At 60.5% G+C, this 56,677-nt stretch carries 52 protein-coding genes (1 of these 52 cut by a window edge); 33 read left to right on the top strand and 19 right to left on the bottom strand.

Going from position 1 to position 56,677, the window contains the following annotated elements; all coding sequences use genetic code 11:
- The 8 genes from MGEO_RS09725 to MGEO_RS09690 all read right to left on the bottom strand — a co-directional run.
- On the bottom strand, positions 1–1,808 hold the 5' portion of the coding sequence (locus MGEO_RS09725; RefSeq protein WP_085636571.1) for a GcvT family protein. Its footprint begins 637 nt before the window's first position; 1,808 of the gene's 2,445 nt are visible here — the first part of the coding sequence; it begins with the start codon at positions 1,806–1,808; its stop codon lies off the left edge, out of view.
- A 190-nt stretch (positions 1,809–1,998) separates the two neighbouring features.
- Positions 1,999–2,871 carry a homocysteine S-methyltransferase family protein gene (locus MGEO_RS09720; RefSeq protein WP_085636569.1) on the bottom strand — a complete coding sequence of 291 codons (873 nt, stop codon included), beginning with the start codon at positions 2,869–2,871 and terminating at the stop codon, positions 1,999–2,001.
- Positions 2,868–5,306, bottom strand: coding sequence for a GcvT family protein (locus MGEO_RS09715; protein ID WP_085636567.1), 2,439 nt, complete (start codon positions 5,304–5,306; stop codon positions 2,868–2,870). The genes MGEO_RS09720 and MGEO_RS09715 overlap by 4 nt, the downstream gene beginning before the upstream one ends.
- Positions 5,307–5,316: 10 nt before the next feature.
- Positions 5,317–5,940: a LysE family translocator gene (locus tag MGEO_RS09710; protein ID WP_085636565.1), complete on the bottom strand. Its 624-nt coding sequence runs from the start codon at positions 5,938–5,940 to the stop codon at positions 5,317–5,319.
- A 3-nt stretch (positions 5,941–5,943) separates the two neighbouring features.
- On the bottom strand, positions 5,944–6,348 hold the full coding sequence (locus MGEO_RS09705; RefSeq protein WP_085636563.1) for a GFA family protein: 405 nt from the start codon (positions 6,346–6,348) through the stop codon (positions 5,944–5,946).
- Positions 6,348–6,920, bottom strand: coding sequence for a helix-turn-helix domain-containing protein (locus tag MGEO_RS09700; protein WP_085636560.1), 573 nt, complete (start codon positions 6,918–6,920; stop codon positions 6,348–6,350). The genes MGEO_RS09705 and MGEO_RS09700 overlap by 1 nt, the downstream gene beginning before the upstream one ends.
- Positions 6,921–7,168: 248 nt before the next feature.
- Positions 7,169–7,627: a GAF domain-containing protein gene (locus MGEO_RS09695; protein ID WP_085636558.1), complete on the bottom strand. Its 459-nt coding sequence runs from the start codon at positions 7,625–7,627 to the stop codon at positions 7,169–7,171.
- A gap of 86 nt (positions 7,628–7,713) precedes the next feature.
- Complete coding sequence (locus tag MGEO_RS09690; protein ID WP_085636557.1) at positions 7,714–8,877, bottom strand: thiolase family protein; 1,164 nt, start codon at positions 8,875–8,877, stop codon at positions 7,714–7,716.
- A 94-nt stretch (positions 8,878–8,971) separates the two neighbouring features.
- Here MGEO_RS09690 and MGEO_RS09685 point away from each other — a divergent pair, with 94 nt between their 5' ends.
- From MGEO_RS09685 to MGEO_RS09675, 3 genes are all read left to right on the top strand, one after another.
- Complete coding sequence (locus tag MGEO_RS09685; protein ID WP_085636555.1) at positions 8,972–9,310, top strand: STAS domain-containing protein; 339 nt, start codon at positions 8,972–8,974, stop codon at positions 9,308–9,310.
- A complete protein-coding gene (locus tag MGEO_RS09680) occupies positions 9,270–9,725 on the top strand; it encodes an ATP-binding protein (protein WP_085636553.1) in 456 nt (151 codons plus the stop codon). The genes MGEO_RS09685 and MGEO_RS09680 overlap by 41 nt, the downstream gene beginning before the upstream one ends.
- 315 nt (positions 9,726–10,040) lie before the next feature.
- Complete coding sequence (locus MGEO_RS09675) at positions 10,041–11,618, top strand: gamma-glutamyltransferase family protein (RefSeq protein WP_085636551.1); 1,578 nt, start codon at positions 10,041–10,043, stop codon at positions 11,616–11,618.
- 58 nt (positions 11,619–11,676) lie between these two features.
- On the opposite strand, the gene MGEO_RS09670 is transcribed toward MGEO_RS09675, so the two are convergent.
- The 3 genes from MGEO_RS09670 to MGEO_RS09660 form a co-directional block, all read right to left on the bottom strand.
- Complete coding sequence (locus MGEO_RS09670; RefSeq protein ID WP_085636549.1) at positions 11,677–13,047, bottom strand: glutamate--cysteine ligase; 1,371 nt, start codon at positions 13,045–13,047, stop codon at positions 11,677–11,679.
- 63 nt (positions 13,048–13,110) lie between these two features.
- Complete coding sequence (locus MGEO_RS09665) at positions 13,111–13,641, bottom strand: hypothetical protein (protein WP_085636547.1); 531 nt, start codon at positions 13,639–13,641, stop codon at positions 13,111–13,113.
- Between the two features lie 64 nt (positions 13,642–13,705).
- Positions 13,706–14,437, bottom strand: coding sequence for a 16S rRNA (uracil(1498)-N(3))-methyltransferase (locus MGEO_RS09660; RefSeq protein ID WP_085636545.1), 732 nt, complete (start codon positions 14,435–14,437; stop codon positions 13,706–13,708).
- Between the two features lie 12 nt (positions 14,438–14,449).
- Between MGEO_RS09660 and ubiA the strand changes: the two genes are divergently transcribed.
- From ubiA to MGEO_RS09635, 5 genes are all read left to right on the top strand, one after another.
- Positions 14,450–15,415 carry a 4-hydroxybenzoate octaprenyltransferase gene (gene ubiA / locus MGEO_RS09655; RefSeq protein WP_085636543.1) on the top strand — a complete coding sequence of 322 codons (966 nt, stop codon included), beginning with the start codon at positions 14,450–14,452 and terminating at the stop codon, positions 15,413–15,415.
- 59 nt (positions 15,416–15,474) lie between these two features.
- Positions 15,475–17,391 carry an OmpA family protein gene (locus tag MGEO_RS09650; protein ID WP_085636541.1) on the top strand — a complete coding sequence of 639 codons (1,917 nt, stop codon included), beginning with the start codon at positions 15,475–15,477 and terminating at the stop codon, positions 17,389–17,391.
- The gene (locus tag MGEO_RS09645; protein WP_085636539.1) at positions 17,378–17,704 is read left to right on the top strand and encodes a hypothetical protein; all 327 of its coding nucleotides are present in this window, start codon (positions 17,378–17,380) and stop codon (positions 17,702–17,704) included. Before MGEO_RS09650 ends, MGEO_RS09645 begins: the two co-directional genes overlap by 14 nt.
- Before the next feature lie 83 nt (positions 17,705–17,787).
- Positions 17,788–18,807, top strand: coding sequence for a glutathione S-transferase C-terminal domain-containing protein (locus MGEO_RS09640; protein ID WP_085636537.1), 1,020 nt, complete (start codon positions 17,788–17,790; stop codon positions 18,805–18,807).
- A 38-nt stretch (positions 18,808–18,845) separates the two neighbouring features.
- Positions 18,846–19,322 (top strand): VOC family protein, encoded by a 477-nt coding sequence (locus MGEO_RS09635; RefSeq protein ID WP_085636535.1) that lies wholly within the window; start codon positions 18,846–18,848, stop codon positions 19,320–19,322.
- 102 nt (positions 19,323–19,424) lie between these two features.
- Here MGEO_RS09635 and MGEO_RS09630 read toward each other — a convergent pair whose 3' ends face one another.
- The gene (locus tag MGEO_RS09630) at positions 19,425–19,730 is read right to left on the bottom strand and encodes an HNH endonuclease family protein (RefSeq protein ID WP_085636533.1); all 306 of its coding nucleotides are present in this window, start codon (positions 19,728–19,730) and stop codon (positions 19,425–19,427) included.
- 91 nt (positions 19,731–19,821) lie between these two features.
- Between MGEO_RS09630 and MGEO_RS09625 the strand changes: the two genes are divergently transcribed.
- The 6 genes from MGEO_RS09625 (at position 19,822) to MGEO_RS09600 (ending at position 27,079) form a co-directional block, all read left to right on the top strand.
- Complete coding sequence (locus MGEO_RS09625; protein WP_085636531.1) at positions 19,822–21,150, top strand: mechanosensitive ion channel family protein; 1,329 nt, start codon at positions 19,822–19,824, stop codon at positions 21,148–21,150.
- A complete protein-coding gene (locus MGEO_RS09620) occupies positions 21,147–22,328 on the top strand; it encodes a TIGR03862 family flavoprotein (RefSeq protein WP_085636529.1) in 1,182 nt (393 codons plus the stop codon). The genes MGEO_RS09625 and MGEO_RS09620 overlap by 4 nt, the downstream gene beginning before the upstream one ends.
- Positions 22,329–22,394: 66 nt before the next feature.
- A complete protein-coding gene (locus MGEO_RS09615; protein WP_085636527.1) occupies positions 22,395–24,422 on the top strand; it encodes an NADPH-dependent 2,4-dienoyl-CoA reductase in 2,028 nt (675 codons plus the stop codon).
- An 88-nt stretch (positions 24,423–24,510) separates the two neighbouring features.
- Complete coding sequence (locus MGEO_RS09610; RefSeq protein ID WP_085636525.1) at positions 24,511–25,071, top strand: type 1 glutamine amidotransferase domain-containing protein; 561 nt, start codon at positions 24,511–24,513, stop codon at positions 25,069–25,071.
- A gap of 171 nt (positions 25,072–25,242) precedes the next feature.
- Positions 25,243–26,148 carry a LysR family transcriptional regulator gene (locus MGEO_RS09605; protein ID WP_085636523.1) on the top strand — a complete coding sequence of 302 codons (906 nt, stop codon included), beginning with the start codon at positions 25,243–25,245 and terminating at the stop codon, positions 26,146–26,148.
- Positions 26,149–26,290: 142 nt separating this feature from the next.
- The gene (locus tag MGEO_RS09600) at positions 26,291–27,079 is read left to right on the top strand and encodes an exodeoxyribonuclease III (protein ID WP_085636521.1); all 789 of its coding nucleotides are present in this window, start codon (positions 26,291–26,293) and stop codon (positions 27,077–27,079) included.
- Positions 27,080–27,114: 35 nt separating this feature from the next.
- On the opposite strand, the gene MGEO_RS09595 is transcribed toward MGEO_RS09600, so the two are convergent.
- Positions 27,115–27,903: a FadR/GntR family transcriptional regulator gene (locus MGEO_RS09595; protein WP_085636519.1), complete on the bottom strand. Its 789-nt coding sequence runs from the start codon at positions 27,901–27,903 to the stop codon at positions 27,115–27,117.
- 319 nt (positions 27,904–28,222) lie between these two features.
- Between MGEO_RS09595 and MGEO_RS09590 the strand changes: the two genes are divergently transcribed.
- The 6 genes from MGEO_RS09590 (at position 28,223) to lpdA (ending at position 39,035) form a co-directional block, all read left to right on the top strand.
- On the top strand, positions 28,223–29,275 hold the full coding sequence (locus MGEO_RS09590) for a TRAP transporter substrate-binding protein (RefSeq protein ID WP_085636517.1): 1,053 nt from the start codon (positions 28,223–28,225) through the stop codon (positions 29,273–29,275).
- A 112-nt stretch (positions 29,276–29,387) separates the two neighbouring features.
- The gene (locus MGEO_RS09585; protein WP_085636515.1) at positions 29,388–31,454 is read left to right on the top strand and encodes a TRAP transporter large permease subunit; all 2,067 of its coding nucleotides are present in this window, start codon (positions 29,388–29,390) and stop codon (positions 31,452–31,454) included.
- A gap of 22 nt (positions 31,455–31,476) precedes the next feature.
- Positions 31,477–33,159: a D-lactate dehydrogenase gene (gene dld, locus MGEO_RS09580; protein WP_085636513.1), complete on the top strand. Its 1,683-nt coding sequence runs from the start codon at positions 31,477–31,479 to the stop codon at positions 33,157–33,159.
- A gap of 184 nt (positions 33,160–33,343) precedes the next feature.
- Positions 33,344–36,004, top strand: a complete 2,661-nt coding sequence (gene aceE, locus MGEO_RS09575) for a pyruvate dehydrogenase (acetyl-transferring), homodimeric type (protein ID WP_085636511.1) — start codon at positions 33,344–33,346, stop codon at positions 36,002–36,004.
- A gap of 18 nt (positions 36,005–36,022) precedes the next feature.
- The gene (gene aceF, locus MGEO_RS09570; RefSeq protein WP_085636509.1) at positions 36,023–37,282 is read left to right on the top strand and encodes a dihydrolipoyllysine-residue acetyltransferase; all 1,260 of its coding nucleotides are present in this window, start codon (positions 36,023–36,025) and stop codon (positions 37,280–37,282) included.
- Positions 37,283–37,295: 13 nt separating this feature from the next.
- Positions 37,296–39,035 (top strand): dihydrolipoyl dehydrogenase, encoded by a 1,740-nt coding sequence (gene lpdA, locus MGEO_RS09565; RefSeq protein WP_085636507.1) that lies wholly within the window; start codon positions 37,296–37,298, stop codon positions 39,033–39,035.
- Positions 39,036–39,095: 60 nt separating this feature from the next.
- On the opposite strand, the gene MGEO_RS09560 is transcribed toward lpdA, so the two are convergent.
- A complete protein-coding gene (locus MGEO_RS09560) occupies positions 39,096–39,749 on the bottom strand; it encodes a ChrR family anti-sigma-E factor (protein WP_233139800.1) in 654 nt (217 codons plus the stop codon).
- Positions 39,750–39,757: 8 nt separating this feature from the next.
- Entirely contained in the window at positions 39,758–40,285 is a 528-nt protein-coding gene (locus MGEO_RS09555; RefSeq protein WP_233139809.1) for a sigma-70 family RNA polymerase sigma factor, read from the bottom strand.
- Between the two features lie 246 nt (positions 40,286–40,531).
- Between MGEO_RS09555 and MGEO_RS09550 the strand changes: the two genes are divergently transcribed.
- From MGEO_RS09550 to MGEO_RS09525, 6 genes are read left to right on the top strand one after another with little or no spacing between them, the layout of a single operon-like run.
- Positions 40,532–41,830, top strand: a complete 1,299-nt coding sequence (locus MGEO_RS09550; protein ID WP_085636504.1) for an NAD(P)/FAD-dependent oxidoreductase — start codon at positions 40,532–40,534, stop codon at positions 41,828–41,830.
- Positions 41,827–42,582 carry a DUF1365 domain-containing protein gene (locus MGEO_RS09545; RefSeq protein ID WP_085636503.1) on the top strand — a complete coding sequence of 252 codons (756 nt, stop codon included), beginning with the start codon at positions 41,827–41,829 and terminating at the stop codon, positions 42,580–42,582. Before MGEO_RS09550 ends, MGEO_RS09545 begins: the two co-directional genes overlap by 4 nt.
- The gene (locus tag MGEO_RS09540) at positions 42,582–43,814 is read left to right on the top strand and encodes an MFS transporter (protein WP_085636502.1); all 1,233 of its coding nucleotides are present in this window, start codon (positions 42,582–42,584) and stop codon (positions 43,812–43,814) included. The genes MGEO_RS09545 and MGEO_RS09540 overlap by 1 nt, the downstream gene beginning before the upstream one ends.
- A gap of 4 nt (positions 43,815–43,818) precedes the next feature.
- Positions 43,819–44,385, top strand: a complete 567-nt coding sequence (locus MGEO_RS09535; protein ID WP_085636501.1) for a DUF3833 family protein — start codon at positions 43,819–43,821, stop codon at positions 44,383–44,385.
- Entirely contained in the window at positions 44,382–45,113 is a 732-nt protein-coding gene (locus MGEO_RS09530) for an SDR family NAD(P)-dependent oxidoreductase (RefSeq protein WP_085636500.1), read from the top strand. Before MGEO_RS09535 ends, MGEO_RS09530 begins: the two co-directional genes overlap by 4 nt.
- A 60-nt stretch (positions 45,114–45,173) precedes the next feature.
- Positions 45,174–45,491 carry a DUF3775 domain-containing protein gene (locus MGEO_RS09525; protein WP_085636499.1) on the top strand — a complete coding sequence of 106 codons (318 nt, stop codon included), beginning with the start codon at positions 45,174–45,176 and terminating at the stop codon, positions 45,489–45,491.
- Between the two features lie 3 nt (positions 45,492–45,494).
- Here the strand turns inward: MGEO_RS09525 and MGEO_RS09520 are convergent, their stop codons facing one another.
- Complete coding sequence (locus MGEO_RS09520; protein ID WP_085636498.1) at positions 45,495–46,748, bottom strand: DNA polymerase IV; 1,254 nt, start codon at positions 46,746–46,748, stop codon at positions 45,495–45,497.
- Between the two features lie 41 nt (positions 46,749–46,789).
- Here MGEO_RS09520 and MGEO_RS09515 point away from each other — a divergent pair, with 41 nt between their 5' ends.
- Positions 46,790–47,212 carry an NUDIX domain-containing protein gene (locus MGEO_RS09515; protein ID WP_233139793.1) on the top strand — a complete coding sequence of 141 codons (423 nt, stop codon included), beginning with the start codon at positions 46,790–46,792 and terminating at the stop codon, positions 47,210–47,212.
- 5 nt (positions 47,213–47,217) lie between these two features.
- On the opposite strand, the gene pyrF is transcribed toward MGEO_RS09515, so the two are convergent.
- The gene (gene pyrF / locus MGEO_RS09510) at positions 47,218–47,913 is read right to left on the bottom strand and encodes an orotidine-5'-phosphate decarboxylase (RefSeq protein WP_085636496.1); all 696 of its coding nucleotides are present in this window, start codon (positions 47,911–47,913) and stop codon (positions 47,218–47,220) included.
- A 105-nt stretch (positions 47,914–48,018) separates the two neighbouring features.
- Between pyrF and MGEO_RS09505 the strand changes: the two genes are divergently transcribed.
- A complete protein-coding gene (locus MGEO_RS09505) occupies positions 48,019–48,210 on the top strand; it encodes a hypothetical protein (protein ID WP_085636495.1) in 192 nt (63 codons plus the stop codon).
- 214 nt (positions 48,211–48,424) lie between these two features.
- A complete protein-coding gene (gene clpB / locus MGEO_RS09500; protein ID WP_085636494.1) occupies positions 48,425–51,040 on the top strand; it encodes an ATP-dependent chaperone ClpB in 2,616 nt (871 codons plus the stop codon).
- Between the two features lie 98 nt (positions 51,041–51,138).
- Here clpB and MGEO_RS09495 read toward each other — a convergent pair whose 3' ends face one another.
- Together MGEO_RS09495 and MGEO_RS09490 are read right to left on the bottom strand one after the other, a co-directional pair.
- Positions 51,139–51,624, bottom strand: a complete 486-nt coding sequence (locus MGEO_RS09495; RefSeq protein ID WP_085636493.1) for a fasciclin domain-containing protein — start codon at positions 51,622–51,624, stop codon at positions 51,139–51,141.
- Between the two features lie 185 nt (positions 51,625–51,809).
- Entirely contained in the window at positions 51,810–52,253 is a 444-nt protein-coding gene (locus MGEO_RS09490; RefSeq protein ID WP_085636492.1) for a DUF302 domain-containing protein, read from the bottom strand.
- Positions 52,254–52,353: 100 nt separating this feature from the next.
- Here MGEO_RS09490 and MGEO_RS09485 point away from each other — a divergent pair, with 100 nt between their 5' ends.
- The 4 genes from MGEO_RS09485 (at position 52,354) to msrQ (ending at position 56,489) form a co-directional block, all read left to right on the top strand.
- On the top strand, positions 52,354–53,841 hold the full coding sequence (locus MGEO_RS09485; RefSeq protein WP_085636491.1) for an FMN-binding glutamate synthase family protein: 1,488 nt from the start codon (positions 52,354–52,356) through the stop codon (positions 53,839–53,841).
- A gap of 104 nt (positions 53,842–53,945) precedes the next feature.
- A complete protein-coding gene (locus tag MGEO_RS09480) occupies positions 53,946–54,863 on the top strand; it encodes a DMT family transporter (protein ID WP_085636490.1) in 918 nt (305 codons plus the stop codon).
- A 102-nt stretch (positions 54,864–54,965) separates the two neighbouring features.
- Positions 54,966–55,871 carry a protein-methionine-sulfoxide reductase catalytic subunit MsrP gene (gene msrP, locus MGEO_RS09475; RefSeq protein ID WP_085636489.1) on the top strand — a complete coding sequence of 302 codons (906 nt, stop codon included), beginning with the start codon at positions 54,966–54,968 and terminating at the stop codon, positions 55,869–55,871.
- 3 nt (positions 55,872–55,874) lie between these two features.
- On the top strand, positions 55,875–56,489 hold the full coding sequence (gene msrQ / locus MGEO_RS09470) for a protein-methionine-sulfoxide reductase heme-binding subunit MsrQ (protein WP_085636488.1): 615 nt from the start codon (positions 55,875–55,877) through the stop codon (positions 56,487–56,489).
- Positions 56,490–56,677 lie beyond the last annotated feature (188 nt).

The following is a 56,677-nucleotide window of genomic DNA, read 5'->3' as shown; positions in this document are numbered from 1 at the left end:
AAATCATCGGGCGACACCGCCTGCATGATGTTCCGCGCGTTCGGACCCATGACCGCCAGCACAGCTTCGCCTGCGGTGACATCGGTGATGACCATGCGTCGGTCACCCGCATGGCGCTGCAGCCAGGCCTGATCGGCGGCGCGTGTCGCCGCTGGGGTTATGACCAAATAGCAGGTCTCGGACAGTCGTGTGACGGTCACATCCGCCTCAATCCCGCCTCGTGTGTTCAGGAATTGCGTATAGACGATCTTGCCCACCGGAACCGACATATCAGCCCCGCAGACATGGTTCAGGAACGCCTCGGCATCCGGCCCTTCGACCCGCAGTTTGCCGAAGGAGGACATGTCGTACATGCCCACATTTTCGCGGATCGCTTTGTGTTCGCGCGCCACATTGTCGAAGAAATTCTGCCGCTTCCAGCTATAGGCATATTCCGGTGTCTGACCCTCGGTCGCGTACCAGTTGGCACGTTCCCATCCGGCGATTTCACCCATGACGGCACCCTGTGCGAGAAGGTGCTGGTGGAACGGCGTCCGCCGCACACCGCGTGCGGTGGCTTTCTGCCGGTAAGGGTAATGGTCCGCGTAGAGCAGGCCCAGTGTTTCCGTCACCCGCTCCTTCAGATAGCGCCGATTGCGCTGGAACGGTTGCGCACGGGCGATGTCCACATCGCCCAGATCGAATGGTTTGGCCCCGTCCTCCATCCACTGCGCCAGGGCCATGCCCGCACCACCCGCCGACTGGATGCCGATGGAGTTGAACCCGGCCGCCACCCAGACATTGTCCATCTCGCGCGCCTGTCCAAGGTAATAGGCGTTGTCGGGGGTAAAGCTTTCGGGACCGTTGAAGAATGTGTGAATCCCCGCCTCGGCCAGCATCGGCATCCGGTTCACCGCCGCTTCGAGTATGGGTTCGAAATGGTCAAAATCCTCGGGCAGTTGGTCGAACTCGAAGCTTTCGGAAATGCCGTTCATGCCCCAGGGCTTCGACTTCGGCTCGAATGCGCCCAGCATCATCTTGCCGGCGTCTTCCTTGTAATAAGCGCATTCATCCGGCACCCGCAGCACCGGCAGGGCTTCCAACCCCGCGATGGGTTCAGAGACGATATAGAAATGCTCACAGGCATGCAGAGGCACGTTGACCCCCAGCATCCGCCCAACCTCGCGCCCCCACATACCGGCACAGTTCACCACGTGATCGCAGGTGATGGTGCCGCTGCTGCCATCCTCGGACGCCCAGTCGACCGAGGCGATCCGCCGCCCGTCGCGATTGACACCCGTTGCCTTGGTCCGCTCAAAAATCTGCGCCCCGCGCTGCCGCGCACCCTTGGCCATCGCCAACGCGATATTGGCCGGATCGCCCTGTCCGTCGCTTGGCAGATACACGCCGCCAACCACATCACTGGTGTTAAGATGTTGGTATTTGTTCTTGATTTCCGCCGTGTCGATTTCCTCGACCGGAACGCCAAAAGCCCGCGCCATTGCCGCAGTCCGGCGCAACTCCTCGTGGCGTTCCTTGGTCAGGGCGACCGAAATGGACCCAACCTTGCGGAACCCGGTGGCGACGCCGGTTTCCTCTTCGATGGTCGAGTAAAGATCAGCGGTGTATTTCGCCAGCTTCGTCATGTTCGACGAGGCCCGCAACTGCCCGATCAATCCCGCCGCATGCCATGTCGTGCCGGATGTCAGCTGCCTGCGCTCCAGCAGCACCACATCCGTCCAGCCCAGCTTGGTCAGGTGATAGGCGACGGAACAGCCAACAACACCGCCGCCGATGATGACGGCGCGGGCATGTGTGGGGACGCTCATGACGGAACTCCTGAATGGGTCATGCGGTGGAAACGGGCACACGCCACTGTGTCGCGCCTGTTCGAGTTCAGCCTTCGTGGCGGGTTGGACGTGTGCATATTTGGAAAAAGAAGAAGCAGGGGGCCGCGCGTTAACCTTAATCCTGGTTTAAGGGGGAACGGAGGGTGCGGCCGCGTGCGGGTCATGTCTGTCAGGCTCCCGCGAACCGCCGGGCCAATTCGGCGATATGGGCTGGGGTGGTTTCGCAGCATCCGCCCAGGATCGTGGCGCCGTGATCGACCCATGTCGCGGCCTGATCGGCATAGGCTTCAGGCCCCATGTCGCGGCGCGCACTCAGGGCATCGACCGTGGGCTTGTCCGCAAGGAACTCTTTGGTGATCTGCGTGAAGGCATTGGCATAAGCCCCGACCGGTTTGCCACTGGCTTTGAGGACGTCAATCGCGGCGGGCATCGCTTCGGGGGCCGAGCAGTTGGCGAGCAGCGCCGCCGCGTCGCCACACAGGGCAACAGCCTCGGTGAGCGGTTCGCCGGAGCGCAGGAGGCGGCCATCCTCGTCATCGACCGAGAACGCAATCCAGATCGGTTTGCCCAACCCCTGCACGGCTTCGAGAGCGGCGCGGGTCTGGGCGGCGGAAATCACCGTTTCGAACAACAGCAGATCGCAGGCGGGCGCCAGAATTCCGGCGACCTCGGCCATCAACTCAACCGCGACCTCGTGCGCCGGTTGCAGATCCGCACGGTATGATGCGCCGAGCGGACCGATGCTTCCCGCAACCCGACCGAACCCGTGTGCATCGCGGGCCGCCAAAGCCATGTCGAGCGCGATGCGGTGCAAGTCTTCGAACCGATCTTCGTGCTCGGTTCCCGCCAGCCGGTCGCGGTGGATGGCATAGGTGTTGGTCGTCGCGATCTCGGCCCCGGCGGCAAAGTAGTCGGCATGAATCTCGCGCACGAGATGCGGCATGTCGATCATCACCTGAGTGGACCAGAGCGGGGTTGGAGGAGTGCCCGAACGGTGGATGAGTTCCTGCCCCATTCCGCCGTCCAGAATAGTGATCGTCATGCGCGCAGCCTTTCGTTTTGCGGATCCCAAAGGGGTTCATCCTTCTGCACGACCGCTTTGCGCATCTCGCCGAAAATGTCGATCTGAAGTTCCGTGCCCGGCACCGCCAGATCGGCCCGCAGCATACCCAGCGCGATGGAGGCATTCACCCGGTAACCCCAGTCTCCGCTGGTGGTCTCACCCACGACCTGTCCGTTATGCCAGAGCGTCGACATATAGGGCGCATCGTAGTCGCCCGCATCGACGATCAGCGTCACAAAGCGTTTGCTCACGCCCTGCTGTTTTTCGCTCTGAAGCGCCGACTTGCCGGGGAAATCCTGTGGCTTGTCGAGTTTGACGAAGCGATCAAGCCCACCCTGCAGCATGGTGTAGTCGGTGGAGAGATCGCCCTTCCATGCGCGGTAGCCCTTTTCGATCCGCAGCGCATTAAGCGCATACATGCCAAAAGGCTTCGCCCCTGCGCCCAGAATGGCGTCGTAGATCTCGGGTGCATCTTCGGTCAGGCAGTGCACTTCCCACCCAAGCTCTCCGGCGAAAGAAACGCGCAGCAGCACACAGGGTTTGCCACAGACATTGGCTTCCTGGAAGGACAGCCAGGGCAGGGTCAGGTCGGCATCCGTCAAAGGCGCCAGCATCTCGCGCGATTTCGGCCCGGTCACAAGGAAGCATTCGTATTTCGTTGTGCGGTCATGCACGGTAACACCGTCGGGCAGATCGCGCAGCAGAACGTCCCGGTCGTGCCATTGTGCGACGGCTGCCGTAATCAGCCAGATCGCCTCGTCGCTTTGCGGGATCACCGACATCTCGGTCAGGATGCGGCCACGGTCATCCGGGAAGTAGGCGAGGCCTACGCGTCCCGGCTTCGGCAGCGATGAACAGGTCAGCGCATCGACATGCGCGCGCGCACCCGGGCCCTCGACCGAGAGGCGCGTGAAGCCGGAAATGGCGATCACACCAGCCGCGTCGCGCACCGCTTCACATTCTTCCTTGATCCGCTGCTGCCACGGGCCTTTCCGCGCCCAGGTCTGGGTCGCCTCCTCAGAGGTGTCATCGCCCGGCTGTGCAAACCAGTTGGCCCGTTCCCAGCCGTTATAGGCCCCCATCACGCCGCCCGCCGCAAGGATCCTGTCATGCACCGCCGACAGCTTCTTGTCCCGCCCCGCAGGCCACGCGTGACGCGGGAAATGCATCGCGTATTCGTGGCCGTACACCTCGATCGCCTTCTGGTCGGAATAGTCCTGATCGGCGTAATCGGTGTAGCGGCGCGGATCGACCGCCCACATGTCCCATTCGGTCTGGCCTTCGGTGACCCATTCCGCCAGCACCTTGCCCGCGCCACCGCCTTGCGTGATGCCGAAGGTGAACACACAGGCCTCGAACGCGTTGGGCACACCCGGCATCGGTCCGATCAACGGCAAGCCATCCGGTGCATAGGGGATCGGGCCATTGATGACCCGGCCCACACCGGACGCTCCAAGGATGGGCACACGCGCCATTGCATCCTCGATATACCATTCGAGCCGTTCCAGATCGTCCGGGTAAAGCTGGAAGCTGAAATCATCGGGCATCGGATCGTCCGGCGTGACCCAATGCGCCTTGCAGTTGCGTTCGTACGGTCCAAGGTTCAGACCGTACTTTTCCTGCCGCAGGTAGTAGGAGCTGTCCACATCGCGCAAGAGCGGCAGCTTGCCGTTCTCCTTCGACCACGCTTCCAGTTCGGCCACCGGTTCGGTCAGGAAGTATTGGTGACTCATCACCGTCATCGGCACCGTCCGCCCGCCATAGGGCTTGAACCATTCGCCGACGCGCTGGGCATAGTACCCGGCTGCGTTGACCACCTTTTCGCAGGTGATGTCGCCTTTGTCCGTATGCACGATCCATTCGTCGCCTTTTCGGCTGACACCCGTCGCGGGGCAGAACCGTTCGATCTTCGCCCCCATCATTCGCGCACCTTTGGCCAGCGCCTGCGTGAGCTGCGCCGGGTCGATGTCACCATCTTCGGGGTCGTAGAGCGCGCCTGCCAGATCATGGGTTTCGATGAACGGATAGCGGTCCTTGATGTCGCCTACGGCCATCATCTCGAGGTTCATGCCCTGATAGCGCCCCATCGACCGGGCGCGTTCGAATTCCTGCATCCGCTCTTTGCTGTGGCCCAGACGGATCGACCCGGTGACGTGGTAGTTCATCGGGTAATCGACCTCGTCGGCCAGTGTCCGGTAGAGCGACAGCGAATAGCGCTGCATGTTCATCACGGCCCAGCTCGTGCTGAAGGACGGGCAGTTCCCCGCCGCGTGCCATGTTGAGCCAGCGGTCAGTTCGTTTTTCTCCAGAAGCACGCAGTCCCAGCCTGCTTTGGCAATGTGATAGGCGCAGGATGCGCCGACGACGCCACCGCCAATGATGACGACACGGGTGCTTGTGGGGAAATCGGACATTGAGGTCTCCTCAGTTCCAGGCCAGGCGCAGCGCGAGCCCGCCAAAGACAATTGCAGAAAGTTTTTTAATCCAACCCGACGCGCGCTGGATGCGTGCTGCTGCCATCCCGGCAAAGCCGCCGAGCACGCAGTAGGTTGCCAGTTCTCCAACCGCGAGAAGTGTGCCGAGGATCAGGATTTGCTGCCAGACGGGCCCGATATCGGGGTTGGCGAATTGCGGCAGGAAGGCGAGTACGAACAGGCCCACCTTCGGGTTCAGGATGTTGGTCAGAAACCCCCGCCGGAACGCCCGCCAGGTATCGCTGCGCCCTTCGCGGCGGGCAGGATCGGACGTGTCCGTCCATGTGTGGTAGGCCAGCCAAAGCAGGTAGGCCGCACCGGCATAGCGCAGCGCGTCATAGGCAATGGGATAGGTGATCAGCAGAACGGCCAGACCCGCCGCCGCGATCACCACATGGCCCATCACTCCCAGACCGATGCCGGCCGCTGCCGCAATGCCGGACCGCGCGCCGCCGCGCATTCCACTGGCCAGCGTGAACATCATGTCCGCACCCGGCGTGATATAGAGGATCAGAGCAGCCCCCATGAAGGTGACATAGGTCCAGATCGGGATCGAAAGCGCCACATCAAGCATGGGTCAGTCCTCGCGCTGCGGGTCGGCGGGGTTGATCTCGTAGTAATCCCCCTTGGACTTGGTGTGGATATGCCCGCGCAGGGCCAACGCGGTGGGCCCGTCAATGGAACCGGTGGAAAAACAGATGAACGGATCGTCCTCATGCTCCCAGAAGAGCGCCGATCCGCAGGTCGGGCAGAACCCGCGCCGGGCTTTCTCGGACGACTGGTACCACCGTACCTCGCCCCGGATCTCAAGCGTGCCGTCCGGTACGTAAGACGACGCCCAGACATGGCCTGACTGCTTGCGGCACTGGGAGCAATGACAGGCCGCCGGAGCGCCGGCCTCGCCGTGCGCGGTATAGGTCACTGCACCGCAGAGGCAGCTGCCTGTCAGGGAGACCGGGGCGGAGGGGAGGGCGTCGCTCATCAATACACCGGCGGGGCGATGACCCAGATCGCAACGGCGGGGTCATCATAAGGGTTGATCCATTCAAACGGTTCGGCCTTGATCCGGAAACTGTCGCCCGGTGTCAGAGTGAACCGTCTGTCGCTGATGATGAGGTCGAGCTTTCCGGACAGAAGATAGCCCACTTCCTGTGTCGGGCGGGTGACCACTTCACCGATGCGGCTGTGCGGCTGAAACGTGGAATGCACCACTTCGAAATCATCCGAGAGATCCGGTGACAAGAGTTCTTCGACCAGCCCCGAGTCGCCGCTGCCTATGGGGCGCCGCGCACCGGCCCGAACAACGTATCCCGCCTCTTCGGCGGCTGCCTGCGGGGTGCCGAACAGCAGCGATACGGGAACGTCGAACAGCTTGGCGATATGGCGCAGATCGGTGATCGACGGCTCCGACAGATCGCGTTCGATCTGGCTGACCCAGCCGACCGAGCGTCCAAGACGGTCTGCAATGTCCTGCAATGTCAGCCCACGCGCCTTGCGCAGCGCCCGAAGGTCCGCGCCAAGTGTCTTGCTGTGAAGAACCGGATCGTGCTGCACGACTCGCCCATGAAATTTCCGTCCAGAATTTCATGGCACGGTTTGATGAAAATTCAAAAGAAATTTTCATCTTGGCGACCCGGTCCCCAAATCATCTGAATTCGAGCGCCTGGCACGAAATCCGATGATCGATGGTTTGTGAGGTAGCCAACTGATGTCGAGGACCACCCCATGAACCGTATTATCTATCTTGTCGGCCTGATCGTGATCGTACTTGCGATCCTGTCCTTCATCGGCCTCGCCTGAGATCACAACACCGCCGCGAAGGTCGTCTTGAGAATACCTGCAAGCGCATCGGCGTCCTCTTGAGTAAACGCGTCCGGTTGATCGCTGTCGATGTCGAACACACCCAGCAGGCGTCCTTTGCCATTCCAGACCGGAAGCACCAGTTCCGACCGGGTCGAGGACGCGCAGGCGATATGGCCGGGGAAGGCGTCAACATCCGGCACAAGCTGGACCTCTCCGGTGCGGGCCGCCGCGCCGCACACGCCGCGAGCGAATGGGATGGTCAGGCAACCGTGCCCGCCCTGATACGGTCCGATCTTGAGCAGATCAGGCCCGGCGACGCGGTAGAAGCCGGTCCAGTCAAAGCGCTCGTCGGCGTGATGCACTTCGCAGGTCACCGTGGCCATCAGGCTGACGGTATCGGTTTCGCCTTCCGTCAATGCGGCAATAGTCCTGGCGAGGGTCGGATAGTCGATCGTCATGTCTGTGCCCTTGGCAATGTGGGGAAGGGGGCGCTGCCCCCTCGGCCTGCGGCCTCAACCCCGAGGTATTTGAAAAACAGAGAAGATCAGAGCCGTTCAATCGCGATGGCTGTGCCTTCTCCGCCGCCGATGCAGATGGCTGCCACACCGCGTTTGAGCCCGCGCTTTTCAAGCGCGTTGAGCAGTGTCACCATGATCCGGGCGCCGGATGCGCCAATCGGATGACCCAGGGCGCATGCCCCGCCGTTCACATTCACGATGTCGCGGCTCAGCCCCATTTCGTGCATGAAGGCCATCGGCACGACGGCGAAGGCTTCGTTTACCTCCCAGAGATCGACGTCGTCCTTGCTCCATCTGATCTGCGCCAGCAGTTTCTGCGCGGCAGGCACCGGCGCGGTGGTAAAGAGGCCGGGCGCCTGTGCATGGCTTGCGTGCCCGACGATACGGGCGCGCGCTGAGTCACCCGCAGCCTCTGCCGTTGTCAGCACCAGCGCCGCGGCACCGTCCGAGATCGACGAACTGTTGGCCGGTGTCACCGTACCGTCCTTGCGGAACGCCGGTTTCAGCGTCGGGATTTTTTCCGGTCTGGCATTGCCGGGCTGTTCATCTTCGGTGACCGTCACCTCGCCCTTTCGGGTCGCGATGGTCACCGGGGTTATCTCGTGTTCGAACGCCCCGGATTTCTGTGCGTCGAGCGCGTTGGACAGTGACCGCAGCGCGTAGTCGTCCTGTGCCTCGCGGGTGAATTGGAACGCCTCGGCGCAATCCTCGGCGAAGGTGCCCATGAGGCGGCCTTTGTCATAGGCGTCTTCCAGCCCGTCGAGGAACATGTGGTCAATCACCTGACTGTGCCCGATCCGCGCGCCGCCGCGCATCTTTGGCAGCAGGTAAGGCGCGTTGGTCATCGACTCCATGCCGCCTGCAACGATGGTGGTCGCCCGACCAAGGGCGATGGCGTCGAACGCCATCATCGCGGCTTTCATGCCGGACCCGCACATCTTGTTGAGCGTGGTCGCCGGCACCTCTTCGCCCAGACCGGCGGCAAAGCCTGTCTGCCGCGCCGGGGCCTGTCCCTGACCCGCCGGCAGGACACACCCCATGAGCAGCTCATCGACTGAAGGCGTGCCTGCCTGATCCAGGGCCGCGCGGATCGCAGTGCCGCCCAGATCGGCGGCTGTGACCTCGGAAAACGCGCCCTGAAAACCACCCATCGCGGTGCGCGCAGCACCCGTGATCACCACATCGCCCATGTGCGACACTCCCGTGTTTGTTGTCTGGGCTCTGCATACCGGATGGTAAGGATTGGCGTCTAGGGTGCACGCAGGAACAACGTCTTGAGGCCCCATGGAACTGACTGTCGAAACGACCCCTGCAGCGACCATTGTCCGGGTGAACGCGTCGCGCATCGATGCGCCAACAGCCCTTCAGTTCAAGGAAAACATGCGCAGTCTGACATCGCGGGGCAGTGGGGTGTTCATCCTCGATCTCGAACAGGTCGATTTCATCGATTCAAGTGGGCTTGGCGCTGTGGTGGCATCGATGAAGCAGTTGCTTCCGGGTCAGACGCTGGAACTGGCTGCGCTGCAACCGATTGTCGAAAAGGTATTCCGCCTGACGCGGATGGAAACGATCTTTACCATCCATGAGACGGCGGATCAGCCCGGTGTCGGCGGACAGGGGTGACACCGCAGCTGTTGTGGCGCTCGCGCTCTGTCTGCCTGCACTTGATGTTGTCACGCCCGAGATTCTGAACAGGGTGGACAATGCTCTTCAGGGTAGTGTCGATCCCGCGATGCGCGGCAGGGTCCAGATCACACTTGCCGAGGCATTGAACAACGTGGCGGAGCACGCCTGCCGCAACCTGCGCCTGGGCGCGGTTGCAGTCGCGGTCAAGCGCTGCGCCTGGGGTCTGGAAATCCGCATGACGGATTGGGGACGACCCCTTCCGGACCTTTCAATACCAATTGCCCATGCACCTGATCCGGGACAATTGGCTGAGGGTGGATATGGCTGGTTCCTGATCGGGCAACTGGCTTCCGGGGTTTGCTACCGGCGGTATGCGGATCAGAATCGGCTGACCCTCCGATTCGAGGATTGAGCAGACGGATCACCAGCGACCGTCGGTTCAAGTTTTATTCGAATTATCCACGTTTTAGCGCCAATAACCTGTCATAAGGGTGCGCTTTTCCCATGATCGGGAACAATGTCTCACAAAGGTCATATTCGCTCCGAAATTTCGACGCGGTTTAAGGGCAAAACAGAGGGGTAGCTGCAACAAGCTTCACCTCGGCGCCGTGCCATCAACAGCCCCCACCCAGTGTACGGCGTCGAGGTACTACCTTTCCCAGAATGAACCAATTGACCTGACCCCGCGTGTGCCTATTTTGAGCCGCAACAGAGGGGGGACAGTTCTATGCGCGATTTCCAGATGCCGGGCCGGTCGGCGGTCATGGCAACCAATGGCATGTGTGCCACGTCGCATCCGCTGGCAGCCGAAGCGGCCATCGATATTCTCAAGCGCGGTGGCAACGCTGTGGATGCGGCAATTGCCGGTGCGGTGATCCTTGGACAGGCGGAACCGGCGATGACCGGGATCGGTGGCGATTGCTTTGCGCTGATCTCTCCCGCCGGAGGAGACGAGGTGATCGCGGTCAACGGGTCGGGCCGCGCTCCAGCGACGGCCAGGGCCGATGACCTGCGGGACCGCGGAGAAACAACCGTTCCTCTCTACGGTCCGGAAGCGGTCACCATACCCGGTGCCATCGACGCGTTTTGCACCATGTCCGAACAGTGGGGGCGTCTTGGCATTGCCGACAGTCTCGCCCCGGCGATCGGCTACATGGAAAACGGACTGCCGGTGGCGGATCGTGTGTCGTGGGATTGGGCGAAAAACGCGGACCTGCTGCAGGGACATGCGCGCAGCCATTATCTGATGCACGGTGCCGCGCCCCGTCGTGGTGATCTGTTCCGTCTGCCGGGCAATGCCGAGGTCCTGAAACGGGTCGCAAAAGAGGGGCGTGACGGGTACTACAAGGGCGAAGTGGCCGAAGATATCCTGGCCGCGCTGAATGCTCTGGGCGGTGTGCACACCGAAGCGGATTTCGCGGCCACCCAGACCACGATCGGCGCACCGATCAGCGGGACCTATCAGGGGCGCGAGCTGCTTGAGCATCCGCCCAACGGGCAGGGGGCCACGGCGATCCTGCTGCTCAACATTCTGTCTCAGTTCGATCTTGCCTCGCTCGATCCGTTCGGAGCGGAGCGTGCCCATATCGAAGCGGAAGCCACCAAGCTGGCCTATAATGCCCGCAACCGGTTCGTTGCGGATCCGGCGCACATGACCAAGCTGGATCACATGCTGTCGATGGACACGGCACGGCAACTGGCGACTCTCATCGATCCGAAGCGGGCCATGACTGGCCCTGCCGCGCTCAGCGAGGCGGTGCACAAGGACACGATCTATATCACCGTGGTGGACAAAGACCGTATGGCGGTGTCGCTGATCTATTCGATCTTCCACAGCTTCGGATCCGGCATCGCATCCGAGAAATTCGGCGTCCTGCTCCAGAACCGAGGTGCAGGATTCACGCTTCAGGAAGGGCACGCCAACGAATACGGCGGCGGAAAGCGTCCGATGCACACGATCATTCCGGGCATGCTCCGGGATGCCGGGCGTGTATCCATGCCGTTCGGGGTGATGGGCGGGCAGTACCAGTCATGCGGTCACGCGCGGGCCGTCACCAATGTGACGGATTTCGGGCTCGATCCTCAGGCGGCGCTGGATGCGCCGCGCTGTTTTGCCGAGAACGGCAAGCTGATGGTGGAACGCGGCTATTCCGACGCGGTGCGGGCGCAACTGGTGGAGTTGGGCCACGAGGTGGAAACGCCCGATGTGGCCATCGGTGGCGCGCAGGCGATCCTGATCCACGAACACGGCGTACTCGAAGGCGCATCCGACCCCCGCAAGGACGGCTGCGCCATCGGCTACTGATCAAGGGCGTCCGGCTTTTCGCAAAGCCGGACGCAACTCTTCGAAGAGTTGCGGCCGTTCAGTAACTGTATTCGCTGTAAATCCGGCTGATATCGCCGTTCCAATCGCCATTGTAATGGTCGATCAATTCGTCGGCCAGCGTCTTGCCGGTTTCGACGCTTTCCTTCAGCGCGTTCAGGAAATGGGTTTCGTTCGGTACCAGACCGCCCGCACCGGGACGGGCCCGCGCGACCAGACCCGCTTCGGAGATGGCCAGTGCCTCGCGCGCGAGGTCGTGCATCCGGATCCCGTTCACCTCGGCCTGAAGCCCATCGACAGACGCAGCCACGCGCAGCGCATCGCGTGTTTCGGCATCCCAGCCCTTGACCAGATCCCACGCCGCATCGAGCGCCGACTGATCATAAGTCAGACCCACCCAGAAGGCGGGAAGGGCGCAGAGCCTTCGCCAGGGACCGCCATCGGCGCCGCGCATTTCAATGAATTTCTTCAGTCGCGCCTCCGGGAAGATCGTCGTCAGGTGATCCGCCCAGTCCGACAGGGTCGGGGTTTCCCCCGGCAGCGCGGGCAGCTCCCCCTTCAGGAAGTCCCGGAACGACTGCCCCAGCGCATTGTGATAGACCCCATCGCGGTAAACGAAATACATCGGCACATCGAGCGCATATTGCACCCAGGCTTCGAACCCGCACCCGTCCTCGAACACGAAGGGCAACATCCCGGTGCGCGCATCGTCCAGATGCCGCCAGACCCGCCCGCGCCAGCTCTTGTGGCCGTTCAGCTTGCCTTCAAAGAACGGCGACGTGGCAAACAGCGCGTTTGCCACCGGCTGCAACGCCAGGGCCACGCGCATCTTCTGCACCATGTCCGCTTCAGACGAGAAATCGAGGTTCACCTGAACCGTGCAGGTGCGCCGCATCATGGTGGTCCCGGCGGTGCCGACCTTTTCCATGTAGCTGTCCATGAGCTTGTAGCGCCCCTTGGGCATCAGCGGCATGTCCTCGTGCCGCCAGATCGGCGCAGCGCCCAGCCCGATGAAACCCACACCGATCTTGTCGGCAATGTCCTTCACGTCGCGCAGATGGTCGTTCACCTCGTCGCAGGTCTGGTGAATGGTTTCCAGCGGCGCACCCGACAGCTCAAGCTGCCCACCGGGTTCAAGCGAGATGTTCGCGCCGCCTTTCACCAGACCGATCAGGTGTTCGCCTTCCATGACCGGCGACCATCCGTGGCCATCGCGCAGACCTTCCAGCACTGCCAGAATGGACCGCTCACCCTGATAGGGCAGCGGGCGCAGCGTGTCCTTGCAATAGCCGAACTTCTCGTGCTCGGTGCCGATGCGCCAGTCGTCTTTGGGCTTGCACCCGTCCGCAAGATACTGCGCCAGCTGGTCGTGATGTTCGATGGGCCCGCCACCGGACTGTGGGATGGACATGGCGCGTCTCCGGTCTGTCTGCTCGTCAATCGGGGTCAGCCTTGGGCTGAATTCGTCGGGCTGTCAATGCAGGCTCTGGATGCGTTTCTGAAGGTCAGGCCTGCGCCAGAGCACAATTGGTGCGGTGCCATCATGTTTCAAGGTCGAGGCGACACGGCCGGGGCTGAGGCCGGGCAGGCTTGCAAAAGCATCGAACAGCACATCCGCGCCTTCCGCATTCACGGGAATATGAAGTGCCGGTCCTCCGTCATGTGTAATGACCCAGTGCCGCGGATGGTCGGTCGGGTCGAGGCTGAGTGAGGTCACGGCGTCCAGATCGACCACACCGCCGTTCAGGGGTCCGAAATAACCGATCCGCCGCTCAACCACCTGTACCACTCCCGGCCCGCCGCCGCCCATACGCGCACGCCCCCTCTGCAACCCGGCAAAGAACAGCGCCGCACCAAGGAACAAGGCCAGATAACCGATCCATGTGAGCAAGCCCGGCGTTACCCAGATACTCCAGTAAAGACCCAGCAACAGGATCGCCGCCCCAATCAGCGCCTCGCGCCAGCGCAGGATCGCCGCGCGCACCTCGGGCCGGATAAAGCTCATGCGTTTCTACCTGGTGCGGCACATCCATCGATGGATGTGCGATTTTCGGTCGACCGAAAATCCGTCATTCCCAGTCCCCCAGCGCGCTCTGCCATAGCGTCAGCGCCGCCACTGCCGCCGTGTCGGCCCGTAATATTCGCGGCCCAAGGCTGATCGGACTGGCGCAGTCCATCCTCCGCAGCCGCGTGCGCTCGTCCTCCGAAAACCCGCCTTCCGGGCCGATCAGGATGGCCCATGGACCGGGCGCAGCGGGCAGACGTCCTGTCTCGCCCGCCAGAGCCTCATCGCAGAACGCGATCCGCCGCGTCGGGTCCCACGTGCTCAGCACGCGATCCAGCTTGGCCAGATCCGCAACCTCGGGCACAAATACCCCGCCGCATTGCTCGGCCGCTTCCACCGCGTGTGCCTGCAGGCGGTCCTGCCGGATCCGCTCGGAATTGGTGAAGGCGGTCTGCACGGGCATGATCCGCCGGACCCCCATTTCGGTCGCCTTTTCCACGATGAAATCGGTGCGCGTCTTCTTGATCGGCGCAAACAGCAGCCAGACATCCGGCGGTGTGACCTGAGGTGCGGATTGTTCCTCGCAGATCAGCACGCCGCCGCGCTTGCCGCTCTCCGCGACCTCGGCCTGCCATTCGCCATCGCGACCGTTGAACAGCGCCACAGGATCGCCCACACCCATCCGCATTACGCCAAACAGATAGTGCGCCTGCTCCCGCGTCAGAGGAACCGGTTGTGCCGCCCCAAGCGGCTGCTCTACAAAAAGCCTGACTTTCGCCCGCCGTTTTTCAGTCATGGAGCAACACATATGCCCGGACCGCAGATTTCACCAGACCAGAGCGGTCAGGTCTCTGATGCCGTCACGGGCAATTGGGTCGATACCCGCGCACCCGCCTGGACCCGCCCCTACCTGCGGCTGAGCCGCGCGGACAGGCCCATCGGCACATGGCTGCTTTACCTGCCCTGCGTCTGGGGCACGCTGCTGGCGATGTTCCACACCGGAGAGGCGCGGCTCTTTGATGCGTGGATCATCCTCGGCTGCGGCATCGGCGCGTTTCTCATGCGCGGTGCTGGCTGCACCTGGAATGATATCACCGACCGCGATTTCGACGGCTCAGTAGCCCGCACCGCGTCGCGCCCGATTCCCTCGGGGCAGGTCACGGTGAAGCAGGCCCTTGCCTGGGCGGTGGCGCAGTCGCTCATTGCCTTCTGCATCCTGATCACCTTTCCCATTCAGGCCATCATTCTTGGCGTAATCGCCCTTGTACCCGTGGCGATATACCCTTTTGCCAAGCGGTTCACATGGTGGCCGCAGGTGTTCCTTGGCATCGCGTTCAACTGGGGCGCTCTGCTGGCATGGACGGCCCATACCGGCCAACTGCAATGGCCCGCCGTCAGTCTCTATCTCGCGGGTATGGCGTGGACGCTCTTCTATGACACGATCTACGCGCATCAGGACAAGGAAGATGACGCGCTGATCGGGGTGAAATCCACCGCACGGCTGTTCGGAGACGCGACCCCGAAATATCTCGCATGGTTTCTCGTGCTCACCGTCGCACTTATGGGATTCGCCATCATCCTTGCCGAGCCACGTGGCGAGATCTTCGCTCTGGTGATCGCGCTGGGCGGTCCCTGGGCGATGGGCTGGCACATGATGTGGCAGATGCGGCGGCTCAAACTGGATGACATGGACGGGTTGCTCCACCTCTTCCGATCAAACCGCGATGCGGGGATGATCCCTGTGCTGTTTTTCGCCACAGCGCTTCTGGTGTGATTGCACTCCGGGGTCGCGCGGCGTATCGCTTGGCCAACTTCATCTGACGTGGAACGTTGATGCGCCTGTCTTCTGTCTTCATTCTCCTGTGCACCTTTGCCGTGGCCGCTGTGCTCAGCCTCGGCGCAGCGTGGATCGCTGCGGGGGCCGTCGAGGAAAGCTCTGCACAGGCGGTGCGGACGGAACTGGACCGCGATGCGCTGACATGGGCGGATGTGGACACCAACGGTTTGCAGGTCTTCCTGATCGGGACCGCCCCTACCGAAGCCGACCGCTTTCAGGCGCTTAGCGCCGCCGGGCGCGTCGTCGATACAGCCCGCGTGATCGACCAGATCGACATCGTCGATACCGACGGGATCACCCCGCCGCGATTCTCGATCGAGATGCTGCGGAATGACGACGGAGTGTCCCTCATCGGACTTCTTCCAGCCGCCACCGACCGCACGCAGCTGATCGAGGACATCAGCCGCGCGGTTCCGGATGTGCCGGTTGCCGATTTGCTCGAAGTGGCGGATTACGAGGTGCCCGAGGGTTGGGACGACGCGCTGGAATATGCGGTATCGGTTCTGCGGGTTCTCGACCGGTCGAAGATTTCGATCGAAGCCGGCAAGGTCAGGATCAAGGGCGCTGTCGCCAACGAAGACACCCGCCGCCGGGTCGAGGCCGATCTGGCGCGCCGCGCCGACGATGACCTGCGCCTTGCACTGGAAATCACGGCGCCGCGCCCGGTCATCTCGCCCTTCACGCTGCGCTTCATCAAGGATGCGGATGGTGCGCGCTTCGACGCCTGTGCCGCCCCGACCGAAGAGGATCGCGCCCTGATCCAATCGGCGGCCGCGCAGGCCGGGATCGATGGCAAGGTGGACTGCCGCCTCGGTCTGGGCACGCCCACCAACGAATGGGGCGAGGCAACCGCGATGGGTATCGGTGCAATCAACGCCCTTGGTGGTGGCACCATCACGTTTTCCGATGTCGATGTTGCACTCTTCGCACTCGAAGGCACGGAACAGGAGCTGTTCGACCGTGTTGTCGGAGAGCTGGAAAACAGTCTGCCCGATGTCTTTGTCGTAAAGGCAACGCTGCCCAAGCCGCCGTCAGACGCCCCGCAGGGCGTTCCCGAGTTCACGGCCACACGCAGCCCCGAAGGCGAAGTTCAGCTGCGCGGTCGCATCAACAGCGAAATCGCGCGTCAGACCGCAGACAGCTTTGCCCGCGCCGCGTTCGGCTCTGCCACGGTCCGCACCACTGCGCGGGTGGACGAAACGCTGCCGCCCAACTGGTCCAGCCGCGTTCTGGCAGCCCTCGAAGCCCTTTCGCGTCTGTCCAACGGTGCGGTTGTCGTGACGCCTGACGGACTGTCCGTGACCGGCAACACCGGCAATCAGACGGCCAGTTCCGAAATCGCCGGTCTGCTGGCCGACAAGCTGGGCGAAAGCGAAGAGTTCGAGATCGCCGTCACCTATCAGGAAAAGCTGGACCCGCTGCTCGGGATTCCGACGCCCGAGGAATGTGAGGCGCAAATCGTCGAGATCATCGGCGGCCGCAAGATCACCTTCGAACCGGGCTCTGCGACGCTCGACCTGGCAACGCAGGACATCATGGACGAAATCGCCGAACTTCTACAGCTCTGCGGTGATATCCCTCTCGTGATCGCCGGGCACACCGACAGTCAGGGCCGCGAAGTGATGAACCAGCAGCTCAGCCAGGCGCGGGCGCAAGCGGTTCTCGACGCGCTGCGCCAGCGCCGTGTCCTGACCTCGAGCTACGAAGTCATCGGCTATGGTGAGGAACAGCCCATCGCCACCAATGACACCGAGGAAGGCCGCGAGGCCAACCGTCGGATCGAATTCAAACTGCGGCGCCCTGAACCGGTGGAAGAGACAGAAACAACGCTGGAAAGCATTGAACAATCCACGCAGACAGGGGAAACATCTGGCGGCGAAAGCGCAGAGGACACCACCGATGAACAGAACTGAGTTTGTCATCACGACCGCGATCATTCTTTTCGTCGCGTTCTGTCTGGGGTGGTTTGCGAACTGGCTGGTGCACCGCTTCACCCGGGTCAGTCAGGCCGACATGGACCAGCTCGAACGCATGAGCCAGGAACTTCACGAGGCCGAGGAAACCCGCGATCAGGCGATCACGTATCTTCAGCAGCGCGAAGCGGAACTGACCAACCAACTGGCCCAGACCGAGGCCGAGCTGGCTGCAGCTATGGAAGGTCTGCGCGACGCCCGGCACGAAGCCGAGGAAATGCGCGCCTATGTGGAACGGATGAACGCGGGCTGACACGCGCGCGCCCCCGACGCACCTGCGCATGATTTCTCAAAAACCTGGCTGTGTTCCTGGGGGACATGTCCTAGGCTCGGCTCATGGCACAGGACAAAGGCACGCAGGAAAATCAGGCGAACGCCGCTGAACGGCGCGCAAAAGGCGAATTCGTAAGGGGCATAAGCGGTTTTCGCCATGCCATCGGCGACCCGGATTTCCCGCCAGAGCCCGGACGCTATCACCTGTTTGTAGCGCTCAATTGCCCTTGGTGCCATCGGGTCACCATGGCGCGCAGCGTTCTCGGTCTGGAAAGCGCCATTTCGATGGATGTCAGTTTTCCGAACCGGACGGGCGAGGACGATCCAGCCGGACCCAACCTTTGGGAATTCGCCCCCGATCGGATTGCCACTTTGACCGGAGACACCTTGCCGGAATGCACCCGCGAAACCGGCACTGGTGAAAATCTGCGACTGGCAAAGCAAATCTATACACGCGAGGGATCCGACGAACAGTCGCTTCCCATTCTCTACGACAAGACGGCTGGCCGCATCGTGAACAATGAAAGCGCCGAAATACTGCGGATGCTCGATACGCATGCAGATGCTCTGGGGGCACGATCCAACAGGTTGCGGCTTTTCCCCGACGATCCTGACCTGCAAAGCGCGATCAGCGCATTGAATGAAAGGATCTACGTCACGATCAACAATGGCGCATACAAAGCCGGGTTCTCGTCAGATCAGGAGGTCTACGCCAAAGCCTTTGCTGACTATTTCGAAACCCTGCGCGATCTGGACATGCTGCTTTCGGATGGCCGTCCCTTTCTGACGGGCGACACGTTCACCGAAGCTGACCTGCGGCTTTTCCCGACGGTGTTCCGTCACGACCCCGTTTACTACCTGCGTATGAAGCTCAACGGCGCGCGCATTCTGGACCACCCGCACCTGTGGCGCTGGCTGTGTCGGGTCTATGCGATTGAAGGCGTGGCAGCGTCCGGATCGTTGGTCCATTGTCGGCAGGGGTACTTCGGTCGATCATGGAACAAGGTGGTCCCACTGGGTCCGATACATCCCATGACCTACCCGGAAGCCTACGAGCACCCCGAACTCGCCGGATCTGCGTGACGCCTCCCGCAACTCCCCAGAACACAAGGATGACACCGATGGTCAGGACACAGCCTTTCAAACCGCGTGCTTTGGGCGAGATCGCCATCCGCTGCCGTGATTTTCAGGCGATGTGCGATTTCTATGAGAGGGTGCTCGGACTGGACCGGCTCAAACCGGCAGAGCGCGGCGGGCACCGAGACGGGATTGCGTTCTTCCATCTTGGCGAAAGCCACGCCGGACATGTCGCGGTTCTCGCACTTTTTTCGGATGATGCCGGTGGGGTGTCCATGTCACCGACGACTCAGGACGAAGGGCCGAACCTGGCAGTTGGGCGTCGGTCCTCACTGCATCATCTGGCGCTCAGCCTGCCGTGGGACGAACAGGAGGCGGCCGCGAAATGGTTGGAGCAGGAGGGCTGCCCCACGCGGTTCGAGATCTTCGAATGGACCGGTTGGCGGGGTCTCTTCACACAGGATCCGGACGGCAACACGGTTGAACTGGTGGCAGCTGACCCCGAGTGGCACATAAGCTGAAAACCACTCGAGACGTGGCGATTTTGCAAATCTTAACAATCCCTTAATAGGTCCGGACCGGACTCAATGTTTCGCGCGCGAAACATTAGGACCGTTCTGGTCCTATCTCTTGCGCCTGCGCCGTCCACCCGCGCTGCGGCTGTGAAACTCGGGGGGGCGCTTGGCGACCCAGGTAAAGAAAACCGACAATCTCGGATGTGTCCGCAGCGCCTCGGGTGTGTTGAAGTCGCGCGCAAGCTCGGCCTCGGTCAGCGTTGCGTGAATCTCATTGTGGCAGATCTGATGGATCAGAATCGTCGGCCCTCCCTTTCCTCCTTTCAGCTTGGGGATCAGGTGATGCTGGCTTTGCTTCACGCCCCGAGGGATCGGGCGCAGGCACAGTGGACAGATCGGATCAGGGTCGGACACGGGGTGGGCGCTCCGGTGCGCAAGACTTGTGCAAGGGCGGTGGTCAGGGCATCTAGCTGACACGGTACAGCGGTATTTCAAGGGAATCGGTATGGAATGGGATTTGTCGGAGCAGCCTCCCATTGTCCGCAAGGCAGCAGAGTTCGCGCTGCAGGGGTATGAAATCGCCCTGACCTGGTTGGTGTCCCCCGCGGCCTGGTCTCAGTTTGCAATCCTGATTGTGGCGTATCTGGCCGCCGTGTTCGTGGCGCGGCGGGTGCGCAAGCCGCTGACCCGGGTGCTCACCCCACCCGACGACAGCAGCAGCATCTTTACGAAGCCCCGGCTGTTTCTCCTGCTGTTCATTCCGCTGTTGATGGCGGTCTTTGCCTACGCGTTCGCAGCGATCGGGGAACAGGTCATCCGGTCGGTCTTTGGCACGGGCAGCGTCATCGCCTTTGGCAAACGCGTGTTCCTGCTCATCGCCGCCCGCATATTTGTGCGCGATCTGGTCAGCGATCCGTTCCTCAAACTCCTTGGCAAATATGTTCTGCTGCCAGCGATGGCGCTTTATGCCGTGGGTCTGCTCGATGTGCTGACCGAACGTTTGAACGAGACGATTATCCAGCTTGGGAACATCTCGTTCTCGGTCATGGCGCTCCTGCGTGGTGTGATCGCCGGCGCGATCCTGTTCTGGCTCGGGCGCTGGTCGAATGACCAGTCGGCGTCATACATCAACCGACAGGAAGAGATGCGTCCGGCGACACGGCAGCTGGCCGCCAAGGCAGCCGAGCTGCTGATCTTCGGTCTTGCCTTCATCCTGCTGATGAACATCATGGGCATCCCCCTCACCTCGCTCGCCGTTCTGGGTGGTGCGATTGGTGTCGGTCTGGGTTTTGGTCTTCAGAAGATTGCGTCGAACTACATTTCCGGAGTGATCCTCCTTCTCGAGGGACAGGCGACGGTCGGAGACTATGTCGAGCTGGACAACGGTGAATCGGGCACCATCGTCAGGACAACCGCCCGCGCGATGATCCTGGAAACCTTTGACGGGCGCTGGATCGTGGTGCCGAACGAGGATTTCATCACCACCCGCGTGATCAACTATTCGGATCAGGGAAGCGCAAACCGGCTCGAAGTGGCGTTTTCGGTCAGCTACGACACCGACATCAATCTCGTTCCCGACATCATCGTTGAAGCGGTTTCAAAACATCCCGGCGTTTTGCAATCACCGGAACCGCCCGATGTAGAGCTGCGCGGCTTTGGTGACAGCGGCATTGATTTTGGCGTCGAGTTCTGGGTCAATGGGATCGATGACGGCAAAAACAAATACGCGTCCGACGTGCTGTTCCTGATCTGGAACGCGCTCAAGGCGCATAACATCGAAATCCCGTATCCGCATCGCGTGATAAAAATGCGCAATGCTCCAGCGGTGGAATGACCGATGCGCTCGTAATCGGCGGCGGCCCTGCGGGGCTGATGGCTGCAGAAGCGCTGCTGAGCGCGGGGCGCACGGTGACGCTGGTCGAGGCCAAGCCGTCCATTGGGCGAAAGTTCCTCATGGCGGGGAAGTCCGGGCTGAACCTGACAAAGATGCAGGCGTTTGGGCCGTTTCTTGCGGCCTATGGAACCGGGCTGCACCCGACCCTGCGCAGTTGCCTTCGGGCCTTTGGACCTGAGGAAGTGAAGGCCTGGACCGAAGGTTTGGGTCAGACCACCTTTACCGGCTCAACCGGTCGGCTGTTTCCAAATGCGATGAAGGCGTCACCACTCCTCAGAGCGTGGCTGGATCGGCTGGACGGCCTGGGGCTTTACCGACACACGCGCTGGCGTTGGGTGGACTGGGACAAGAACGCCTTGCAGTTCGACACTCCCGAAGGCACCCGCGTCCTGACCCCGCGCGTGACGGTCTTTGCCCTTGGCGGTGCAAGCTGGGCGCGGCTGGGATCGGATGGCCAATGGGCCGACCGTTTCGCAGCGAAAGGGATCAAGGTCACGCCGTTCCAGCCGTCGAATGTGGGTTTGGTGGTGGATTGGTCGGACCATATGCCCCGGCATTTCGGTGCGCCGTTAAAAGGCATCTCCCTTTACGCGGGCGATCAGGTCTCACGCGGCGAGGCGGTGATCTCGAAACGCGGTTTGGAAGGCGGTGGTGTCTATCCGCTGGCCCCGTCCTTGCGCGAGGGGGCGGCGTTGACGCTGGACCTCCTGCCGGACCTGAGCCTTGAGGCGGTGGCGGATCGTCTTTCGAAACCAAAAGGCAAAGCGAGCCTGTCTAACCATCTTCGCCGGGTGCTGAAACTGTCCGCTGCGGCGCAGGCCATTCTGCGGGAGTTTGTGCATCCCTTGCCGGATGACCCAAGTGCTCTGGCGCAGGTGATCAAGGCCGTGCCCATCCGGCACGCCGGGCTGCGTCCAATGGATGAAGCGATCTCGACTGCGGGCGGTGTGTCCTTCGAAGCATTGGACGAAACCCTCATGCTCAGGGACAGGCCCGGCACGTTCTGCGCGGGCGAGATGCTCGATTGGGACGCGCCGACGGGGGGCTATCTGCTGACCGCCTGTTTCGCCACGGGGCTTTGGGCGGGGCGTCACGCAGCGGAATACGACCGGCCGTGACGTGACGTTGGGGCGTGACACGTCAACTTCGCCCGTGTCAGGTGATGCCAACGGAGGAGTTCTGCCATGACCACATACCCGAATATGCTGGCCCCGCTCGACCTTGGGTTCACCACGCTGAAGAACCGCGTGCTGATGGGGTCGATGCACACCAATCTGGAAGAGACCGGCGACTGGAACCGCGTGGCCGAGTTCTATGCCACCCGCGCACGCGGTGGCGTGGCGCTGATGGTCACGGGCGGCATGGCGCCGAACCGCGAAGGCGGGGTGTTTCCGGGGGCGTCCGGGCTGTTCACCGATCAGGACATCACGAACCACCGGATCGTCACCGACCGGGTGCACGAGGCCGATGGCAAGATCGCGATGCAGATCCTTCATGCGGGGCGCTATGCCTATGGCAAGGAATGTGTGGCACCGTCTGCGGTGAAATCCCCGATCTCTCCGTTCCCGCCGATTGAATTGGATGAGGACGGGATCGAGAAGCAGATTTCCGACATCGTGACCGCTGCGAAACGCGCGCAGGACGCCGGGTATGACGGGGTCGAGGTGATGGGCTCGGAAGGGTACTTCATCAACCAGTTCCTCGTGACCCACACCAACAAACGTACGGATCGCTGGGGTGGATCGTACGAGAACCGGATGCGCCTGCCGGTCGAAGTGGTGCGCCGGGTGCGCGAGGCGGTGGCGCCGGAGTTCATCGTGATCTACCGGTTGTCGATGATCGACCTGGTGCCGAACGGATCGACCCACGAAGAGGTCGTGCAACTGGCGCAGGCGATTGAACAGGCCGGTGCCACGATCATCAACACCGGCATCGGCTGGCACGAGGCGCGGATTCCGACGATTGCCACCAGCGTGCCGCGGGCGGCGTTTGCCTGGGTGACGAAGAAGCTGATGGGCAAGGTGGGGATTCCGGTGATCACGTCGAACCGGATCAACACGCCCGAGGTGGCGGAAGAGGTTCTGGCGACGGGTTGCGCCGACATGGTGTCGATGGCGCGGCCGTTCCTGGCCGATCCGGATTTCGTTGCGAAGGCGGCGGCGGGCAAAGCGGCGCAGATCGCGCCCTGTATCGCGTGCAATCAGGCCTGTCTTGATCACACGTTCCAGATGAAGATCTCGTCCTGCCTTGTGAATCCGAAGGCGTGTTTCGAGACCGAGTTGAAAGTTGAACCAACCGTTAATGCAAAGCGCGTTGCGGTCGTGGGCGCGGGGCCGGCTGGCCTGTCGGCGGCGATCACGGCGGCGGAGCGTGGGCATCAGGTGACGCTGTTCGACAAGTCCGACGAGATTGGTGGTCAGTTGAACATGGCCAAGCAGGTGCCGGGCAAGGAAGAATTCTGGGGGCTGGTCGACTGGTTCCGCACAATGCTGGAGGAAACCGGGGTCACGGTATCCTTGGGCAAAGCCGTGAGTGCGGATGACCTGACCGGCTTTGACGAGGTGATTGTCGCCACAGGTGTTCTGCCGCGTGATCCGCAGATCCCCGGTCAGGATGGGCCGAACGTTCTGGGCTATGTGGATGTGCTGCGCGGCAAGGCGGCGGTTGGTGAACGTGTGGCGGTTGTGGGTGCGGGTGGCATCGGGTTCGACGTATCCGAATACCTTGTGCATGAGGGCGAAAGCCCGACCGAGAACCTGCCGGACTGGATGAAGGAATGGGGTGTCACTGACCCAGCCGACCAGCGGTCCGGTCTTGCGCCCGAGGGGCCGCAGCCCAGTGCGCCCGCACGGCAGGTGACGCTGCTGCAGCGCAAGGCGGAAAAACCGGGCAAGCGGTTGGGCAAGACCACGGGATGGATTCATCGTATGAGCCTGATGATGAAGGACGTGCAGATGAAAGCGGGTGTGAATTACGAGCGCATCGACGCCGAAGGTCTGCACATCTCGTATGGTGAGGCGCGGGAGCGGCCCGAGGTGATTGCCTGCGATACGGTGGTTCTGTGTGCGGGGCAGGTGTCGGAGCGGTCGCTGGCCGATGCTTTGGAAGCCAAGGGCGTGACCTGCCATGTGATCGGCGGGGCCGATGTCGCGGCGGAGTTGGACGCGAAGCGGGCGATCGATCAGGGCACGCGGTTGGCGGCGACGCTGTAAGGAACGGCAGCGGCGCGCGATGCGTTGAGAGGTCAGACGGCGGGGCATGCGGCCCCGATTGGACATTCAACACATCAGGAGGCCTACAATGCCTGTAATCAGTGACGCAAAAATCCTGCTCATTTCGACCCACGGGTTCGAGCAATCCGAACTGGAATTCCCACGCGACCAATTGCGCGCCAAGGGAGCGAAGCTGCATGTGGCGACGCCGGTTGGTAATGCCATCAAGGGTTGGGAAGGCAGCGACTGGGGTCGTGAGGCCGAGGCGGATGCGAAGATCTCGGACGTGTCGGTTGAAGACTATGACGCGCTTGTTATTCCCGGAGGTCAGATCAACCCGGACCTGCTGCGCGTCGATGAGGACGTGCTGGAACTGGTGAAAGCCTTTCACGATCAGGGCAAGACCATCGCCGCTGTCTGTCACGCGCCGTGGGTGCTGGTCGAGGCCGGTATCCTGAAGGGTCGTGACGCGACCTCGTACCATTCGATCAAGACGGATGTGATCAACGCGGGCGCTGCCTGGAAGGACGAAGCGGTTGTCGTGGATCAAGGCATCATCACGAGCCGACAACCGGGAGACCTCAAGGTGTTCGTGTCGAAGATCGTGGAAGAGATCGAAGAAGGCGCGCATCGGCGCAAGGCGGCGTAAACGGCTTGCGTTTCATGGAAAAAAGCCGGGTTTGCCGCCCGGCTTTTTTGTTGTCCTGCTGTTTCCGGTTGCACGACATTGCCCAACAAAACCCAGATATTGTCGGCACTGTGCCAAAGTTGAGCCTGATTTGACGGTCATACCCACCTCAACGAAACACGAGGAAAACGTATGGACCGTCTTACCGAAATGGAGGCCTTTGCCACGGTTGTGGATCAGGGCGGCTTTACCGACGCGGCCAAGAAGATGGGCATTTCGAAATCTGCGGTGTCCAAGCATGTCTCGAGCCTTGAGGCGCGGCTTGGTGCGCGGCTTTTGAACCGGACGACGCGGCGTGTGAGCCCGACCGAAATCGGCCTTGCCTATTATGACCGCGCCCGCCGGGTGCTGAACGATGCCGGTGAGGCGGACGCGCTTGTGACCTCCATGCAATCCGCACCGTCAGGTCTGCTGCGGATCAGTGTCGCGACAGATTTCGGTGTGAACCACCTTTCCCCGGTTCTGGGCGAATTCCTGTCGGATTTCCCGGATATCACGGTGAACATGGTTCTGAACAACCGTTATGTTGAGCTGATTTCCGAAGGGTTCGATATGGCCGTGCGGATCGGGGAGCTGGAGGACAGCACCCTGCGGGCGCGGAAGCTGACCGAGACCACCAAGCGGATGATCGCGGCGCCGTCCTATTTCGAGAAATACGGCCGTCCGCGCCGGATCGACGATCTGAACGAACACAAGCTTCTGCATTATTCGAACCAGTCGAGCGGCAACGTGTGGAAAGTCACCGCGCCGTCGGGTGAAAAGCGCCAGGTGCGCACGGCTGGTTGGCTTTCCGTGAATGATGGACAGTCGCTGCTCAATGCCTGCGTGGCGGGTCTTGGCATCGCGTATCTTCCGTCGTTCCTGTACGCCGAAGCCATGGAACAAGGCTTGGTCGAGGATGCCATTCCCGACCTGCCGATCGACACGCAGGGCATCTATGCGGTTTATCCGCCGGGTCGGTTTACCCAACCCAAGGTGCGGGCCTTTATTGATTTCCTTGTTCACCAGTTCGCGGACAAGGGCCCGAAGGACTGGTAATACATCCTCCCTCGTCTGTTCGCAGACAACCTCTGCGCCCCGGATGCCATAGCCGGGGCGTTTTTTCGTGCCGGTTTCCGGGTTGCGACTCGACGCTTGCGAGGGCAGTGTCTGGCGACCTTAACCCAGCCGGAGCGTTGTCATGCCCTTCACCCTTGCCACCTGGAACATCAATTCGGTCCGTCTGCGCGAAGGGCTGGTGGCCAAGCTGATGGCCGAGGAAGGGCCGGATGTTCTGTGCCTGCAGGAGTGCAAGAGCCCGGTGGAGAAAATCCCGCTCGAGCAGTTTCAGGCGCTGGGCTATGGCCACATGATTGCGCGGGGGCAGAAGGGCTACAATGGCGTTGCCATCCTGTCGAAGCTGCCGATGGAGGATCTGGGCGACAGGGATTTCGCCGGTCTGGGCCATGCGCGCCATGTGGCGGGCCGGCTGGAAAATGGTGTGACGATCCACAACTTCTATGTGCCTGCGGGCGGCGATGTGTCGGACCGCGAGGTGAACGAGAAGTTCGGGCAGAAGCTCGATTACCTGACCGAAATGCGGGACTGGTTTCATGCAGAGCGGCCGGAGAAGGCGATCCTGGTGGGTGATCTGAACATCGCGCCGCGTGAGGATGATGTCTGGTCGCACAAACAATTGCTGAAAGTGGTGAGCCATACGCCCATCGAGGTCGAGCATTTCGGCGAAACGCAGGATGCCGGTGGTTGGGTCGATGTGACTCGGCAGGATATCCCGGAGGGGTTGCTGTATTCCTGGTGGAGCTACCGCGCAAAGGATTGGGATGCGGCGGACAAGGGGCGGCGGCTTGATCATGTCTGGGCGACGCCGGACATTTCGAACGCTGCGCACAGCAGCCGGATTTTGCGGGAAGCGCGCGGGTGGGAGCAGCCGAGCGATCACGCGCCGGTGTTTGCCACGTTTGATCTGTGATGCCGCTGGGCTGTTTGCAGTCCCGGTGACGGGGCTCAGGCGCGCAGGCTGAGGAGCGCCTTGCGGCGGCGCGAGACGATCTCCCGGCGATCCTGCGCGCGTCCGACGCGGAAACTGCGCGCGACGAAGTCTATGTGATCGGATGCTGCGTCTGATGCCAGTTCCGGTTGGCCGCTGATGATGGCGTCTGCGATGGCCTTGTGTTGCGCCATCAGCATTTCACCTGTGCCATCGATGGCCCGCAGGAAATCCCGATTGTAAAACACGTTGCGGGCCATCAGCTGGTAAATCGCGGCCATGGTGTGGACCATGAGCGAGTTGTGGCTCGCATCGACGATAGCAGCGTGAAAGCGCACATCGGCGTCGCGAGAGGCTTCAGCGTCACCCTTTTCGTGCGCCACTTCCAGCTCGTGGACAATATCCCTGAGGATTTCGCGGTCTTCTTCTGTCGCGCGTTCGGCCGCGAGCATGGCGGCGAAGCTTTCCTGTTCGCGGCGAAATTCAAGGTAATCCTCGAACGCGGTGACATGGCGTGCGTAGAGATCGACCAGCGCGGGCGACATGGCGGAGCCGACCAGCGGGGCAACGAAATTGCCTTCGCCGTGACGGACGATGATCAGTCCGTTTTCCTCAAGACGCTTCAGGGCTTCGCGCACTTTGGGGCGCGAGACCTTCATCTCTTCCGCAAGAGCGCGCTCTGACGGGAGGCGGGTGCCGTCCTTGAGGACGCCGGAGACGATCAGTTCTTCGATGTGGTGAACAATCGTGTCGGCCACCGATTCGTGACCGACCGGTCCAAAGAGGTTCGCGAGGGAATTCGGCATCGGGTTTCCTGATGGTCGCGGGGTGTAGTGGTAAAATAAGTGCTCCTTTTCTGCGTTCAACCAAAATGTCGCAGACATGCACTGGAGGCATAGCTTAGTTGCATAAAAATCATAATTAAATCAGCAATTTGAAAAATTGTCAGCTGACAATCCTCAAGAACATCCTCTGCGTTCCGAACGGTAATTCCATGCCGACTTTCCTCGAGTGGTCACGAAATGATTGATTTCAACAAGTGGTAAATAATATGAACCACTCTATCCCGGGTGGACGGCCCGGCGATTTTTCCCGGCGCAGGCCGGACGACCCTGAGGAGGAAACATGAAAAACGTACTCACCAGCCTGGCCGTGGCAGCGGCTGTCCTGACAGCCCCGGCAGCACATGCCGCCGACAAGCTTTTGCTGAAGACACCGATCGCGTTCTCGACCGCGTTGCCGGGTCTGGGCACACCGATTCCGCGTGTGGCGGACCAGTTGGACCTTATGTCGGGCGGGACGCTCAAGATGAAGGTCTATGAGCCGGGCAAGCTGGTCGATCCGTTTGAAATCCTGGATGCTGTGAGCACCGGGAAGATCAATTCGGGCTACACCACCGCCGGGTATTGGGCGGGCAAGATCCCCGCGTCGCCGCTGTTCTCGGCCGTACCGTTCGGCCCCGAGGCGGGCGAATACATGGCGTGGCTCTATTACGGCAACGGTATGAGCCTGTATCAGGAAATGTACGATCAGGCGGGCTATAACGTCCACGTTCTGCCCTGTGCGATCATCGCACCGGAGACGTCGGGCTGGTTCGCCAAGGAGATCAACACACCGGCTGACCTTCTGGGCCTGAAGATGCGGTTCTTCGGTCTGGGTGGCAAAGTCATGCAGAAGCTGGGCGTGGCGACATCGTTGCTGCCGGGCGGTGAGATTTTCCCGGCACTGGAAAAGGGCGCGATTGACGCGACCGAGTTCTCGATGCCCGCCATCGACGCGCGCCTCGGGTTCCACAAGCTGGTCAAATACAACTACTTCCCCGGCTGGCATCAGCAGGCGACCGTTTTCGAACTGCTGATCAACAAGGATGTCTGGAACGAGGCGACCGACCAGCACAAGGCGATCATCGAGAATGCGTGCAAGGCCTCGATGGCCGACAGTTTTGCCGAAGGTGAGGCGATCCAGCACGACGTTCTGATCGACAACGTGGAAAACAACGGTGTCGAGATCAAGCAGTGGTCCGACGAGATGCTCGCCACGTTCGAGGAAACCTGGAACGCGGTGGCTGAAGAAGAAGCTGCGAGTAACGAGTTCTTCGCAAAGGTTCTGGCTGACATGAACGATTTCCGGGACGGTTACACGCTCTGGAAAGAGAACGCCTTCCTTCCGCGCAAGTAAGTGTGAGCAGCTGCGGCGCCCCAGGTGGGGCGCCGCGTTTCTATTCGTTTGTCGCTTTTTACGGATTTGGACGCCGGGGTTTTCTGCCCGGTGAGGGACAGGAGGCACCGTCATGTCACAGACAGTTAAAGCCATAGAAGACCCGATCGAAACCTACGAACACATCCTTGAGCATGAGGAAAAGGATACGCAGACCGTTGCCGTCGGGATCGACAGAATGGTCAAGGGTGTGGGGCATGTGGTCATGTGGGCGAATGTCCTGCTGATTGCAGCCATCGTGGCGCAGGTGCTGTTCCGCTACCTGCTGAACCAGAACTTCCCCAAGCTGGATGAGATCCAATGGCATTTTTACGGGCTGGTGACGATGGTCGGCATTTCCTATGCGCTGGTCACGGACAGCCACGTGCGGGTGGACATTCTGCACCTGCAACTGAGCCGTCGCGCGCAGCGGATCATCGAGGTGCTGGGAATCCTGACGCTGGTGGCGCCGTTCCTCTATCTGATGGTCGATCAGGGGTGGGACTACTTCTACGAAAGCTGGCGCGTGGACGAACGGTCGTCTTCGCCGACGGGCCTGCCAGCGCGCTGGGCGTTCAAGGCGATCATCCCGATCTCGTTTGTGCTGCTGTCCTTTGCGGCGTTGGCGCGGCTGATCCATGATGTGCATGCGCTGTTTGTTGCGGGGGATGAAGAACGGCAAGGCCGCGATCTGCGGTTGATCCTGTGGGCGCTTGTCAGCTTTGCCGCAGTGGCGACCGCGTTGACCTTCCTTGTTCACACGACCGAGGAAAAGCTGGTCATCGCGATGTTCCTGACCTTTATCGCGCTGTTGTTCACCGGGTTCCCGGTGGCCTGGGTGCTGGCTGGCACGGGTGTGCTGTATTGCGGTATCGCTTATCTGTTCGACAACGGGATGATGAACTGGACCGGGCTTGAGGAGACCCTCATCGGTCTGGATTACCTGAGCCTTGGGGCGGTGGTGAACCGGGTCTATGCGACCATGTCGAACGCGGTTCTGGTTGCCTTGCCGATGTTCATTTTCATGGGGCTGATGCTGGACGAGTCCGGTGTGGCCGAGAAGCTGATGTCGTCGATGCAGCGGCTGTTTGGCCGGACGCGCGGCGGGCTGGCGATCACCGTGACGATGATCGGGATCATCCTTGCAGCCTCGACGGGGATCATTGGCGCGTCGGTGGTTCTGCTGGGCGTGCTGGCGTTGCCGTCGATGGTGGAGCAGAAGTATTCGCCGATGCTGGGCACCGGTGTGGTCGCAGCGTCGGGGACTCTGGGCATTCTGATCCCGCCGTCGATCATGCTGGTGATCATGGCCGACCAGATGGCGCTGTCGGTGGGTGACCTGTTCATGGCGGCGATGCTGCCGGGGGTTCTGATCGGGGTTCTGTACCTGACCTATATCTTCGTCATCTCGTATCTGAAGCCGTCGGTCGCTCCGGCCCCCGAAGGTGCCATGCGTCCGGATTGGGCTGCTGTGAAGGACGTGCTGATTGCGGTTCTGCCGACGCTGGGTCTGATCCTTGCGGTTCTCGGGTCGATCTTTGCGGGTATCACCACGCCGACGGAGGCGTCTGGGATTGGGGCCATCGGGGCGACGGCGCTTGCGTTGGGGTATCGCAAGCTGACGCTGCAAAAACTGGTCAACGTTCTGAAATCCACGTTCAACACGACCGCCTATATCTTTGCGATTTTCCTGGGTGCGACAGCGTTCTCGTACGTTCTGCGCGAGCTGGGTGGGGATCAGTTGATCGAGGACATGATCCTTGGCACGGGGTTCGGGCCGAACGGCACGGTGATCGTGATCCTTGGGATTGTGTTCCTGTTGGGCTTTGTTCTCGACTGGATCGAGATCACGCTGATCGTGCTGCCGCTGATGCGCCCGATCATCAATGCGCTGGGGTTGGATATTCCGGGTTACGGCGTTGTCGATGAGGCCGCGCTGGTGTGGTTCGTGATCCTTGTTGCGGTGACGTTGCAGACCTCGTTCCTGACGCCGCCGGTGGGATTTGCGCTCTTCTACCTCAAGGGTGTGTGCCCGCCCGAGATCAAGCTGGGCCATATCTACAAGGGGGTGGTGCCATTTGTCCTGTTGCAGCTCACGGGGTTGGCGTTGGTATTCTTCATGCCGTGGCTCGCAACCTGGCTGCCTTCGGTTGCCTACTGAGCCTGACAGGGGGAGAGGACCGATGACGGACGACGACCTTCTGAATAGATTGCGCGCGGTGGTCGGGGCACGGCACGTCCTGACCGGCGCCAAGCAGACCGAGCGGTTCCGCAAGGGGTTCCGTTCGGGCGAAGGCGACGCTCTTTGCGTGGTGCAGCCGGCGACCATTCTGGAACAGTGGCAGGTACTTCAAGCCTGCGTCGCGGCGGACAAGATCGTCATCATGCAGGCGGCCAAAACCGGGCTGACGGAAGGATCGACGCCAAAGGGGACGTATGACCGCGATGTGGTTCTGATCAACACGCGGCGGATGGATGCGATCCATACGCTGCGCGGTGGTGAGCAGGTGGTGAGCCTGCCGGGGGCGACTCTGTTTGCCTTGGAAAAGCTGCTGAAGCCTTTGGGCCGGCAGCCACATTCGGTGATTGGGTCGTCCTGCATCGGTGCGTCCATTGTCGGAGGCGTGTGCAACAACTCCGGCGGGTCGCTGATCGAGCGGGGGCCGAGCTATACCGAGCTGTCGCTGTTCGCGCGGATCACGGCGGATGGAGAGTTGGAGCTGGTCAACCATCTGGGGATCGCGTTGGGCGATACGCCGGAAGAGATTCTGACGCGGGTGCAGAAGGGTAACTTTGGTGATGCCGATCTGGAGCCGACGAATAAGCGCGCGTCGGATACCGAATACCACAGGCGGGTGCGCGACGTGGATGCCGACAGCCCGGCACGGTTCAACGCGGACAAACGGCGGCTTTACGAGGCGGCGGGATGTGCCGGGAAACTGGCGGTCTTCGCCGTACGGCTGGACACCTATCCGATCAACGAGACCGAACAGACCTTCTATATCGGGACGAACGATCCCGGCGCGCTGACCGACCTGCGGCGGCATATCCTTGCCGAGTTCGACAGCCTGCCGGTGTCTGGCGAATACATGCACCGTGAGTGTTTCGATATTTCAGAGACCTACGGCAAAGACACGGTGTTGATGATCGACAGGCTGGGCACCGACAAGCTGCCGATGTTCTTTGCCCTCAAGGGCGCGGTGGATGCGCGGTTGAACAAGCTGGCGCTGACGCGCGGGTTTACGGACCGGTTCATGCAACTGGTGTCGCGCATGGTGCCCAAGCTGCTGCCCAAGCGGCTGACCGATTACCGGGATCGGTATGAGCATCACCTGATCCTCAAGATGCGGGACGGGGGCGTGGGTGAGGCGCGGGCGTTCCTCAAGGTGTTCTTTGCGCAGCGCGAAGGCGATTTTTTCGAGTGTACCGCGCGTGAAGGCAAGCTGGCCGGGTTGAACCGCTTTGCGGCCGCAGGGGCCGCAATCCGCTATCAGAACGTGCATCGCGACTCGGTCGAGGACATTCTTGCGCTTGATATCGCGCTGAAACGGAATGAGCGGAACTGGTTGGAAGTCCTGCCCGACACTATCGCGGACAAGCTGGTGCATCGGCTCTATTACGGACACTTCTTCTGCCACGTGCTGCATCAGGATTACATCGTGAAGAAGGGTGTGGATGTTGTGGCTCTCAAAGCCGAGATGTTGGAATTGCTGGATCAACGCGGTGCAGAGTATCCGGCGGAGCATAATGTCGGCCACATCTACAAGGCCAAGCCGGATCTGGCCGAGTTCTACAAATCCATAGACCCGACCAATTCGTTCAATCCCGGCATCGGCAAGATGTCGCGTTGCAAGCACTATGCGTGATCTGTTTGTTTAGCTTTGAACTAATTTGCCATGCATCTGATGCATGGACGATATGACGATGCCTTACTGCCGCTGGGGAACCCAGCGTGCTAGGAGCGAGTTACACCGTTGAGTGGAATTGCATCGAAGCAATTTGTTCAGCGATAAACTAATGGCCGAGGGCCAGACCAAGGGAAGAGGGAATATGAAAGACAGCCCGCAAGATATTGACCCGGTCGAATCCCAGGAATGGCAAGACGCGATTGAAGACGTGATCCTTCGGGATGGCGCAGATCGCGCGCATTTCCTGCTCGACAAGGCGGTTCAACAGGCGCGCGCGAACGGTGCAAAGCTGCCGTTCTCGGCGACGACGCCCTATCAGAATACCATCGCGCCGGATGACGAAGTCGACATTCCTGGCGACACCGAGATGGAATGGCGCATCCGTACCATCAACCGCTGGAACGCAATGGCGACCGTGGTCAAGCGGAACAAGGAAAGCAGCGAATACGGCGGGCATATCGCGTCCTTCGCGTCGTCTGCTGCGCTTTACGATATAGGTCTGAACCATTTCTGGCGGTCGAAGTCGGCGATTCACGGTGGCGATCTGGTATTCTTCCAGGGCCACGTGATCCCCGGCATCTACGCGCGATCGTTCATGGAAGGCCGCATCAGCGTCGAACAGCTTGAGGCGTTCCGCTCCGAGGTCGATGGCGGTGGTCTGAGCTCTTATCCGCACCCGTGGCTGATGCCGGATTACTGGCAGTTCCCGACCGTTTCGATGGGTCTGGGGCCGCTCATGGCGATCTACCAGGCGCGGTTCATGAAATACATGCACAACCGTGGTCTGATCGATGCCGGTGACCGCAAGGTCTGGTGCTTCCTTGGCGATGGCGAGATGGACGAGCCGGAGAGCCGTGGCGCGATTGATCTGGCGAACCGCGAAGGTCTCGATAACCTGATCTTTGTCATCAACTGCAACCTTCAGCGTCTCGATGGTCCGGTGCGCGGCAACGGCAAGATCGTTCAGGAACTCGAAGGCGACTTCCGCGGCGCTGGCTGGGACGTGATCAAGCTGCTCTGGGGCCGTGGCTGGGACGAACTGCTGGAACGCGACACATCCGGCAAGCTGCGTCAGCTGATGGATGAAACCGTGGACGGGGATTACCAGACCTTCAAGTCGAAGGATGGCGCCTATATCCGCGAACATTTCTTCGGAAAGTATCCGGAGACTGCTGCCTTGGTCGAAGATTGGACCGATGATCAGATCTGGGCGCTGCGCCGTGGTGGGCATGATCCGAAGAAGGTATACAATGCCTTCCTTCGCGCGACCAAAGCCGAGGGTCAGCCGACCTGCATCCTGGTCAAGACGGTCAAAGGTTATGGCATGGGCACCGCCGGTGAGGGTCAGAACACCACGCACCAGCAAAAGAAGATGCAGTTCGACCAGCTCAAGGCGATGCGCGATCGGTTCCAGATTCCGGTTACCGACGAAGAGCTGGAAAAGGACGTTCCGTTTGTCAGCCTGAACAATGCGCAGAAAGCGTATCTGGCAGATCGGCGCAAGGAACTGGGTGGATCTTTCCCCAAGCGGGAATGGCGCGATACGCCGAGCCTCGAAATCCCGTCTTTGGACAAGTTCAAGGGTCAGCTCGAGTCGACCGGGGATCGTGAGATTTCCACAACGATGGCATTTGTGCGCATCCTGACGACGCTGTTGCGCGACAAGAAGATCGGCAAGAACGTGGTGCCGATTGTTCCGGACGAAAGCCGGACCTTCGGGATGGAAGGTCTGTTCCGGTCAGTGGGCATCTACAACCCGCTGGGTCAGAACTATGTGCCCGAAGACCGCGACCAGATGATGTTCTACAAAGAGAGCCTCGATGGTCAGGTGCTTCAGGAAGGCATCAACGAAGCCGGTGCGATGGCGGACTGGATTGCGGCGGCGACGTCGTATTCCAACCACGGCGTGCCGATGATCCCGTTCTTCATCTATTACTCGATGTTCGGGTTCCAGCGGATCGGCGATCTGGCCTGGGCCGCAGGCGACAGCCGTGCGCGAGGCTTCATGCTGGGTGGGACCGCCGGTCGTACCACGCTGAACGGTGAAGGTCTGCAGCACGAGGACGGGCACAGCCACATCCTTGCAGGCACCATTCCGAACTGCATCAGCTACGACCCGACCTTCAGCTATGAGGTCGCGGTGATCGTGCAGAACGGTCTGAAGCGGATGTATGCGGATCAGGAAGACGTCTATTTCTACCTGACGCTCATGAACGAGAACTACCAGCATCCGGAAATGCCGATGGGCGCCGAGGACGGGATCATCAAAGGTCTCTACCGGATGAAGAAAGAGGCCAAGCCGGGCAAGAAGCACGTGAACCTTCTGGGGTCCGGCACGATCCTCGTTCAGGCGATCAAAGCTGCAGAGATGCTCAAGGAAGACTTTGGCGTTTCGGCGGATATCTGGTCGGCAACATCGCTTAATGAGCTGGCCCGCGACGGTCAAGATTGCGCGCGGTGGAACCGGTTGAACCCGCTTGCCGAGCCGAAGGTGCCCTATGTCACCCAGCAGCTTGAGGCGGCGAAAGGCCCGATCATTGCTGCAACGGACTACATGAAGAACTATGCCGAGCAGATCCGCGCCTTTGTTCCGGGACGCTACACGGTTCTGGGGACCGACGGCTTTGGCCGTTCCGACAGCCGCGTGAACCTGCGCCGGTTCTTCGAGGTCGATGCAAACCACATCGCTGCCGCCGCAATGGTGGACCTCTATCGCGAGGGCGCCGTGAGCGAGAAAGACCTCAAGACCGCCCTGAAGAAATACGACATCGACGGCGAAAAGCCGAACCCGCGCCTTGTGTAAGCGGGAGGAGTAAAGACTATGACAACTGAAGTTAAAGTGCCGGATATCGGCGATTTCACCGATGTGCCCGTGGTGACCATTCTGGTGAGCGTGGGAGATACGATTGCCGTCGAAGACCCGATCGTTGAGCTTGAGTCCGACAAGGCGACGATGGAGGTTCCCTCCTCGACCGCCGGTGTCGTGAAAGAGATCAAGGTCAGCGAGGGTGACAAGGTGTCGGAAGGCTCGGTCATCCTGATTGTAGAGGCAGATGGTGCCGCCGCTGCCCCGGCCAAGGAAGAACCGAAAGCCGCTGCGCCTGCTCCTGCCCCGGCGGCTGCAGCGCCTGCTCCTGCACCGGCTGCTGCGCCCAAGACCGATGCCGGTTTCGGCAAGGTCCACGCATCCCCGTCCGTGCGCGCCTTTGCCCGGACCGTCGATGTCGATCTGGCAACCGTGAACGGCACTGGCCGCAAGGGCCGTATCCTGCGCGAAGACGTGATGAAGGCGCTCAAGTCGACGGCGGCACCCGCTGCTGCCGGTGGCGCGGTTTCGGGCGGTATGGGCATCCCGCCGATTCCGGCTGTGGACTTCTCCAAGTTCGGCCCGGTGGAAGATGTCGAGATGCCCCGGATCAAGAAGATCTCGGGCCCGGCGCTGCACCGCTCGTGGCTCAACATCCCGCATGTCACGCACAATGATGAGGCGGACATCACGGAGTTGGACAAGTACCGCAAGGAAATGGACAACATGGCCAAGGAAAACGGCTATCGCGTTACCTTGCTGTCCTTTGTCATCAAGGCGTCCGTGTCTGCTTTGAAGGAGCACTGGGAGTTCAATTCGTCGATCCACCCGGATGGCGACAAGCTGATCAAGAAGAGCTACTACAACATCGGCTTTGCCGCCGACACGCCGAACGGTCTGATGGTCCCGGTTATCAAGGATGCGGACCGCAAAGGTCTTGTCGAGATTTCAAAGGAATTGGGTGATCTGTCTGCCAAAGCGCGTGCCGGTGAACTGAAGTCCGGCGACATGCAGGGCGCGACTTTCACGATTTCTTCGCTTGGCGGGATCGGCGGTACGAGCTTTACCCCGATCGTGAACGCCCCCGAAGTGGCGATCCTGGGTCTGACCCGGTCGAAGATGGCACCAGTCTGGAATGGTGAGGAATTCGTGCCGCGCCTGATGCAGCCTCTGAGCCTGTCCTATGATCACCGTGCCGTCGACGGTGCCTTGGCCGCGCGCTTCTGCGTAACGCTCAAGACGCTGCTGGGCGATATGCGCAAGTTGATGTGGTAAGGAGGGCGATCTGATGGATATCAAAGTACCCGATATCGGGGATTTCAAAGATGTGCCCGTTGTCAGCGTTCTGGTCGGCGTCGGGGATACGGTCAGCGAAGAAGACCCGTTGATCGAACTGGAATCCGACAAGGCCACCATGGAGGTTCCGTCTCCTGCTGCTGGCAAGATTACCGAAATCAAAGTGAGCGAAGGGGACAAGGTCTCTGAAGGCACCGTGATCATGGTGATCGAAGGCGCAGATGCCAAGGCCGAGGACGCACCGAAGCCGACCGAGGACAAGCCCGCTGCACCGCAAGCCGTTGCGGCCACCGGGTCGGCCTCCGGCCCCGGTGACATCCATGCCGAAGTGGTTGTTCTCGGGTCCGGCCCCGGCGGTTACACGGCGGCATTCCGGGCTGCGGACCTTGGCAAGAAAACCGTCCTGATCGAGAAGTACCCGAACCTTGGCGGTGTCTGCTTGAACGTTGGCTGTATCCCGTCCAAGGCGCTGCTGCACGTGGCCAAGGTGATCACCGAGGCCGAAGAGATGGGCGCGCATGGGATCAGTTTCGGAAAGCCGAAGATTGATCTTGATGAATTGCGCGGCTTCAAGAATTCGGTGATCGGTCAGCTGACCGGCGGTCTGGGTGGTCTGGCCAAAGGCCGCAAGGTGACGACCGTTCAAGGCTACGGCAAGTTTACCGGGCCGAACATGATCGAGGTCGAGCACGAGGGGAAAACCACCACCGTCAGCTTTGATCAGTGCATCATTGCTGCCGGGTCCGAGCCCGTGCAACTGCCGTTCATCCCGCATGACGACGACCGTGTGATCGACTCGACCGGCGCGCTTGAGCTCAAAGACATTCCGAAGCGGATGCTGATCCTTGGCGGCGGCATCATCGGTCTGGAAATGGCCTGTGTCTATGACGCGCTGGGGTCGAAGATCACGGTTGTCGAACTGATGGACCAGATCATTCCGGGTGCGGACAAGGACATCGTCAAGCCGCTGCACAACCGGATCAAGGATCGCTACGAAAACATCTTCCTCAAGACGAAGGTTACAGCTGTCGAGGCCCAGAAAAAGGGTCTCAAGGTCACGTTCGAGGACGAGAAGGGCGAGAGCTTCACCGATACTTTCGACAAGGTTCTGGTGGCCGTGGGTCGCAAGCCGAATGGCAAGCTGATCGACGCTGAAAAGGCCGGCGTGGCCGTTGACGATCGTGGCTTTATCGCCGTGGACAACCAGCAGCGTACAGGCGTTCCGCATATCTTCGCCATCGGCGACGTCGTGGGCCAGCCGATGCTGGCGCACAAGGCGGTTCACGAAGGCAAGGTCGCGGCAGAAGTCGCCGCCGGCCACAAGCGGTTCTTCGATGCCAAGCTGATTCCCTCGGTCGCCTATACCGACCCCGAGGTGGCGTGGTGCGGTCTGACCGAAACACAGGCCAAGGCGCAGGGCATCAAGTACGAGAAGGGTGTCTTTCCGTGGGCAGCTTCGGGCAAGTCACTGTCCAACGGGCGCAGCGAAGGGATCACCAAGCTGCTGTTCGACCCGGAGGATGACCGCATCATCGGGGCCTGCATCGTCGGTACCAACGCGGGCGACCTGATCGCGGAGACGGCACTGGCGATCGAGATGGGCGCGGATGCGGTGGACCTTGGTCACACCATTCACGCACACCCTACGCTGTCGGAAACGGTGAACTTTGCCGCCGAGATGTTCGAAGGCACGATCACCGATCTGATGCCTCCAAAGAAGAAAAAGCACTGAGAAGTGCACCAAAGAAAAGGGGGCCGCTGGCCCCCTTTTTTTGTCGGCTGTCTGTAACGGTTATATCCCGAGGAACGGTTGTGCGATCCGGGGGACCAAACCCTTGAACTTCAGGGGAGCGTCGGTCACTGCGAGGCAGATGCAGTCCTCCGAGATGTCGGCCACCGGGGTATGGTTCAGGTCTTCGCTGGCGACTTCGATATCACCCCGGCCGAAATACCCGTCTTCATCCTGAAAAGCGCCCTGCAGAACAAGAGTAAGCTCCATCCCGTTATGCCCGTGATCGGGGATCGCGGTTCCCGCCGGGATATAGAGAAGACGTGCTGTGGCTTCCTTGGAGGTGGGCAGGATGGCCTGCTTCACACCCATTCCCGCCGAGCGCCAGCGCACGTTTTCCAACCCGCCATCCACGTAATCAAGCAGAGGGGCCGGCAGCACGTCGTCCTGCGCATGGGGCGTGATCTTCTGATCGACTTCACCGCTGTCCTGAGCGTGGATCAGGTCGAGCACCGATTTCAGACTGGTTGCTGACATCGGGACTGTTTCGCAGGTGTCCAGTACCGCGCCTCCGACAGCATCAAAACTGCCGAGAGCCGCCCGGCATTCGTCGCAGAGCGAAATGTGTGTTGCCACGATGAGATTGACCGCTTCGGACAGATCGCCCGAAGAATAGGCCATGAGGAGCTCATCTGGCAGATGGTGTTTGATGCTCATAGCGTTCATCACTTCATTTGGTGGCGCAGTCTTTCGAGCGCCAATCTGATGCGGGATTTGATCGTGCCAAGGGGCAGGCCGGTCTGTTCTGCAATCTCGCTGTGCGACAGATCTCCGAAATAGGCCTTTTCAATCAGTTCCCTCTGTTTCTCCGGCAGGTCGCGCAGGGCACGACCCAGCTTTTCGCTCTCCTGTTGCAACCCTATGACGTCAGCCTGATCGGGTTCCGCTTCGGGGCCCCAGGGCAGATCTTCGGGTTCTGGACGCTTTTGCTTGCGCAACACGTCGATTTTCTTGTTCCGGGCAATGGTGAAAATCCATGTCGATGGACTTGCCCGTGTCGCATCGTAGAGATGCGATTTGTTCCAAACCGTCACGAGCACTTCCTGCGCGCATTCTTCGGCCAGCGCTGCATCCATGCCCGTCCTCATCAGAAACGCCTTCACGCGCGGACCGAAGTGTTCGAACACCCGGATGAATGCGGCCTCGTCCCGCATGTCGCGCACCGCCAGCAGGTCGTTGACCCAAGGCGTCATGCTTTCTGACGTTTCGTCGTTCAAAGTCTTGGTTCCGTTCCGCGCTTTACCTGACGAGTCACCCATTTTCAGACCGTTGGCAACGGTCGCGGGGTCGCAGTCTGATGAAAGCACCGTGAGCGAAATCATGTGCAAGATACGGGCGCGTCACACCTTTGGATCAAAAGAAATTTTCTTTTTCTTTTCTCATCCGGTTTGGGTTCTGGGGCGTAAACAAAACTAGACACATCACAGAAAGAGAAGACTATGCCGTTTGAAGCCCGCGCCAGCGCCCCCAAAAAGATTGCCGTGATTGGCGCAGGGATCTCAGGGATGGGGGCAGCGCACATGCTGTCCGAGGATCACCACGTTACCCTGTACGAAGCTGAGCCGCGCCTTGGCGGGCATGCCCGGACGATCATGGCGGGCAAGAATGGTGATCAGCCGGTCGATACCGGCTTCATCGTGTTCAACTATGCCAATTACCCGCATCTTGCGCGGCTGTTCAAAGCACTGGATGTGCCGGTGACCAAGAGCAACATGAGCTTTGGTGCGAGCCTTGATGGCGGGCGGATCGAATACGCGCTGGCAACCGTTGGATCGGTCTTTGCTCAGAAGAAAAACCTTGTGAACCCGAAGTTCCTGCGGATGCTGGCGGACATCGCCAAGTTCAACAAGCGTGCCCTGGATGCGACCCGCGACCGAAGCCTGAGCCTTGGCGAGTTCCTTGAACAGATCGGCACCGGGGCGTGGTTCCGCGAGTATTACCTGCTGCCGCTGACCGGCGCGATCTGGTCTACGCCGACGGAAAAGATCATGGACTTCCCGGCGCACGCGCTGGTTCAGTTCATGGAGAACCACGCGCTTCTGTCCGTGTCAGGCCAGCACCAGTGGTACACTGTCGAGGGCGGGTCCATCGAATATGTGCGGCGCCTTGAGGTGTCGATGAAAGAGCGCGGGGTGATCCTGCGCCTTGGTGCGCCCATTGATGCCGTACGCCGCGATGTGATGGGGGCTGAGATCAAGGCGCAGGGCGGCGAGTGGGAGCGCTATGACGAGGTGGTGTTTGCCACCCATTCCGACGACACGCTGCGTCTGCTGTCCGACGCGACACCGCTGGAAAAGCGGGCGCTGGGTGCCATCAAATACCAACCCAATCGCATCGTTCTGCATGCGGATGCGAGCATTATGCCTAAAAAGCGGATCTGCTGGTCGTCGTGGAACTACACCGAGACCGAAGCCAAAGAGCTGAACACCATCGACCTGACCTACTGGATGAACAGCCTTCAGCCGATCCCGCAGGATGACCCGCATTTCGTGACGCTGAACACCACGCGTCCGATTCGCGAGGAGTTGATCTATGACGAATGCACCCTGCGCCATCCGGTCTACGACCTTGAGGCGCTGGCTGCGCAGGAGACCGTGCGGGACATGAATGGCACGAACCGGACGTGGTTCTGTGGTGCCTGGATGAAGAATGGGTTCCACGAAGATGGTCTGGGCAGCGCGGTGGACGTTGTCGATGCGATCCGCGCGCGCAATGCGGTTGCGGTGGCTGCGGAATGAAGGTTGTCGATCATATCGTTGGCCACACCTATCACGGTCGCAAGGGCAGTACGGACAACGCGTTCCGCTATTCCATCGACTATGTGATGCTGGATGCCGAGGCCGAGCCGAAAACCCCGTGGCTGTTTTCCCGCAATAAAGGGAATGTGGCGAGCCTTCAGGACAGCGACCATGGCGGTGTGCCCGGTGACGGGCGCGGCGCAGTCTGGGCGCGCGAGGTGCTGGACGCCCATCAGGTTCGGGCGCGCGGTCGCCTGCTGCTGCTCGCCCAACCGCGGTTTCTTGGTCATGTGTTCAACCCGGTGTCGTTCTGGTTGGCGCATGACGAGCAGGACAACCTGGTCGCGGTAATTGCGGAGGTCACCAACACCTTCGGCGATCGTCATTCCTATCTGTGCCGCAAGCCCGACAACTCCCCGATCAGCGCCTGCGACCGTTTGCAGGCGACAAAGATCTTCTATGTCTCGCCCTTCCAGCCGGTCGAGGGCGGGTACGAATTCCGTTTCGATATCCGACCCGACAAGATCGGCATCTGGATTGATTACTCGCAAGCGGCCGGTGGTCTGATCGCGACGCTGACCGGGCCGCGCAAGGTGATCAGCAATGGCTCCATCCTGCGTTCGCTCCTGCGTCGTCCTTTGGGGTCGCGCCGGGTCTTGGCGCTGATCCATTGGCAGGCGTTGAAGCTGTGGTGGAAGGGATCGCGCTATCGCACGCGCACTGAACCCCCGATGGAAGAAGTCAGCCAGTGATGGTTTCAGATCGGCAAAACCTTGGTGGCTACGCGATCTTCGCGGCAGTCCTCGCTGCGGCGGGTTTGCCGATCTATATCCACGCGCCAAAATTCTATGTCGATGAATATGGCGTGAGCCTAGCGGCTTTGGGCTCTGTCCTGTTCGGGCTGCGCCTGTTGGACGTGGTGCAAGATCCGCTGTTGGGCAAGCTGGCCGTTGCAGTGCGCCGATTTCAGGGCATGGCTGTCGGTGTGACATTGGCGATCATGGGTGCGGCGATGTTGGGGCTGTTTGCCGTGACACCGCCGACCAACCCGATCCTCTGGTTTGCTGTGATGCTGACGCTGGTGTTTTCGGCGTTCAGCTTTCTGACCATCAACTTCTATGCGCGCGGCGTGCAGAAGGCGAAAACCCTTGGGGCTGGCGCAGGCTATCTGCGTGTGGCGCGGTGGCGTGAAACCGGTGCGCTTTTGGGCGTCTGTGTGGCATCTGTCATGCCGTCGGTCTTTCTGGCGCTCGCCTGGCCCGAGTTCGTGGCTTATGCCACCGTGTTTGCGTTGGCGTGTCTGATTGCTGGGATCGCCATGCATAACGAATGGCGTGGCGCGACAACGGAGCCGTCTTCGGGTTTCGGTATTGTCCTGAAGGACCACATCTCGCGCCGTCTGCTGCTGATCGCATTGGTCAATGCGGCGCCGGTCGCGGTGAGTTCGACGCTCTTTCTGTTTTTTGTAGAAAGCCGCTTGGATGCTCCCGGATGGGAGGGACCGCTGTTGTTGCTTTTCTTTGTTGCGGCGGCGGTGGCGGCTCCGGTGTGGGGCAGTGTCGCGGAACGCGTGGGGCCGAAATCCGCACTTCTGGCGGCGATGGTGCTGGCAATTGTCGCGTTCAGCTTTGCGATGATGTTGGGAAGCGGCGATACGGTTTTGTTTGCGGTGATCTGCCTTGCTTCAGGCGCGGCAGTGGGGGCCGATTTGACGCTTCTGCCAGCGGTTTTTGCCCGTCGCATGGAGCAGATCGCGCCGGACGCTTCGAAAGGTTTTGCGCTTTGGGGTTTCGTTTCGAAATTCACACTGGCCTTTGCGGCCATCGCGCTGTTGCCGATCCTCGAAGCGAGTGGGTTCGTCTCGGGTGCCGAAAACAGTGATGCCGCTCTCAGAACTTTGACTTTGCTCTACGCGGGGGTGCCCTGCGTTTTGAAACTGGTGGCGATCGGCCTTCTGGTGGCCACCCCCATCGGAAAGGAATGACGTCATGGAAGCATTCTTTCTCGTCTTTCTCGGAGCAAGCCTGATGCTCGTCCTCGGATACCTGAGGGCACGATACTTCGGGTTTTTCGGGCAATCCCCGTCCGATTATGCGTCTGCGGACGGTGAAGCCTTCGATCTGCGGACACATCTGAACGGCCCCATCGTGTGCGAGGGCGTGATCTATGGCCCCACGGGGCGGGTCACATCGCGTTTTGTGGGTGATTTCCACGCGGAATGGGACGGCAACAAAGGCGTCATGACAGAGCGCTTCACCTATGACAGCGGTGACGAGGTCTTGCGCGAGTGGAAGCTCATGCTGGGGAATGACGGACGCATCCGTGCGTTGGCCTCGGATGTTGTCGGCGAGGGGCAGGGTGTTCAAAGCGGCCCGACAGTTCAGCTGAAATATAAATACAAGCTGCCTGAAGAGCAGGGTGGGCATGTGCTTGATACGACGGACTGGATGTATCTCGCGCCGAATGGAACCATCGTGAACCGCAGCCAGTTTCGGAAGTATGGAATCAAGGTGGCCGAATTGGTGGCCACGATGCGGAGGAAGGAAGCGGCGTGAGTGAGTGGGCAGGCAAGCGGTACTGGTTGGTTGGGGCAAGCGAGGGTCTTGGCGCGGCTCTGGCGCACAAGATGAGCGCGGCCGGTGTCCAGCTTGTCCTTTCAGCCCGGAACGAGGACAAGCTGAAAGAGCTGGCGGCAAGCCTGCCGGGCAAGTCAGAAGTGGTCACCGTCGATGTGTCCGACTCGGAGTCGGTCAAAGCGGCTGCCAACGCTGTGGGCGACATCGATGGCGTTGTGCAGATCGCCGGTGTGTATTGGCCGTTTGGAGCCAAGTCGTGGGACGCCGATCAGGCCACGATGATGGCGGACATCAATTTCACAGGTGCGATGCGATTGATGGGTGCGGTCGTTCCGAAGTTCGTTGAACGCGACGCTGGCCATATCGTGCTGACCGGCTCGCTGTCCGGTTTTCGAGGATTGCCGGGCGCGGCGGCCTATACCTCGTCCAAGGCGGGGGTCATGACCTTGGCGGAGTCGCTCTATGCAGACCTGCGAAAGACCAACGTTAAAGTGCAGTTGGTCAATCCGGGGTTCGTGAAAACCCGACTGACCGACAAGAATGATTTCAACATGCCGTTCATCATGGAGCCGGACGAGGCGGCCCGCGAGTATTTCGAGCACATGAACACCGATGCGTTCAAGCGCAGCTTTCCGACGCTGTTTTCATGGGTGTTCCGGGGCAGCCAGTTTCTGCCAGACTGGCTCTATTATCGGCTGTTTGCGTAAGATCAAAGTCAAAGATTCTTTTTTCCCCCATGTTTGGATCAACGGCATGGGAGATTCGTCATGGAACACATCAGTGCAAGTAAAGTCGCTGCGGTCATTGTGATGGCCCGCGAGTTGGATCGCGCCGAGGGCGAGATGCGCGCTTTGATCGACAGGATGGACGAAGAGGAACAGGCCGCGCTGGTCACGGTGATGTGGATTGGGCGCGGGGCGTTCGAGGTCGATGAATGGGACGAGGCGTTCGTGACTGCGATGAGCGAGGCCACTACGCCAACGGCCGATTATCTGATTGGTACTCCGCATCTGGCAGATCACCTCGAAGCAGGTTTGGACGCGCTCGGCATTTCGGCGGTCGATGAGGAAAACCAACTCATGTGAGGATCAGCGAAGGGCACGGCCCTTCAGGATCGCATCCGGCCCGAACTTTTCCCGGATGGCATCTGTGGCGCGCTCGGCCTGGGCGCGTTTGGTTCCCTGCGGATCCAGCAGGTCTCCGGAAACGTCGGCGTCCTGGGCCGTGCTGAGGTCGCTGACGCCGACACCCAAGAGCCGATAAGGCCCTTGATCCCCCACCTGGTCGAACAGGCGCCTAGCTGTTCGGTAAATGCGGTCCGCGATCTGGGTCGGATCCGTGAGGGATGTACGTTTTGTCAGCAGCGTGAAATTTGATTTCTTGAGTTTCAACGTGACCACACGGCCTGCAAGCCCCTTGGCCTTTGCGCGGTCCGAGACCTTTTCGCACATGCGCCAAAGATGGCCGTCGAGCAGATCGGGGTCGCTTGTGTCCTCGTGAAATGTCGTTTCGTTTGAAATGGATTTCATCGGGCTGTTCGCCGAAACGCGTCTCTGATCCTGTCCTCTAGCCAGGTGCCAGAGACGGTGACCCATGCTGCCGAAACGATGGGTGAGGTCATCAAGTTCCCAGCGCAGAAGATCGTCGAACGTGCGAATTCCAGAGCGTTCCAAAGCGTCCTGAGTTGCAGAACCCACGCCCCAGATCATCCGAACGGATTTCGGACGCAGAAAAGATTGTGTTTCCGCCTGGCCGATGACCGAGAATCCACGTGGCTTGTCGAGGTCTGAAGCGATTTTGGCGAGGAACTTATTGTGGCTGAGACCAATCGATCCCGTGAGCCTCAATTCTTCGCGCATCCTTTTGACAAGCCTCGCCAGCATCACGGCTGGAGGATGGCCGTGCAGCCGTGCGGTACCGGTCAGATCGATGAAGGCTTCGTCCAGAGAGAGGGGTTCGATGGAAGGAGTCAATTCCTCCATCATCTGACGGATTGCACGGGATGCCTCGACATAGGCTTCCATGCGAGGCTTTACGATCACGGCGTCCGGGCAAAGCTGGAGTGCTTTGAACATTGGCATGGCAGAGCGCACACCCCTGATCCGCGCGACGTAGCATGCGGTCGAGACAACGCCACGCCGACCGCCCCCAATGATCACCGGCTTGTCGGCCAGTTCCGGGTTGTCGCGCTTTTCGACAGAGGCATAGAACGCGTCGCAATCCATATGCGCGATACTCAGATCGAACAGCTCGGGGTGGGCGATCACGCGGGGGGACCGGCACGCAGGACAGCGTGCGCCGGTTTCGAATTCGGTCAGGCAATCGCGGCAGAGGGCTGGCATGGGTTGGGTATCCGAACAGGCTATTGCAGGGTACACCCGGCTTGGGACGGACAAAAGGCTGGATCATGCAGGACTTCGGTGGTGCGAAACTCATCCTGTTTATCGGAGAGCGCATTGTCGTTCTGCGCCGTGATCACAAGCCGGGCATTCCCTGGCCTGGTCGGCTTGATCTTCCGGGAGGCGGGCGTGAACGACTTGAAAGTCCCGAACACTGCGTGCTGCGCGAAACTCATGAAGAGATCGGTCTGCGGCTTGGTGCGCATGATCTGATTTGGCGGGACCGGTTTCATAGGGGCGTGTTTTTTGCGGCCCATCTTCCGATCGAGGCCGAACAGCGGATCGTCTTTGGATCCGAGGGGCAGGGTTGGTCTCTGATGGAGCCCCAATTGTACGCGACGCACCCCGAGGCGATCCCGCACTTTGCAGAGATGGTTCGGCGATATCTGAATCAGAAACCGGTTTGACCCGCTTAAGCGGATTGCATTTCGGAGACGATGGCCTGCGCCGCAGCGCGCGGATCGGGGGCTTTCCAGACCGGACGCCCCACGACGATGTGGTCCACGCCGTTCTTGATGGCATTGGCCGGTGTTGCCACGCGCTTTTGATCCCCTAGATCGGCGCCAGCCGGACGCACGCCAGGCGTGACGATCAAACGGCCGGCAGATTGTGAAATCTCGCGCACCATCGCCGCTTCATTGGGCGAACAGATAACGCCATCCGCGCCGGCATCGAATGCACGAGCCGCACGTTCGACAACGAGGTCTGGAACCGCTCCGTCACGGATGAGGCTGTCGTCGAGATCCTTGCGTTCCAGAGATGTAAGGATCGTGACCGCGAGGATTTTCAGGTTCGAGCCCGCAGCACCCTCTTTGGCCGCCCGTACCACATGCGGATCGCCATGGACGGTCAGGAAATCCAAATCGAACTGAGCGAGGCCCCTGACTGCCGCTTCAACGGTGGCACCGATATCGAAGAGCTTCATGTCGAGGAAGATGCGTTTTCCGTGCTCCTGCTTCAGCTCGTTTGCAAGGGCCAACCCACCACCGGTGAGCATTCCGAGGCCGATCTTGTAGAAGGAAACGGTGTCTCCGAGTTTGCCCGCAAGCTCCAATCCTGCAACCGCGTTTGGAACATCCAGTGCTACGATCAGACGGTCATCGGACATGGGACTTTCCTTTTCGCAAACTCGCCCCGTCTTACAGAGGTGCAGCGACAGGTCAAGGAACAAGAGGCGGGTTGGTCAGTTGTCTCTCTGATGAAGGAGACAACAATGATTGAAAGCACACAGCATGGCCATACCCCGGCAGTCTTGCGCCCGATGGTGATAATCGTCGGCGTCGTCGCTCTGGTGGGGCTGGCGATTTGGCAGATTGGCCCGAAAGGATCGCCCAAGGAAAATCCATTTCTTGAGGATATCGTGCATACGCCAGCCCTGACGATGCAGGCCGCCGAGGGCTCATGACGCAAGCATTACATCCGCGTGCGGCCAGATGAGCGGGATGAACCGCAGCTTGGCTGCGATGAACACGTTCGTTCAAACAGAGTGATGAACTCGCGGATCACGACCTCTTGAACGGCCATGTGCCGACCCCCATTTCTTATCCGAAGGCCCTGCCATGGGACGTGCCGAATTCGGGCGTTCCGGACAAAGGGGTGCTTAACGGAAGGAGAATACCATGAACTTAGAGAAGTTCACGGAGCGGTCGCGCGGTTTCATTCAGGCGGCCCAGACGATTGCAATGCGGGAAAGCCATCAGCGGCTAGCACCCGAACACATCCTGAAAGCCTTGATGGACGATGAACAGGGGTTGGCTTCCAACCTCATCCAGCGTGCCGGCGGTGCTCCGCAGCGCGTGGTGCAGGCTTTGGATGGAAAGCTTGCCAAGATCCCGAAGGTTTCGGGAGATGCAGGGCAGGTCTATCTGGATAGCGCGACGGGTAAAGTGCTAGACGAGGCAGAGAAGATCGCCAAGAAGGCCGGGGACAGCTTTGTCCCGGTCGAGCGTATCCTGATGGCGCTTGCGATGGTCAAGAGCCCGGCGAAAGAAGCGCTGGAGGCAGGCGCCGTAAACGCGCAGGCGTTGAATTCCGCGATCAATGACATTCGAAAAGGGCGGACTGCCGATACGGCGAGCGCCGAAGACCAGTACGAAGCGCTGAAGAAATACACCCTTGATCTGACTGAGCGTGCCCGCGAGGGCAAGATCGACCCGATCATCGGGCGGGATGACGAGATCCGTCGTGCCATGCAGGTGCTCAGCCGTCGGACCAAGAACAACCCGGTTCTGATCGGGGAGCCAGGCGTGGGGAAAACCGCGATTGCCGAAGGTCTTGCTTTGCGCATTGTCAATGGCGATGTTCCGGAATCGCTGCGCAACAAGCGTCTGTTGGCTTTGGACATGGGGGCGTTGATCGCCGGTGCCAAATATCGCGGTGAGTTCGAAGAACGTCTGAAAGGTATCCTGTCCGAAGTCACGAGCGCAGCTGGTGAGATCATCCTCTTCATCGACGAGATGCACACGCTTGTGGGCGCGGGCAAAGCGGATGGCGCAATGGATGCGTCTAACCTGCTCAAGCCTGCCCTGGCCCGCGGTGAGTTGCACTGCGTGGGTGCGACGACGCTGGATGAGTACCGCAAGCATGTTGAAAAGGACGCCGCTCTGGCCCGCCGATTCCAGCCGGTGATGGTTCAGGAACCAACGGTCGAGGACACGATCTCGATCCTGCGTGGCATCAAGGAGAAGTACGAACTGCACCACGGTGTGCGGATTTCGGACTCTGCCCTTGTGGCGGCAGCAACGCTTTCGCATCGCTACATCACCGACCGGTTCCTGCCCGACAAGGCCATCGACCTGATGGACGAAGCCGCCTCGCGTCTGCGGATGGAAGTGGACAGCAAGCCAGAAGAGCTGGATGCGCTCGACCGTGACATTCTGCAAAAGCAGATCGAGGTCGAAGCCTTGCGTCTTGAGGACGATCAGGCGTCGAAGGACCGTCTTGAGAAACTCGAAAGGGATCTGGCCGAGTTGCAGCAGCAGTCTGCCGAGATGACGGCCAAGTGGCAGGCAGAGCGGGACAAGCTTGCGTCGGCTCGGGATGTCAAAGAGCAACTTGACCGGGCGCGTGCCGAGTTGGAGATCGCCAAGCGTGAGGGCAACCTCGCAAAAGCGGGCGAGCTTTCTTACGGCGTGATCCCTCAGCTTGAGAAGCAACTGTCGGACGCAGAAAGCGCGGACGATGACGTGATGGTCGAAGAGGCCGTGCGGCCCGAGCAGATCGCCGCCGTGGTCGAGCGCTGGACAGGGATCCCGACGTCCAAGATGCTGGAAGGCGAGCGCGAAAAGCTGCTGCGCATGGAAGATGGTCTGCACAAGCGGGTCATCGGTCAGGATCAGGCAGTGCGCGCCGTTGCCAACGCGGTTCGGCGGGCGCGGGCCGGGCTCAACGACGAGAACCGTCCGTTGGGATCGTTCCTGTTCCTCGGGCCGACGGGTGTCGGTAAGACGGAGCTGACAAAGGCCGTGGCCGAGTTCCTGTTTGACGACGACAATGCGATGGTGCGCATCGACATGTCGGAGTTCATGGAGAAACACGCGGTTGCCCGTCTTATCGGTGCGCCTCCCGGATATGTCGGCTATGACGAAGGCGGTGTTCTGACCGAGGCCGTTCGGCGGCGCCCGTATCAGGTTGTGCTGTTCGACGAGGTCGAAAAGGCACATCCGGACGTGTTCAACGTGCTGTTGCAGGTTCTGGATGACGGCGTGCTGACTGATGGTCAGGGTCGGACCGTGGACTTCAAGCAGACGCTGATCGTACTGACATCCAACCTTGGATCTCAGGCACTTTCGCAACTGCCGGATGGAGGTGACCCCAGCCAAGCCAAGCGGGACGTGATGGATGCGGTGCGGGCGCATTTCCGACCGGAATTCCTCAATCGTCTTGATGAGACCGTGATTTTCGACCGGCTCAAGCGTGAGGATATGGATGGGATTGTCGATATCCAGATGGCACGGCTGCTCAAGCGGTTGGCCGCGCGCAAGATCGACTTGCAACTGGACGATGCCGCACGGAAGTGGCTGGCGGAAGAGGGGTATGATCCGGTGTTCGGTGCCCGTCCGCTCAAGCGGGTGATCCAGCGCGCACTTCAGGATCCGCTGGCGGAGATGCTGTTGGCGGGCGATATCTCGGACGGAGACATCGTGCCGGTCACAGCGGGTTCCGACGGACTCCTTATCGGTGACAGGGTGGCGTCCTCCAACCGGCCACGCCCGGACGATGCCGTCGTCCACTGACGCGAAACATCATATCAAAGAAAAAGGCGGGGTATCCCCGCCTTTTTTGTTGTGCATCAAGGGCTCATCACGTGCCGCCCTTTTGCCGCGGTTGAATATCAGCCCTCGGGCAGGATCACCGTGTCGATGACGTGGATGACGCCGTTGGAGGCTTCGATGTCGGGGGTTACGACGGATGCCTCTTCGACCATGACACCGTTGTCGAGGTCGATGGTGACAGAGCCCCCCTGCACGGTCTCGGCTTCCATGTCATCGCTCAGGTCGGTGGACATCACCTTGCCCGGCACGACGTGGTAAGTGAGGATCGCCACCAGCTGGTCCTTGTTCTCGGGCAACAGCAGGTTTTCAACGGTGCCTTCCGGAAGCGCAGCGAAAGCTTCGTCAGTCGGTGCGAAAACGGTGAACGGGCCTTCGCCCTTCAGCGTTTCGACAAGGCCGGCTGCCTGGACAGCCGCGACAAGAGTTTCAAAGGATCCCGCGTCGACGGCGGTGTCCACGATGTCTTTGGAGTGACCTCCGGCGAAGGCAGCGCCTGCCAGCATGGAGGCTGCAGTGGTGAGGGCGATTGTTGTCTTACGAAACATGTTGGTCGTCCTTTTTCATGCGTTGTGATGTGTCCTGCACATCTGCTGCTTGAACGTATGAAAAACCAACTTGGATGCATGAGGATTTCCGCCGATTGCCCTTGACGGAAAAAGACTGCCGCCTAAGCCGCAAGCCTTTGCGTTTTCAACTGAAATTCTTGTGAAAGCCCGTTAGGGTTTCGTCATTAATCGAGCCCGACTGCCGCTCTGGCGATGCCGTCCAGAAGTGTTTCGACCTTCTTCATCGGACCGTCCGGGAACGTCCGAAAACCGATGGTTGTGACATCCGGTGTCTCGGGGCGCACCATGATGAAGATGTCGTAAGGGCAGAATACGATGTTCATGGGATCAGCTTCCATCACCTCGCGCGAGATCTTGGCAGAGCAGAAGCTGTAGACATCTGCGTTCAGATAGAGAGTTACGTCAGAGCCGACGTCGGCTTTGGTGCGCTCCAGCATGTCTCCGGTGTGGCTGACGCTGTCGATGACCAGCCCCGCATCAAGGATCGCGTTTTCGAGACCAAAGGTGACATCTTCGAAGGACTGATCCGTGTCATAGGTGATTATGTCGGCGGCCGAGACCGAGGATGCCGTGAGCGTCAGAGCGAGCGTTGCGAGCAGGCGTTTCATGGGGGTCTCCTTTTTTGGCAGCTTACCGTAAGGTGGTGTCCGTAACGTCAGTCTAGTCTGATCGGCGTGTCAGATGCAATGAATCGAATGTGAGGTCAGTATGGGTGTCGCCATGTATGCGTTGCAGTTTCTGGCAGTTCTGCTTGTCGCTCTGATCGGAGTAGCGCTGTTGGTGGCCGTGGTTCTGGGAATCATCGACAGATCGCAGACAAGCGATGCGATCCGGCGAAACTATCCTGTTCTGGGACGGTTCCGTGGATTGTTCTCAACGCTGGGTGAATTTTTTCGACAGTATTTCTTTGCGATGGACCGTGAAGAACTGCCATTCAATCGGGCGCAGCGCGAATGGGTGAAGCGGTCCGCGGAAGGTCATGGAAACACGGTCGCCTTCGGGTCGACGCGGAACACCGGGATTGTCGGAACTCCGTTGTTCGTGAACGCGCCTTTTCCACCCGTGGACAATCAGTTTGCCAAGTCGGAGCCGAAGGTCATCGGGGCGGGCGCGCGGATCCCCTATACGGCTGCGTCTTTCTTTAATCTGTCGGGCATGAGCTATGGCGCAATATCAAAGCCGGCGGTCCGGGCACTCAGCCGCGGTGCAAAACGCGCGGGTATCTGGATGAACACCGGAGAGGGCGGGTTGTCGCCCTATCACCTCGAAGGCGGGTGCGACATCGTTTTTCAGATCGGCACCGCCAAGTACGGGGTACGCGATGAGAACGGCGCGTTCGACGAGGGCCGACTGAGGGACGTTGCCGCGCATGAAACCGTACGGATGTTCGAGATCAAGCTGAGCCAAGGGGCGAAGCCCGGCAAGGGCGGCATCCTTCCGGGTGAAAAGATCACCCAGGAAATCGCGGCTATTCGCGGTATTCCGGTCGGCAAGGACAGCATCTCGCCGAACCGGCATGAAGAGGTGGACGACTGGGACGATCTGCTCGACATGATTGCAAAGGTTCGCGACATCACCGGCAAACCGGTGGGCATAAAGATGTGTGTGGGCTCTGAAGATGGGGTCAATGGCCTGTTTGCGGCCATTACGGCGCGCGGATCCGTTGCTGCACCGGATTTCATTACCATCGACGGTGGGGAAGGCGGGACCGGGGCCGCACCGATGCCCTTGATCGATCTGGTCGGCATGAGCATCCGCGAAGCACTGCCCATGGTCGCGAATATCCGCAATGTCCATGGCTTGCGTGACCGTATCCCGCTGGTGGCGAGCGGCAAGCTTGTCAATCCGGGGGACGTGGCCTGGGCGCTGGCGACGGGCGCCGATTTCGTGACCTCGGCCCGGGGCTTCATGTTTGCACTGGGCTGCATTCAGGCTCTCAAGTGCAACCGCAATACATGTCCGACGGGGATTACCACGCATAACCCCCGTTTTCAGGCCGGGCTTGTCGTAGAGGACAAAGAGATGCGTGTGGCGGCTTACGCGACGGAGATCATCAAAGAGGTCGAGACCATCGCACATTCAGTCGGCGTGGCAGAACCCCGCCTCATGCGCCGCAGCCATGTGCGTGTGGTTCAACCGGATGGACGGACCACCCTTATGTCGGATCTGTGGCCACAACCGGTGTCTGCGCCCTGATCAGAGTGTCGCCACTCCGGGTTGCGACGGATGTCGCAAATGGCGGGTCATGGCGGACTTTACCCGATTAGTGATGGTGCCGGACTGAGCGAAAGGCACCCGGGATGAGTGTTTCCGAGAACGTTGACCCAGACACTGGCGTGGAGTGGCGGGGATATCTGCTTGTCATCGCTGCGGGCGTTCTGTGGTCAACCGTCGGTCTGGGTATCCGATTGATCGAAGACGCCACCGTCTGGCAGATTCTTCTATACCGGTCGATCAGCCTCAGCGTGTTTCTGTATTTCGTGATCCAAGTGCGGTCGGGTGAAAGCCCCTTTGCCCAAATCCGGCGCGTCGGTTGGCCTGCGATGATTGCCGGACTGTCACTGGTTGCGGCTTATTCGGGCGGCATCTATGCGATCCAGACGACGTCTGTCGCGAACGCCATGCTGCTCTTTGCCACTTCGCCGTTTTTTGCCGCGGTCCTGGGTGCCGTGTTTCTGCGCGAGACCGTGCGAAAGGCAACGTGGTTTTCGATCCTGATTGCAATTGCCGGCATCGGCATCATGGTGGCGGACAAGTCCGGCACTGTCAGCATCAAAGGCAGCCTCGCGGCGCTGGGCTCTGCTTTCGGTTTCGCCGTGTTTACGGTTGCCCTGCGCTGGGGGCGGACGACCGAGATGCTGCCTTCGGTGTTTCTGTCAGGCCTGTTCGCTGTCGTGATCACCGGAGCGATCTGTCTGCTTCTGGAACTGCCATTGCGTTTGACGGCGATGGATGCAGGTATCTCCATGGGCATGGGCGTCTTTCAGGTCGGCGCAGGGCTGATCCTCTACACGTTGGGCTCTCGGAGCATCCCGGCTGCAGAGCTTTCGCTTTTGTCTCTGGCGGAAGTGCTTCTGGGTCCGCTTTGGGTTTGGCTGTTTCTTGGAGAGACGGCAACGCTCAATACGCTGCTGGGTGGGCTTGTTCTGCTTTATGCCATTGGGGGAAACGCGCTCAGCGGAAAGCGACGCAAACCACCACCCATCACCGTTCCCTGAAACCGAAAACATTTCAAACCCACCACGCAACCGTGAGACAAGTTGGTTTGGTCGCGCTGGCCGATACTTCTATATCCTTAGCCAGAGGAAAATGAGGTTCGTATGGCGTATCGTTGGAAAAACACTTTGTCCGAAGAGGACGTGACTCCCTATTCCACCTTTCTGAACCGGCGCCAGCTTATGGCCGGGTTGGCCGCTGGCGGGATCGCCGCATCGGTGCCTCTGGCGTCCCGGGCGCAAGACGCGCTTGAGCCGAATACATGGGAAGAGATCACCAATTACTGCAACTATTATGAGTTCGGTACCGGCAAGGATGACCCGGCTCGCAATGCCGGAGCATTGACGATCGATCCATGGACTGTCCGGATCGACGGTTTGGTGGACAGGCCGGGCGATTACAGCTTCGCAGACATCATGAGCCAAATGACAATAGAGGAGCGGATCTACCGCTTCCGCTGTGTTGAAGCGTGGTCAATGGTGGTTCCATGGAACGGGTTCGAACTGGCCGATCTGCTGAACTGGGTCGGTGTTCAATCCAGCGCGCGCTATGTGGCCTTTGAAACGGTTCTGCGACCCGAAGAGATGCCGGGTGTGGCCAGTCGGGTTCTTGAATGGCCTTATGTCGAGGGACTGCGCCTTGATGAGGCGATGCATCCGCTGACGATGATGGCGACCGGGATTTACGGTCGGGATATTCCCAAGCAGAACGGCGCACCCCTTCGGCTCGTTGTTCCGTGGAAATATGGTTTCAAGTCGATCAAGTCGGTGGTTCGGATTACCCTTACGGAAGACGAACCTCCCGCAAGCTGGAACATCGCCAACCCGCGAGAATACGGGTTCTACAGCAATGTGAATCCCCAAGTGGATCATCCGCGCTGGTCACAGGCAACCGAACGCCGGCTGGGTGGCGGGTTGTTTGCCAAGCGGCAACCGACCCTGATGTTCAACGGCTACGAGGCAGAGGTCGCCAGTCTTTATGATGGAATGGATCTGCGGGAGTTTTTCTGACCCGTGGTTGATCGTCTGAACACCGTACTGCGCCGGATGCCTGCGTGGGCGATATATATTCTGGCCCCGCTGCCAGTGCTCTGGATCTATTATCTCGGGCTGACCGGCGGGCTCGGAATCGATCCGGCCAAGCGGATCGAACACGAACTCGGCCTGTGGAGCCTTTGGCTTCTGATCGCCGGGCTGGCAGTGACTCCGATCCGCCGCTGGTTCGGGCTGAACCTTCTGAAATTCCGCCGCGCTATAGGTGTCGTGACATTCTTCTACCTTCTGGCGCATCTGCTGACGTGGCTTGTGCTGGACGTCCAGTTTCAGAACGTCTGGGCCGACATCGTGAAACGCTGGTACATTACCGTGGGCATGCTGGCTTTTGTTCTGATGCTTCCACTGGCGCTCACATCAAATAACTGTAGCCTTCGCAGGCTTGGCCCGGTCCGGTGGCGCCGGCTGCACAAGATGGTCTACCCCATTGCGCTCCTTGGTGCGTTGCATTTTCTGCTGCTGGTGAAGGGCTTCCAATGGGAACCGATCCTGTACGCGCTGGTGATCGCCGTACTGCTTGCCGCCCGGCTCAATCTGCAGACGCTGCGCCTGTTTCGGGTATCGACCCGGGCCTGAGGCGCAGGTCTTGGGCCTGGCCGACACACCCCCGCTAGATATGGGGTGTCTGTGTAGCAGAATTGCGCAAACGGCTGCGCCGACGCATCTAAGTTGCGCCAAGCCACTGTTTTTTAGGGAAAAATGAAAAAACGAAAAAAAGTGCGTTTTGAGCGTTTTTTCCTCTTGCGGACTCAGGGCGCTATCCG

This window comes from Marivita geojedonensis (assembly GCF_002115805.1).
GTDB classification, from domain to species: Bacteria; Pseudomonadota; Alphaproteobacteria; order Rhodobacterales; family Rhodobacteraceae; genus Marivita; species Marivita geojedonensis.
The sequence above is the reverse complement of the archived record's forward strand: the minus strand, read 5'-3'. Positions and strand labels throughout refer to the sequence as shown.

Excerpts from the sequence above, each read along its gene's own strand:
- MGEO_RS09720 (WP_085636569.1), bottom strand. The coding sequence starts at position 2,871 with ATGACGATCACTATTCTGGACGGCGGAATGGGGCAGGAACTCATCCAC.
- MGEO_RS09715 (WP_085636567.1), bottom strand. The coding sequence starts at position 5,306 with ATGTCCGATTTCCCCACAAGCACCCGTGTCGTCATCATTGGCGGTGGC.
- MGEO_RS09710 (WP_085636565.1), bottom strand. The coding sequence starts at position 5,940 with ATGCTTGATGTGGCGCTTTCGATCCCGATCTGGACCTATGTCACCTTC.
- MGEO_RS09705 (WP_085636563.1), bottom strand. The coding sequence starts at position 6,348 with ATGAGCGACGCCCTCCCCTCCGCCCCGGTCTCCCTGACAGGCAGCTGC.
- MGEO_RS09695 (WP_085636558.1), bottom strand. The coding sequence starts at position 7,627 with ATGACGATCGACTATCCGACCCTCGCCAGGACTATTGCCGCATTGACG.
- MGEO_RS09690 (WP_085636557.1), bottom strand. The coding sequence starts at position 8,877 with ATGGGCGATGTGGTGATCACGGGTGCTGCGCGCACCGCGATGGGTGGT.
- MGEO_RS09685 (WP_085636555.1), top strand. The coding sequence starts at position 8,972 with ATGGAACTGACTGTCGAAACGACCCCTGCAGCGACCATTGTCCGGGTG.
- MGEO_RS09680 (WP_085636553.1), top strand. The coding sequence starts at position 9,270 with ATGAGACGGCGGATCAGCCCGGTGTCGGCGGACAGGGGTGACACCGCA.
- MGEO_RS09675 (WP_085636551.1), top strand. The coding sequence starts at position 10,041 with ATGCGCGATTTCCAGATGCCGGGCCGGTCGGCGGTCATGGCAACCAAT.
- MGEO_RS09670 (WP_085636549.1), bottom strand. The coding sequence starts at position 13,047 with ATGTCCATCCCACAGTCCGGTGGCGGGCCCATCGAACATCACGACCAG.
- MGEO_RS09665 (WP_085636547.1), bottom strand. The coding sequence starts at position 13,641 with ATGAGCTTTATCCGGCCCGAGGTGCGCGCGGCGATCCTGCGCTGGCGC.
- MGEO_RS09660 (WP_085636545.1), bottom strand. The coding sequence starts at position 14,437 with ATGACTGAAAAACGGCGGGCGAAAGTCAGGCTTTTTGTAGAGCAGCCG.
- ubiA (WP_085636543.1), top strand. The coding sequence starts at position 14,450 with ATGCCCGGACCGCAGATTTCACCAGACCAGAGCGGTCAGGTCTCTGAT.
- MGEO_RS09650 (WP_085636541.1), top strand. The coding sequence starts at position 15,475 with ATGCGCCTGTCTTCTGTCTTCATTCTCCTGTGCACCTTTGCCGTGGCC.
- MGEO_RS09645 (WP_085636539.1), top strand. The coding sequence starts at position 17,378 with ATGAACAGAACTGAGTTTGTCATCACGACCGCGATCATTCTTTTCGTC.
- MGEO_RS09640 (WP_085636537.1), top strand. The coding sequence starts at position 17,788 with ATGGCACAGGACAAAGGCACGCAGGAAAATCAGGCGAACGCCGCTGAA.
- MGEO_RS09635 (WP_085636535.1), top strand. The coding sequence starts at position 18,846 with ATGGTCAGGACACAGCCTTTCAAACCGCGTGCTTTGGGCGAGATCGCC.
- MGEO_RS09625 (WP_085636531.1), top strand. The coding sequence starts at position 19,822 with ATGGAATGGGATTTGTCGGAGCAGCCTCCCATTGTCCGCAAGGCAGCA.
- MGEO_RS09620 (WP_085636529.1), top strand. The coding sequence starts at position 21,147 with ATGACCGATGCGCTCGTAATCGGCGGCGGCCCTGCGGGGCTGATGGCT.
- MGEO_RS09615 (WP_085636527.1), top strand. The coding sequence starts at position 22,395 with ATGACCACATACCCGAATATGCTGGCCCCGCTCGACCTTGGGTTCACC.
- MGEO_RS09610 (WP_085636525.1), top strand. The coding sequence starts at position 24,511 with ATGCCTGTAATCAGTGACGCAAAAATCCTGCTCATTTCGACCCACGGG.
- MGEO_RS09605 (WP_085636523.1), top strand. The coding sequence starts at position 25,243 with ATGGACCGTCTTACCGAAATGGAGGCCTTTGCCACGGTTGTGGATCAG.
- MGEO_RS09600 (WP_085636521.1), top strand. The coding sequence starts at position 26,291 with ATGCCCTTCACCCTTGCCACCTGGAACATCAATTCGGTCCGTCTGCGC.
- MGEO_RS09595 (WP_085636519.1), bottom strand. The coding sequence starts at position 27,903 with ATGCCGAATTCCCTCGCGAACCTCTTTGGACCGGTCGGTCACGAATCG.
- MGEO_RS09590 (WP_085636517.1), top strand. The coding sequence starts at position 28,223 with ATGAAAAACGTACTCACCAGCCTGGCCGTGGCAGCGGCTGTCCTGACA.
- MGEO_RS09585 (WP_085636515.1), top strand. The coding sequence starts at position 29,388 with ATGTCACAGACAGTTAAAGCCATAGAAGACCCGATCGAAACCTACGAA.
- dld (WP_085636513.1), top strand. The coding sequence starts at position 31,477 with ATGACGGACGACGACCTTCTGAATAGATTGCGCGCGGTGGTCGGGGCA.
- aceE (WP_085636511.1), top strand. The coding sequence starts at position 33,344 with ATGAAAGACAGCCCGCAAGATATTGACCCGGTCGAATCCCAGGAATGG.
- aceF (WP_085636509.1), top strand. The coding sequence starts at position 36,023 with ATGACAACTGAAGTTAAAGTGCCGGATATCGGCGATTTCACCGATGTG.
- lpdA (WP_085636507.1), top strand. The coding sequence starts at position 37,296 with ATGGATATCAAAGTACCCGATATCGGGGATTTCAAAGATGTGCCCGTT.
- MGEO_RS09560 (WP_233139800.1), bottom strand. The coding sequence starts at position 39,749 with ATGAGCATCAAACACCATCTGCCAGATGAGCTCCTCATGGCCTATTCT.
- MGEO_RS09555 (WP_233139809.1), bottom strand. The coding sequence starts at position 40,285 with ATGACGCCTTGGGTCAACGACCTGCTGGCGGTGCGCGACATGCGGGAC.
- MGEO_RS09550 (WP_085636504.1), top strand. The coding sequence starts at position 40,532 with ATGCCGTTTGAAGCCCGCGCCAGCGCCCCCAAAAAGATTGCCGTGATT.
- MGEO_RS09545 (WP_085636503.1), top strand. The coding sequence starts at position 41,827 with ATGAAGGTTGTCGATCATATCGTTGGCCACACCTATCACGGTCGCAAG.
- MGEO_RS09540 (WP_085636502.1), top strand. The coding sequence starts at position 42,582 with ATGGTTTCAGATCGGCAAAACCTTGGTGGCTACGCGATCTTCGCGGCA.
- MGEO_RS09535 (WP_085636501.1), top strand. The coding sequence starts at position 43,819 with ATGGAAGCATTCTTTCTCGTCTTTCTCGGAGCAAGCCTGATGCTCGTC.
- MGEO_RS09525 (WP_085636499.1), top strand. The coding sequence starts at position 45,174 with ATGGAACACATCAGTGCAAGTAAAGTCGCTGCGGTCATTGTGATGGCC.
- MGEO_RS09520 (WP_085636498.1), bottom strand. The coding sequence starts at position 46,748 with ATGCCAGCCCTCTGCCGCGATTGCCTGACCGAATTCGAAACCGGCGCA.
- pyrF (WP_085636496.1), bottom strand. The coding sequence starts at position 47,913 with ATGTCCGATGACCGTCTGATCGTAGCACTGGATGTTCCAAACGCGGTT.
- MGEO_RS09505 (WP_085636495.1), top strand. The coding sequence starts at position 48,019 with ATGATTGAAAGCACACAGCATGGCCATACCCCGGCAGTCTTGCGCCCG.
- clpB (WP_085636494.1), top strand. The coding sequence starts at position 48,425 with ATGAACTTAGAGAAGTTCACGGAGCGGTCGCGCGGTTTCATTCAGGCG.
- MGEO_RS09495 (WP_085636493.1), bottom strand. The coding sequence starts at position 51,624 with ATGTTTCGTAAGACAACAATCGCCCTCACCACTGCAGCCTCCATGCTG.
- MGEO_RS09490 (WP_085636492.1), bottom strand. The coding sequence starts at position 52,253 with ATGAAACGCCTGCTCGCAACGCTCGCTCTGACGCTCACGGCATCCTCG.
- MGEO_RS09485 (WP_085636491.1), top strand. The coding sequence starts at position 52,354 with ATGGGTGTCGCCATGTATGCGTTGCAGTTTCTGGCAGTTCTGCTTGTC.
- MGEO_RS09480 (WP_085636490.1), top strand. The coding sequence starts at position 53,946 with ATGAGTGTTTCCGAGAACGTTGACCCAGACACTGGCGTGGAGTGGCGG.
- msrP (WP_085636489.1), top strand. The coding sequence starts at position 54,966 with ATGGCGTATCGTTGGAAAAACACTTTGTCCGAAGAGGACGTGACTCCC.